44 protein-coding genes (1 of these 44 cut by a window edge) are annotated in these 57,671 nt (G+C 41.5%); 8 read left to right on the top strand and 36 right to left on the bottom strand.

Features of this window, described 5'->3' with window-relative positions:
* The 4 genes from RMZ42_RS03210 to RMZ42_RS03195 form a co-directional block, all read right to left on the bottom strand.
* A protein-coding gene (locus RMZ42_RS03210) for a cytochrome P450 (protein ID WP_322670038.1) crosses the window boundary here: on the bottom strand, nt 1-5 show its beginning. 1,384 nt of this gene lie to the left of the window's left edge; only the first 5 of its 1,389 coding nucleotides appear in the window; it begins with the start codon at nt 3-5; the stop codon falls past the left edge of the window.
* 86 nt (nt 6-91) lie between these two features.
* Nucleotides 92-895, bottom strand: a complete 804-nt coding sequence (locus RMZ42_RS03205) for a TIGR01548 family HAD-type hydrolase (protein ID WP_322670037.1) — start codon at nt 893-895, stop codon at nt 92-94.
* 44 nt (nt 896-939) lie between these two features.
* Nucleotides 940-1,410, bottom strand: coding sequence for a DUF29 domain-containing protein (locus RMZ42_RS03200; RefSeq protein WP_322670036.1), 471 nt, complete (start codon nt 1,408-1,410; stop codon nt 940-942).
* Between the two features lie 55 nt (nt 1,411-1,465).
* Entirely contained in the window at nt 1,466-1,936 is a 471-nt protein-coding gene (locus tag RMZ42_RS03195; protein ID WP_322670035.1) for a DUF29 domain-containing protein, read from the bottom strand.
* A 137-nt stretch (nt 1,937-2,073) separates the two neighbouring features.
* Between RMZ42_RS03195 and RMZ42_RS03190 the strand changes: the two genes are divergently transcribed.
* Entirely contained in the window at nt 2,074-2,373 is a 300-nt protein-coding gene (locus RMZ42_RS03190) for a 30S ribosomal protein PSRP-3 (RefSeq protein WP_094333099.1), read from the top strand.
* Nucleotides 2,374-2,383: 10 nt separating this feature from the next.
* On the opposite strand, the gene RMZ42_RS03185 is transcribed toward RMZ42_RS03190, so the two are convergent.
* Complete coding sequence (locus RMZ42_RS03185; protein WP_322670034.1) at nt 2,384-4,174, bottom strand: serine/threonine-protein kinase; 1,791 nt, start codon at nt 4,172-4,174, stop codon at nt 2,384-2,386.
* A gap of 92 nt (nt 4,175-4,266) precedes the next feature.
* Between RMZ42_RS03185 and RMZ42_RS03180 the strand changes: the two genes are divergently transcribed.
* Entirely contained in the window at nt 4,267-4,926 is a 660-nt protein-coding gene (locus tag RMZ42_RS03180; RefSeq protein ID WP_322670033.1) for a hypothetical protein, read from the top strand.
* A 132-nt stretch (nt 4,927-5,058) separates the two neighbouring features.
* On the opposite strand, the gene RMZ42_RS03175 is transcribed toward RMZ42_RS03180, so the two are convergent.
* The 3 genes from RMZ42_RS03175 to atpD form a co-directional block, all read right to left on the bottom strand.
* Nucleotides 5,059-7,167, bottom strand: coding sequence for a flotillin family protein (locus RMZ42_RS03175; protein WP_322670032.1), 2,109 nt, complete (start codon nt 7,165-7,167; stop codon nt 5,059-5,061).
* 273 nt (nt 7,168-7,440) lie between these two features.
* Entirely contained in the window at nt 7,441-7,854 is a 414-nt protein-coding gene (gene atpC / locus RMZ42_RS03170) for an ATP synthase F1 subunit epsilon (RefSeq protein ID WP_322670031.1), read from the bottom strand.
* Nucleotides 7,855-8,079: 225 nt separating this feature from the next.
* Nucleotides 8,080-9,528, bottom strand: a complete 1,449-nt coding sequence (gene atpD, locus RMZ42_RS03165; protein WP_322670030.1) for a F0F1 ATP synthase subunit beta — start codon at nt 9,526-9,528, stop codon at nt 8,080-8,082.
* A 572-nt stretch (nt 9,529-10,100) separates the two neighbouring features.
* Between atpD and RMZ42_RS03160 the strand changes: the two genes are divergently transcribed.
* A complete protein-coding gene (locus RMZ42_RS03160) occupies nt 10,101-10,925 on the top strand; it encodes a SirB1 family protein (protein ID WP_322670029.1) in 825 nt (274 codons plus the stop codon).
* 71 nt (nt 10,926-10,996) lie between these two features.
* Here the strand turns inward: RMZ42_RS03160 and RMZ42_RS03155 are convergent, their stop codons facing one another.
* Nucleotides 10,997-11,440 carry an SRPBCC family protein gene (locus RMZ42_RS03155; RefSeq protein WP_322670028.1) on the bottom strand — a complete coding sequence of 148 codons (444 nt, stop codon included), beginning with the start codon at nt 11,438-11,440 and terminating at the stop codon, nt 10,997-10,999.
* 292 nt (nt 11,441-11,732) lie between these two features.
* On the opposite strand from RMZ42_RS03155, the gene RMZ42_RS03150 reads away from it, so the two are divergent.
* The 4 genes from RMZ42_RS03150 to RMZ42_RS03135 all read left to right on the top strand — a co-directional run bounded on the left by RMZ42_RS03150 (nt 11,733) and on the right by RMZ42_RS03135 (nt 15,844).
* Entirely contained in the window at nt 11,733-13,409 is a 1,677-nt protein-coding gene (locus RMZ42_RS03150) for a mechanosensitive ion channel (protein ID WP_322670027.1), read from the top strand.
* Between the two features lie 367 nt (nt 13,410-13,776).
* A complete protein-coding gene (locus RMZ42_RS03145) occupies nt 13,777-13,962 on the top strand; it encodes a hypothetical protein (protein WP_322670026.1) in 186 nt (61 codons plus the stop codon).
* 47 nt (nt 13,963-14,009) lie between these two features.
* Nucleotides 14,010-14,597, top strand: a complete 588-nt coding sequence (locus tag RMZ42_RS03140; RefSeq protein ID WP_322670025.1) for a hypothetical protein — start codon at nt 14,010-14,012, stop codon at nt 14,595-14,597.
* A gap of 242 nt (nt 14,598-14,839) precedes the next feature.
* On the top strand, nt 14,840-15,844 hold the full coding sequence (locus tag RMZ42_RS03135; RefSeq protein WP_322670024.1) for an HNH endonuclease: 1,005 nt from the start codon (nt 14,840-14,842) through the stop codon (nt 15,842-15,844).
* Here RMZ42_RS03135 and RMZ42_RS03130 read toward each other — a convergent pair.
* From RMZ42_RS03130 to RMZ42_RS03000, 27 genes are all read right to left on the bottom strand, one after another.
* Nucleotides 15,828-17,129: a response regulator gene (locus RMZ42_RS03130; RefSeq protein ID WP_322670023.1), complete on the bottom strand. Its 1,302-nt coding sequence runs from the start codon at nt 17,127-17,129 to the stop codon at nt 15,828-15,830. The genes RMZ42_RS03135 and RMZ42_RS03130 overlap by 17 nt on opposite strands.
* Nucleotides 17,126-20,002 carry a CHASE2 domain-containing protein gene (locus tag RMZ42_RS03125; RefSeq protein WP_322670022.1) on the bottom strand — a complete coding sequence of 959 codons (2,877 nt, stop codon included), beginning with the start codon at nt 20,000-20,002 and terminating at the stop codon, nt 17,126-17,128. The genes RMZ42_RS03130 and RMZ42_RS03125 overlap by 4 nt, the downstream gene beginning before the upstream one ends.
* A 190-nt stretch (nt 20,003-20,192) precedes the next feature.
* Nucleotides 20,193-21,113 (bottom strand): DUF928 domain-containing protein, encoded by a 921-nt coding sequence (locus RMZ42_RS03120; protein ID WP_322670021.1) that lies wholly within the window; start codon nt 21,111-21,113, stop codon nt 20,193-20,195.
* A 194-nt stretch (nt 21,114-21,307) separates the two neighbouring features.
* Complete coding sequence (locus tag RMZ42_RS03115) at nt 21,308-23,869, bottom strand: CHAT domain-containing protein (protein ID WP_322670020.1); 2,562 nt, start codon at nt 23,867-23,869, stop codon at nt 21,308-21,310.
* Between the two features lie 86 nt (nt 23,870-23,955).
* Entirely contained in the window at nt 23,956-26,451 is a 2,496-nt protein-coding gene (locus RMZ42_RS03110; protein ID WP_322670019.1) for an S-layer family protein, read from the bottom strand.
* A 649-nt stretch (nt 26,452-27,100) separates the two neighbouring features.
* Entirely contained in the window at nt 27,101-27,268 is a 168-nt protein-coding gene (locus RMZ42_RS03105; RefSeq protein ID WP_322662451.1) for a CopG family transcriptional regulator, read from the bottom strand.
* 402 nt (nt 27,269-27,670) lie between these two features.
* Nucleotides 27,671-29,017, bottom strand: a complete 1,347-nt coding sequence (locus RMZ42_RS03100; protein WP_322670018.1) for a DUF4910 domain-containing protein — start codon at nt 29,015-29,017, stop codon at nt 27,671-27,673.
* Nucleotides 29,018-29,148: 131 nt separating this feature from the next.
* Entirely contained in the window at nt 29,149-30,066 is a 918-nt protein-coding gene (locus RMZ42_RS03095) for an NAD(P)-dependent oxidoreductase (RefSeq protein ID WP_322670017.1), read from the bottom strand.
* Between the two features lie 35 nt (nt 30,067-30,101).
* Nucleotides 30,102-30,986 carry a hypothetical protein gene (locus RMZ42_RS03090; protein ID WP_322670016.1) on the bottom strand — a complete coding sequence of 295 codons (885 nt, stop codon included), beginning with the start codon at nt 30,984-30,986 and terminating at the stop codon, nt 30,102-30,104.
* A 151-nt stretch (nt 30,987-31,137) separates the two neighbouring features.
* Nucleotides 31,138-31,704, bottom strand: coding sequence for a dTDP-4-dehydrorhamnose 3,5-epimerase (gene rfbC / locus RMZ42_RS03085; RefSeq protein ID WP_322670015.1), 567 nt, complete (start codon nt 31,702-31,704; stop codon nt 31,138-31,140).
* A 39-nt stretch (nt 31,705-31,743) separates the two neighbouring features.
* A complete protein-coding gene (locus tag RMZ42_RS03080) occupies nt 31,744-32,397 on the bottom strand; it encodes a PIG-L deacetylase family protein (RefSeq protein WP_322670014.1) in 654 nt (217 codons plus the stop codon).
* On the bottom strand, nt 32,394-33,191 hold the full coding sequence (locus RMZ42_RS03075; protein WP_322670013.1) for a sugar phosphate nucleotidyltransferase: 798 nt from the start codon (nt 33,189-33,191) through the stop codon (nt 32,394-32,396). The genes RMZ42_RS03080 and RMZ42_RS03075 overlap by 4 nt, the downstream gene beginning before the upstream one ends.
* Before the next feature lie 37 nt (nt 33,192-33,228).
* Nucleotides 33,229-34,494, bottom strand: coding sequence for a class I SAM-dependent methyltransferase (locus RMZ42_RS03070; RefSeq protein ID WP_322670012.1), 1,266 nt, complete (start codon nt 34,492-34,494; stop codon nt 33,229-33,231).
* 10 nt (nt 34,495-34,504) lie between these two features.
* Nucleotides 34,505-35,533, bottom strand: coding sequence for an SDR family oxidoreductase (locus RMZ42_RS03065; protein ID WP_322670011.1), 1,029 nt, complete (start codon nt 35,531-35,533; stop codon nt 34,505-34,507).
* A 3-nt stretch (nt 35,534-35,536) separates the two neighbouring features.
* Nucleotides 35,537-38,080, bottom strand: a complete 2,544-nt coding sequence (locus RMZ42_RS03060) for a glycosyltransferase (protein ID WP_322670010.1) — start codon at nt 38,078-38,080, stop codon at nt 35,537-35,539.
* Between the two features lie 50 nt (nt 38,081-38,130).
* Nucleotides 38,131-40,131 carry a tetratricopeptide repeat protein gene (locus RMZ42_RS03055; protein ID WP_322670009.1) on the bottom strand — a complete coding sequence of 667 codons (2,001 nt, stop codon included), beginning with the start codon at nt 40,129-40,131 and terminating at the stop codon, nt 38,131-38,133.
* Nucleotides 40,132-40,517: 386 nt separating this feature from the next.
* Nucleotides 40,518-41,798 carry a calcium-binding protein gene (locus RMZ42_RS03050; protein ID WP_322670008.1) on the bottom strand — a complete coding sequence of 427 codons (1,281 nt, stop codon included), beginning with the start codon at nt 41,796-41,798 and terminating at the stop codon, nt 40,518-40,520.
* 108 nt (nt 41,799-41,906) lie between these two features.
* Nucleotides 41,907-42,077 (bottom strand): hypothetical protein, encoded by a 171-nt coding sequence (locus RMZ42_RS03045; RefSeq protein ID WP_322670007.1) that lies wholly within the window; start codon nt 42,075-42,077, stop codon nt 41,907-41,909.
* Nucleotides 42,078-42,083: 6 nt separating this feature from the next.
* Complete coding sequence (locus RMZ42_RS03040; RefSeq protein WP_322670006.1) at nt 42,084-43,346, bottom strand: nif11-class peptide radical SAM maturase 3; 1,263 nt, start codon at nt 43,344-43,346, stop codon at nt 42,084-42,086.
* A 67-nt stretch (nt 43,347-43,413) separates the two neighbouring features.
* Entirely contained in the window at nt 43,414-43,851 is a 438-nt protein-coding gene (locus RMZ42_RS03035) for a Nif11-like leader peptide family RiPP precursor (protein WP_322670005.1), read from the bottom strand.
* Between the two features lie 72 nt (nt 43,852-43,923).
* On the bottom strand, nt 43,924-47,016 hold the full coding sequence (locus tag RMZ42_RS03030) for a tetratricopeptide repeat protein (RefSeq protein ID WP_322670004.1): 3,093 nt from the start codon (nt 47,014-47,016) through the stop codon (nt 43,924-43,926).
* Between the two features lie 543 nt (nt 47,017-47,559).
* On the bottom strand, nt 47,560-47,811 hold the full coding sequence (locus tag RMZ42_RS03025; protein ID WP_322670003.1) for a hypothetical protein: 252 nt from the start codon (nt 47,809-47,811) through the stop codon (nt 47,560-47,562).
* A gap of 433 nt (nt 47,812-48,244) precedes the next feature.
* Nucleotides 48,245-49,033: a peptidylprolyl isomerase gene (locus RMZ42_RS03020; RefSeq protein WP_322670002.1), complete on the bottom strand. Its 789-nt coding sequence runs from the start codon at nt 49,031-49,033 to the stop codon at nt 48,245-48,247.
* Nucleotides 49,034-49,208: 175 nt separating this feature from the next.
* Nucleotides 49,209-50,753, bottom strand: coding sequence for an HlyD family efflux transporter periplasmic adaptor subunit (locus RMZ42_RS03015; protein WP_322670001.1), 1,545 nt, complete (start codon nt 50,751-50,753; stop codon nt 49,209-49,211).
* Nucleotides 50,754-50,883: 130 nt separating this feature from the next.
* On the bottom strand, nt 50,884-53,994 hold the full coding sequence (locus RMZ42_RS03010) for a peptidase domain-containing ABC transporter (RefSeq protein WP_322670000.1): 3,111 nt from the start codon (nt 53,992-53,994) through the stop codon (nt 50,884-50,886).
* Between the two features lie 1,662 nt (nt 53,995-55,656).
* Nucleotides 55,657-55,809: a hypothetical protein gene (locus tag RMZ42_RS03005; RefSeq protein WP_322669999.1), complete on the bottom strand. Its 153-nt coding sequence runs from the start codon at nt 55,807-55,809 to the stop codon at nt 55,657-55,659.
* 137 nt (nt 55,810-55,946) lie between these two features.
* Nucleotides 55,947-56,135, bottom strand: coding sequence for a hypothetical protein (locus RMZ42_RS03000; protein WP_322669998.1), 189 nt, complete (start codon nt 56,133-56,135; stop codon nt 55,947-55,949).
* A gap of 217 nt (nt 56,136-56,352) precedes the next feature.
* Between RMZ42_RS03000 and RMZ42_RS02995 the strand changes: the two genes are divergently transcribed.
* The gene (locus RMZ42_RS02995) at nt 56,353-57,552 is read left to right on the top strand and encodes an acyl-CoA dehydrogenase family protein (protein ID WP_322669997.1); all 1,200 of its coding nucleotides are present in this window, start codon (nt 56,353-56,355) and stop codon (nt 57,550-57,552) included.
* Nucleotides 57,553-57,671 lie beyond the last annotated feature (119 nt).

Raw genomic sequence — 57,671 nt, 5'->3', positions numbered from 1 at the left:
GACATTTTTATTAATCTCCCAATGATTAAAGCAAGATTGTTATCAGCCAGTTATTCATGCACCCCTAGCTTGATTAATCTTAGACCACAGATCAAGCAGATGAACTCACCAATTCTTGAATCTGCCTTGGAGTCAATTCTTGGACATTACGCAAAACTACTGCTGCTCCTGCTGCTATTAGTGTCTCACCATAAGCATGACTACGCGCTGCTGTTTCCTGTACGTGGGGAGGTAAAACTCCTACACCAATCCAAGTATGAGAAGAATCTAGACCCCGCGCTTTCTCGACGGTATACATATCTGCTACCGTATCTCCCACATACACGATCGCTAATTTTTGCTCAATTCCATTATCTAATTCACGAACTGTAGCGAAAAGTCCGGTGGGGTCAGGTTTACCTGGTGCATCTTCCATCGCAATCAACACCGGAGATTCCAAACCCAGGCGTTTTTCTAAGACATAGTTCGCAGAAGCACGAGTCGCACCGCTAAAAAATCCCCAAGCAATCCCAGCTTGAGTAAGTTGTTCTAAATAGCTAGGTTGTAATAATAAAGGTTCATTACAGATATACCCTGTAAAATTGTTTGGATCTAGGCCGCGGTAACGCGATTGAAAAAAAGCAACGATCGCACTGTAATCTAATTGCAGTTGTTCGCGGCTCTGTCCTTGGCTTTCAAAATAACGGTAAATTAATTCCTGCGATGCTTCCCAATCGTTATTCCACACGCCTTCAGACTTCAGTAGGTCAATATCTAGCGGGGTTGGACGATATGCTTGGGTAGTAAAATATTCTACGGTATCTGCGATCGCACGACGATAGGAACCGCTAACATCGCGTACAACGCCATCAATATCGAAAATAGCGATCGCCTTTGTAGAAGTTTGTGGAGTCATGGGGTAGGAAGCAAAAGAGTTTTAAATCATCATAAAACGTGAGATCATAACTCAGGTAAAAAATTGGGGTCGAGGGCTTGCTCTGGCGTGAAAGGAGATTGTTCGGGGAAGATAGCGATCGCTAATCCAGTTTCAATCACAGCCAGTCGTCTAGCGGTTTGATAGCTTTCATCGAAAACTTGCTCAAAGTAAGGTTTCAAACTCGGACTTTCCTGAAGTGCCTTTTGGACTCGCCTGCGGTGTTCCAAAATTGTGTACTGCCAACTTTTTGACCGTCTTTCAGTTTGAATTTGATATTTGAGCAGAAGCATCAGCAAGACTTCCAGATTGCTCTCCAATGACCGCTTTTCATTTCTGCCCATCGTTTCAATTTCTTCAATTAAATTCTCTAAATCCAGTTCTGTGAGCCGACCTTGTTTGAGCAGTTCTGCTGTGGTTTGAATCCACAGGTAAAAGTCTTGCTCATATAAATCTGAACCAGATGTTGTTTGAGATTGGGGCAATTGGGCAGTCACGTCGCTTCGCTCCGAATTCAAAATTAACAGCAAAATTTTCTAAATCAGGGTGTGATTATGGCTCAGGTAAAAAATCGGGGTTAAGGGCTTGCTCTGGCGTGAAGGGAGAGTGTTCCGGGAAGGTAGCCAAATGCAATTCCGTTTCATCAGCAGCCAAGAGTCTAGCATCGTCATAACACAGCCCGAAAACTTCATCAAAATAGGGTTTAAGGCTAGGACTTTCTTCTAGAGCTTGTCTGAGGCGTTTGCGATGCTCACGAATTGTTGCTCGCCAACTACCAGAGCGCTTCTCGGCTTGATATTTGTACTTCAATAGATGCATCAGCACCACTTCCAAATTGCTTCTGAGTGCTTTCTTTTCACTCCTGCCCATCGTTTCAATTTCATCAATCAAATTCTCCAAATCCAGTTCTGTGAGCCGACCTTGTTTGAGCAGTTCTGCCGTGGTTTGAATCCACAGGTAAAAGTCTTGCTCATACAAATCTGAACCAGATGTTGTTTGAGATTGGGGCAGTTGGGCAGTCATAAGCCTCTTTAGTTAGCGCCGACTATACCTTATGCTAGCCCAATCTAATTACAGTTTGGTCATTTGATAGGGTATTGCGTTAAAATAAGCGATCGCTATCCTTGTTAAATAATGCCCGGAAATTCCCGGAGGTGTGATTGACCAAGTTTATTTTGAAAATTTTGTGGTTAGACGAGAACGTTGCTCTCGCAGTCGACCAAGTTGTAGGCAAAGGCACCAGTCCCTTGACTAAGTACTTTTTTTGGCCCAGAAATGATGCCTGGGAAGAGTTAAAAAAGGAATTAGAGTCCAAACATTGGATTACCGATCTAGATCGTGTTGAGTTGCTTAACAAAGCAACAGAAGTGATTAACTACTGGCAAGAGGAAGGCAGAAACCGTCCAATGGCAGAAGCTCAGTTGAAATTTCCAGAAGTTGCCTTTACAGGTAGCGCTTGATATTACAAAATTAGCTATTGTCCTGTTCTACAAGCTGCCACAGTTTGATAGTCTTGTCCCGGCTGCCGCTTGCAATTAATTGTGTAACTTTGCTCACAGCAACAGCAGATACTGAGTCTACATGACCAGAGAGAGTAACAATCTCTTCTGCTGTGCTTACCCTCCAAAGTTTAACTGTTTTGTCGCAACTTGCACTTAGGAGCGTTTCGCCATCGGCAGTAAAAGCCACAGCCACCACAGACCAAGAATGGCCTACAAGCGTGCAAATTAGCCGACCAGTGTTTACCTCCCATAATTTAATAGTGTTATCATCACTACCCGTCGCTAAAATTTGACCATCAGGACTAAAAGCGACTGTCAAAACCGCCCATGCATGACCCGAAAGGGTGCCTAACAAGCTATAGCATGGGCGGTTTTCAAATTTTTCCTCAAAGCCTCCAAATGCTCTCAATTGCCACAGGCGAATTGTTCTGTCATAACTAGCGCTGGCTAAAAGCTGTCCTTGGGGACTAAATGCTACTGAATTTATCTTTAATTGGTGTCCAGCTATGGTGCAAATTTCTCTGCCAGTATTGACATCCCAGAGTTTGATTGTCTTATCCCAGCTACCACTAGCGAGAATCTGCCCATCTGGACTGAAAGCAACTGATTTTACAGCCTGTGCGTGTCCCAAGAGGGTGCAGATTTCCTCTAATGTTTCAACCTGCCACAATTTGATAGTTTTATCATTGCTAGCAGTTGCCAGAATTTGACCATTAGGACTAAAGGTAACTGATTTTACAGCTTGGGAATGTCCTGACAAGCTAGCTAGGACTTTTTTAGTATTTAAATCCCACAATTTGATGTTTTTGTCATCACTAGCGCTGGCTAAAGTGTAACCGTCAGGACTAATGGCAAGGGCATTCACACTACTAAATGTCCCAGAATGCTCAGTTAAGGTATGCAAGCATCGCCAAGGAGGATTTGGTAATTTAAAATTTTGAGTTTTACATTCCATACCCATTGCTTGCATAACTTCATCAGCTGATTGAAAGCGGCGGTTAACAGCATTTTGTAGCAACTTGTCGAGAATTTGCGCCAAGCGTAGACTCTTTGAGTCTTGTCGCCAGATATCGCTTACCTTAGTAGTAAAATATTGTTGCCAAACCCAGCAATCGTTAGCAATATCATATAAATCAAAGGGAGGAATCTGGGTAAGTAAGTAAATACAAGTTACACCCAAGCTATATAAATCACTAGCAAAAACCGCTTTTCCTTTTGTCTGCTCTGGTGCAGCGTATTCTGCACTGCCAATACTAGTTTCAGATGTTAGCCGATCGATTTCTGTGACGATTTTCGCAGTGGTAAAATCGACTATGACGAAATCCCCCTTCTTGGTAATTGGGGATCTACGGATGATATTTTGGGGTTTAATATCGCGGTGGATGATGTGGCGATCGCTAATAAACTGCAAAACTGGCAGCACATCTTCTAACAGTTGCCAAATCTGAGTTTCATTAAAAGCACCTTCTTCTTCAACCACCTGAGCTAAATTAGTGCCTGCAATAAACTCTTGCACTAAATAAAAATGCCCGTTCTGCTGAAAATAAGCCAATAAAGCGGGAATTTGCGGATGCTTTCCTAATTCTTCTAGCTTTTGCGCCATTTGCTGAAAATTTTTAGATATTTCGTATTCCAGCGATAATTCTTGAACGACGCAAGGAACTGGCGGAAACTTACCTTCGTCTATTGCGAGGAAGGTTTTACAGAATCCACCTTTACCAATCTGCTTGAGTAAACGATAACGTTCTTCTAAAAGCAAAATTTCTTTGCCTACATAGCATCCACAATAAAATATAGCTGTTTTTAGTTACTTATAACTCGGAAATGCTTACGAGCAAGTATAAAATCAAGATGCAGAAATTCTTAGGTCTAACCGTTTGCTTATCTGCTGTTATCTCATTTGTGCCTACAGTAGCCTTTAGCCTTCCGCTTTTAGGACAGACATTAAACAATTTAGCTGAAAAAGCTAAGTTAGAGGTTTCTAAGACTACAGGAATCTCGGCTAACAGCCTCAGTGTAGTTAACCAAGTAACTCTAGCTGATACTGGAATCACGCGGTTTAAGCTAATAGATACCCAAGGCAATATCTATGGTGTATCCCTTGATCCTGCTGGCAATCAAATTAGTCAGGAAGTGTTAGAGCAGGCTATTCAAGCAATCAACAATAAGGGCTTCGTTGGCAAATTGGAAACCGAATTAGTTAATCGCATTGCTCAAGGCGGTAATACCCCTATCAAGGTCATTTTTCATCTAAAAGGAGAAACAGTTCAGCCTTATCAAGGATCGAACCGTACTGAGCATCAAAATCACTTAAATACTCTTAAATCTCACTATCAGCTAATTCAGCAACCTCTTGTAAACCAACTTAAGGAAAGTAACCAACGGGTCATTTATCAATCTCTTTATACACCAATTGTGGTGGCGGAAGTTACCCCTTTGTTAATCCAAACGATCGCTGCTCGTTCTGATGTAGAGCGAATCTATCTTTCGCGACGGACAATTAGAAGGTAAAACGATTGAATTTTAGTTTGCCAGAAGAGGCTGAACGTATCTCGTTGTAACTATTTCCTGCCCTGCCTCCCCTGCTTATCCAAACCGTATTGGGGGCGCACATATCTACGCCCCTACCAGATGTTGCTAATGTTACTTATCTACAGGAAAATTCACAACTATAGGTGGATGACCGTTTTCTGGGGTTGGTTGTGCTTTGGTTACTGGTTGTGGATGCAAAGGTGTTGGTGTCAATTCACCTTTACCAGTTTGATTCCATAAAATCATGGATAGTAGCCCATCCACTAAACCGTTATTGCTGCCGTTACTGCCAACTAAGACATCTGGTATCAAGCGGACATTGCGATCGCCGATAATCTGCATTAGTTGCATTGCTGTATAACCTTGTGAACCCAAGGCTTCCACACCCGCGCGGTAAGTTTCAGCTTTGGCGTTACCTGTGGCCCGAATACCTTCAGCCTCAGCAATTGACCGAAGTTTTGTCCCCTCGGCTTCACCAGTCGCCTGCTTAATTTGGGCTTGGGCTTTCAAGTCAGCAATATGTACACTCTGCTCCGACTTCACCATTTCTTGCTGAATATCAGCCAGTGCTGTTTCCCGGACAAGCTGCTGCCGTTGGGTTTGCGCCATCTGCTGAACTTCATAAGTCTTGCGTTCTTCTTCAGCAATTTTCCGGTCTGTCTGTGTCTGCATTAACGATGCTGGTGGCTGAATATCACCAATCAGGGTGTCGATCGCTTGCACGTCATAAGCCCGCAATGCTGTTTTAATATACTCAGCAGCCTCAGCTTGTCGTTCGCTGCGAGCGGTGAGAAAGTCTAGTACAGTATAGTCTTGGGCTGAGTTGCGGAAATAATTACCGATAGTTGGTTCTAATACATGGTCTACCAGATTTTGCATTGCACCAACGCGAGAAATTACCTTCGGAGCATCTAAAGCACCCACATGGATAATTTGCGCTACTTCCAAATCAAAAGCAAACCCATCTCGCGATCGCACTGTCAAGGAAGCCAGTTGAGCATCATAGCTGTGGCGTTCGGTGCGATCTGACCAATTTAAGACAATGTTGGTCGTTGGCACCAGTTCCATCTTCATGATCCGAGAATTAATCGGGTGCTTACCAGGATATAGCGGTTCGACCCACACGCCCTTATGTCCAGGATTCACCAAGTTACCGTGGGTGAAAGCTGCGCCGCTAACATCTTGATGTGCCTTACCCACAAAAGAAATTACCACACCCACATACCCAATGGGAATTTCCGTCATCGGCACTTGTTCAACCTGGACAAACCAAGGGTTTAAGTTCCAAGAACCAGAAAGCAAGGTTTGCTCTTGTAAGCCCCGCCGCCCACCGCCATTAATAAATTTCTGACCATTTTGGAAGTTGTCGTGTCCCTCAATTATGGGGCCTGCAAGTTCGCCGGCAGAAATTGGCACACCATCTAAGGTAGTAACGATGCCAACTTTGTCCGATGCCAGACTGTACACTCGCAACTGTTCTGGAGCCATGCCATGAGCGCTAGCATTTGCTGCCATGATGACTTTAAACAGAGCGGTATTGATCCGGTACGTACCTGCGGTGAGAAAACCCATTTGCCGCCCTTTTTCACCGCCTTCGGTGAGGAATTTTCGAGCATCTTGGAAGTTGTCGCAACTGACAATTTTACCCAAAATCCGCTCTGGTGGGTTGGGTTGACCATCTGCTGCCACAATCAAAGCGATTTCTCCTTGGGGGACGACAACCACTGGCTCTTTTTTTACAGAATACTGCCAAGGCCAATAACCCCAATGCCAACCAGGAGCTAAAGTATCTGCTTGCAAGCCAGCTTCGCCGTTGAGGGCAATTAAACTACCGGCTGGGAGTCCGCGCCCGGAAAGGGTAAATTTTCTAACTACAATACCTACTTCACGTTCGCCAATTACTACAAGTCCGCCAAAGAATAAGGGTACAAATATAACTAAACCGCCCACAAGTAGAATTGGAACCACTACAACAGGATTAATTCCAGCAGCTTGATATTGAGTCTTGCTAATTTGTAACTGAGCAATATTTGGTTTGGTCTGATTTAGCTGGACTGATGCAGTAGTTGTTTTTACAGGCGTGGCATTGGCAGAGTGAATACTTTCAGCGATCGTCAAAGACGTTGGCGAAGCCATCGCTAAGGTTGCTACGATCGATGCTGCAAAACGAGCTACCTTATTTTGTTTACGAGTACCAAGCAAAGATGAAAGGCTTTTCATAATCTGTGCCCATCTGGGCAACTAATTAGCTAAGTTAACACTTCACTAAGGCTTGCCTCGATTTCTTAAACTTGACGTAATTTTTTTAAAATTTAATAAACAAGGATTCAGAATTCAGAATTCAGGATTCAGAATACTCCATCCATTTACGGAGAAAGTTTTAGCACCCATACAGAATTAATACTGATTTCTGACTCCTGACTCCTGAGTTATTCATAAATAATTTGTAGGTTGGACATTACCCAACCTACAAAGTTGAAATAGAAAGTTAAATTAGACCGAACCGCCAGCCGCTTGAAACCGAGCGCGGGCGCGTTTGAAGGCTTGATTTGCCTGGATTTGGGCTTGGCGATCGTCTGCTGACACTTGACTTAGACGAGCTTCTGCTTGGTTGTAAGCAGTACGGGCTTCATCAAGGTTAATTTTGTCGCCACGTTCAGCGCCGTTAACCAGAATTGTCACTTCATTTTCTTCGACTTCGGCAAAGCCACCCAAAAGGGCGATCGCTTCCCAATTCTGATTTTTAGCGGCGCGAACTCGCATTACACCAGTATCCAGGGCGGTCAAAAGGGGTGCGTGTCCAGTGAGGATACCTAGTTGACCAGTGGTGCTAGGCAAAACTACTTCTTCAGCCGGGGCATCCCAGACTGTTTTATCTGGGGAAATTACACGAACGGTTAATGTCATTTGTCTTTTGTCCTTTGTCCTTTGTCTTTTGTCCTTTGTCTTTTGTCTTTTGTCCTCTCTTACAAAGTTCTGATGCCTACGGCGGGCTGCGCCAACGCCGGAAGCTGGCGCTCAGACTTTGCGCTTTGTCATTTGTAATTGCCATTAGTCATTAGCCTTGAACTAATGACTAATGACCAATGACCAATGACCCGTGACCAATGACCAATGACCAATGACTAATGACTAACCTTTGATTTTGTCAGCTTTGGCGATCGCTTCGTTAATATCGCCAACCAAGTAGAAAGCCTGTTCTGGCAGAGCATCTAACTCACCAGACAGAATTTTTTGGAACCCTTTGATGGTATCTTCCAACTTCACGTACTTACCAGGAGAACCGGTGAATACTTCTGCCACAAAGAACGGCTGAGACAAGAAACGCTCAACTTTCCGCGCCCGCGCTACGATCAGACGGTCTTCTTCAGACAATTCATCTAGACCGAGAATGGCGATAATGTCTTGGAGTTCTTTATAACGTTGCAGAGTTGATTGCACCGCCCGCGCCGTATTGTAGTGTTCGTCACCGACAATATTGGGCTGAAGCATGGTGGAAGTTGAGCCAAGGGGGTCAACTGCGGGGTAAATTCCCTTAGCAGCCAAACCGCGAGACAGTACTGTAGTTCCGTCCAAGTGGGCGAAGGTGGTAGCAGGTGCGGGGTCGGTGAGGTCATCCGCTGGTACGTACACTGCTTGAATGGAGGTAATGGAACCCTCGGTAGTCGAGGTAATCCGCTCTTGCAGTTCACCTACGTCGGTTCCCAATGTGGGCTGATATCCCACCGCTGAAGGCATCCGACCGAGTAACGCCGATACTTCCGAACCTGCTTGTACAAACCGGAAAATGTTGTCAATAAACAACAGCACATCCTGCTTGTTCACATCGCGGAAGTATTCTGCTACTGTCAATCCTGAAAGACCAACCCGCATTCTTGCTCCGGGTGGTTCGTTCATTTGACCGTAAACTAGAGCAATTTTTGATTCGTTGAGGTTGTCTTTGTTGATAACCCCAGATTCAATCATTTCGTTGTAAAGGTCATTGCCTTCGCGGGTACGTTCACCCACGCCAGCAAATACGGATACTCCACCATGCTGAGTAGCGATGTTGTTAATCAATTCCATCATGATTACGGTCTTACCAACACCAGCACCGCCGAATAGACCAATCTTACCGCCGCGTCGATAGGGAGTCAGAAGGTCAACAACTTTAATCCCAGTCTCGAACACGGAAGGTTTGGTTTCCAGGTCGGTGAATTTGGGAGCAGAGCGGTGGATGGGTAAACTTGCCTCAGCATTTACAGGGCCTTTGTTGTCCACAGGTTCGCCAAGGACGTTGAAAATTCGACCCAAAGTGGCTTTACCAACTGGCACGTTAATGGGAGCGCCTGTATCGGTGACTTCAAAACCGCGCACTAAGCCTTCGGTGGAACTCATCGCAACAGTCCGCACTTGGTTGTCGCCCAGCAGTTGCTGTACTTCAACGGTGATGTTGATTTCCTGTCCAGCTTCGTTGGTGCCAACGATTTTCAAAGCGTTGTAGATTTGTGGCAATTTCCCGCCGGGAAATTTAACGTCTACAACTGGGCCAATGATTTGGGTAATGTAGCCAATGTTTGTTTTTTCTGCGGTTGTGACCATGCTGCGCCTAATGAGTGAAGCTAGATTTCAGATAAGGTCGGAGAAGACATAAGAATAAGAAATGTCACCTTTCACTCTAGCATCGGACGGGGACATAACTTTCTTAGTAATTCCTTAAAAAGGAGTTTGGTGGTTGGGGTTGTAGTCCCGATCCTGACCAGATTGACAGAATACGCTCAAGTTTATCTTAATTTCATTTTTCAAATGCGATCGCCCTAATTTTCCTATACTGTATCAAAACATACTATTATTCTAACTTCCCTAAATATTTACACTTGCAGGCAAAAAGCAGATATTTTGATATCTAAACTTTGGTCTTAAAATAATGCATATTTGTATTACGTCATATATTTTGCGTGGTTACAGCCCATAAAATACATCACCAAGGCAGCATTTACTAAAAGTTAGTTAGTAATAGATATATAAAGCTATCCATAAACTACATTTCCAAAACTTCTGAATATCCATAAGATAAAGAAAGATAGATACAAAAACAGTTTTTAGCCAAGCCGCGATGCTTGAATTGGGCGTACCTGCGGCTTCATCCTCACACTTACACCGAGCAATAGCCTATGAACTTCTCGTCAGCACGACAATATTTTTACCAGGAGATTCAGCAGTCTGACGAGCAAATTGACCTAGCAAAGGCAGCTTTGTACATTGCACAAGAAGAATATCCCAAGTTAGACCCAGAGGAATATCTCAACGCCCTTGATACAATGGCATGGGAGCTTCAAGAACGCCTGCCTGATTCACGTTATCCTTTGCGAATAGTTCAAACTATTAATCAGTATCTCTACGATGATTTAAAATTTTCTGGTAATAAAATTAACTATTACGATCCCCGTAACAGCTTTATCAATGATGTAATCGATCGCCGATTAGGGATTCCCATTACCTTAGCGCTGGTTTACCTGGAAGTTGCTCGACGTATTGATTTTCCGATGGTCGGTATAGGTATGCCAGGACATTTCCTGATCCGCCCAGATATTCCTGATATAGAGATTTTTGTGGATGCTTTCGATGGTGGTGAAATAATATTTACCCAAGATTGCGAAGAACGCCTATCTCAACTTTATCAGCAACCTGTGACGCTACAACCAGAATTTTTGGCTGTAGTTAGTAATCGGCAATTTTTGGCCCGGATGTTGACAAATTTAAAATTTATTTACCTCAAACAGCAAGAGTTAGAAAAAACGCTGGCAGCAGTCGAACGAATTTTGTTGTTGTTTCCTGGTTTAACCTTAGAATTGCGCGATCGCGGTTTGATCTACTATCAACTCGGTTACTACCCCCAAGCCATAGACGACTTACAAAATTATTTAGCAAAAGTTCCCGATGCCGAGGATGCATCTGTGATTCGGCGGCTACTTACCGAATTGGGTAAAAACAAGTAGGGAATAAAGACTAGGAACTGGGAAAATTTTAGTAAGCCAATGACAAATGACAAATGACAAATGACAAATGACTAATTTTGTTCTTCTGCAACTCGTTTGAGGCGGCGGAGTTGGGCTTGCATATCTTCTTTTGTCCAAGATGCAGCAAAAGTGTTGAAGCCCCAACTAATTAAAGGGTTAGGGATATCGTACTCAAAGCGGTTGAGTAAAAGCGTTCCCTTTTCTGTTGGCTGACATTCCCAGCGATCGCGCCCTTGAAAAAACCCCTGAAATTCCCAGACTACCAAACCCGGTTGTCGTTCTACAACTACGCTATTCAAGGTGGGTTTCAGTAGAGGAATTTGAATAATAAAACGACTTTTACTGCCGACATTTGTACTCCAAGCTTCGCCCACAGGTTCGCAACGGAGAACGGGGTTGAGCCAGCGGTGCATGAGAGCTAAATCGCTAATACAGCGCTCCACCACTGTAGCTGTAGCATTAATTTGAATCGATTGTTCCAAAACTTGGGACATTCCACATCTTTAGTGCTGTTGCTGCAATTAGAGTAACGCAAAATTCAGCAAAGTGGGAGCAGGGAAGCAGAGGGGCAGGGGAGACAAGGGGACAAGGAGATAAACGAAACTCCTAACTCCTAACTCAGCACTCATTACTCATTACTCATTACTCATTACTCAACACTGTTTTGCCCAATGCCCGTATATTAAATCAAATATGAGTAAATATGTATGTTTTTACTGGTAAATTGATAGGCAAAACACTGACTCAGTGTTTGCGGCGAATACTTAAGCATAATTCCCGAAAACCATGAACACAACTTGGCAAGAAATAACCCAGGTGATGTCTACGACGGGCTACGCCTATGGAGTTGGTTTATCCACAAAGGTGCAGCAATTTTTGGCACAATCATCGCCCAGCCTGCAACCAATACAACCAGCAGTGAATCAAGGAATCGCTGATGTGCAAGGTATTGTTCAACAGTTGATTCTATTTACGCCTCGTCTTTTAGGGGCGGTAGCAATCTTACTCGTAGGTTGGCTGATTGCAGCGATCGCAGCAGCAGTGACGCGAGGAATCCTCAAGCGCACAAACATAGATAACCGCATTGCTGCTGGGATAACGGGTCGTCAAGATGTTCCCCAAGTGGAGAAATTAATCTCCAGTTTAGTTTTTTGGAGCATTATCCTGTTGACGGCGGTTGCTGTTTTACAGACATTGGATCTGGAGATAGCCTCTCGACCCCTGAATAATTTTCTCAATCAACTTATTGGCTTTTTGCCAAAGTTGGTTGGTGCAGGAATCATTTTGGTAGCAGCCTGGTTTTTGGCGACGATTGTGAAGATTATCACTGTGCGCTCATTACAGGCATTTAACCTGGATGAGCGTTTGAATCCAGAACCAGAAGACAGAGCACCCAGCCTCAATCAGCTGTCTCTAAGTGAGACGATTGGCAACGCTCTGTATTGGTTTATATTTTTACTGTTTCTCGCTCCAATTTTGGATACTCTCGGACTACAGCAGGCTCTACAACCAGTACAAGCTCTAATTACAGAAGTTCTGCTAATTCTGCCGAACATTTTAGCGGCGATCTTGATTGCTGTAGTTGGCTGGTTCATCGCTAATGTAGTACGGCGGATTGTGACGAACTTGCTGGCAACAACTGGTCTTGACCATTTAGGTAGTCGGTTGGGATTATCTACAAGTGCGGGGGTACAACCTCTATCGAGTATTATCGGCACAATTGTCTATGTTTTGATTCTGATTCCTGTGGCGATCGCAGCGCTGAATGCCTTGCGAATTGATGCGATATCTGTCCCGGCGATCGCTATGCTGCAACAGATTCTCAACGCCTTACCTGCCATCTTTACAGCCGCAGCAATTTTGATTGTTGCTTATTTCATTGGGCGGTTTATCGCGGACTTAGTTACAAGTATCCTCACCAATTTAGGGTTTAATAACATTTTCACTATTTTGGGTCTGACTACACCCGGTCGACGAATCGTCATTTCCACAGAATCAGCAACCCCACCGATTCCAACCCGCACTCCATCAGAAGTTGTAGGCATTGTTGCTTTAGTGGGGATCATGCTGTTTGCTACAGTGGCGGCGGTGAATATCTTGAATATTCCAGCCCTGACAGCATTAGTGTCTGGGATTGTGATTATATTCGGGCGGATTTTGGCCGGATTGGTAATCTTTGCCATTGGCTTATTCCTGGCAAATTTGGCTTTTAACATCATTACCAGTTCAGGCGATCGCCAAGCCCAGATTTTAGGACAAGTGGCACGGATTGCCATTATTGCCTTAGTTTCTGCAATGGCACTGCAACAGATTGGAGTTGCCAGTGATATTGTGAATTTAGCCTTTGGACTTTTACTAGGTGCGATCGCAGTTGCTATTGCCCTAGCCTTTGGTCTTGGAGGGCGCGATATTGCAAGAGAGCAAGTTCAAGAATGGTTAAACTCTTTCAAAGGTAGAAACTAAAAATTGATCGAGGCGCAATTTCATCTGTAAATCTGGAAAAGTGCAGCCGTAAGCATCAATAGTGCAGAAAATCTATCGGCAATTTTGCTTAAAAGGTTGAAAGTTACAGCTTAGAAACTCGGAGTTTGAGTAGAGAACTCGTAATCTCAAGTTCTAAAGCTCAAGTTCCGAGTTTGGAAGCTCAATTTAATCGTATTTTCCGAGTCACCTTTTTTAGCGACGTAAGTGACAAATTCCTTAGTATTAAGGAAAGCTGGGGATAAAGGAAGGACGCGTAGGCGCAGCCTGTTGTAGACATCGCAAGAAGGCGGGGTGTAGTCCATCGCAGTAACAATCAATTTTCTCAAAATTACCGAAAGCCTTGCTGATGTGGGTTATTGAAATGATGAGTGCCGTTTTGTTGGGAAATATTGAGTCAAGATTTGATTTGGCAGCTTTTGTGTTACAAAAACCACTTTTATGGGAAAACTTAAAACAAGACCTTGTGTTGAAGATATTGGCTGTAATTCGTCAGCCAAACGCTAAAAATTACAACAGCCTGTGCATGAGTTGAAAGAATAACTTGACATTTTAAATAAAAATTATTAACCAGTAACACTTATGGATTTACTTATCAACATTCTTAAACGTTTTTGGATAATTAATTGTTTCGGGATATTTGTTTTATCGGCTTGCACACCTGCATCATCCCAAGAAAAACTTTTAACATCCAAAGAAGGAAATTTTAGTATTTTAATGCCAGGGACTATTTTAGAAGAAGCTAGTTCTCCAACAAAAGGGATTAATAACCGAAATTGGGCAACTATTAAGAGTGAATCTATATATTCAGTGACCCATTCAACTCTTCCCAAAGAAATAGCCCCGCAGAGAATTCCAAAAGTTTTACAGCTTCTAGTTAAAACTGCTAATCAAACAAATTTTATTCAGGGTAAACAAATATCTCAGTCTTCCGTTAATCAAAGTGGATATAGCTGTCAAGACTTTACTTTAATGGGCAAACCCAGTACTTCCTTGCAAGAAGAAATTAAGAAAAAAGGATTGAATATAAATAATAAATTATTATATCAGAGAAGTCTGCTTTGTATGAAGAAAAATTATGCTGTTGAAGCTGTAATAATAACCCCATCATCTGAAGAACTAAAAACAAATGGTGCATCTTTTATTAAATCGCTAAACCTCAAACCATGAGGCTATTTTTTAGTAATTGGTATGACCATTACTGTTAGTATACTTGTAACTTTATAGCTGAGACTGCATGGCATCATCTGCTGTACATAATCGGACAGTGAAGTTTTTAAAAGTAACATACACAAACAATATAAAATGATTACTATATCTTTAAAATTTTTGGAAGCAAATTCGTCATGAATGCTGAGGTGCTTCTTAGTTTGAGAAAGAGAAACTGGAGCAAACACTCCACGGCATAAAACATGGATTTTATCAACGAAGCACAAAAGTTGGCAGATACGGTTAGAGATAAAGCTCAAGAAGCAGCCAACAATGTAGTAAACGGGATGAATGAGGTAGTTGATGGAATCAAGAACGCTACTAGCGAGATGACTACTTCAAGTGTCCATGCAGTCAATGATTTACAAAGTTTGTCAACTATCGCAACACAATCAAGTTTTCAAACTGTTCAAAATGTTAGTCAAACATTTCAACAAACTGCTGTTGGAGTTGCTGCATCTAGCATGGTTATGGCTGATGCTTTGCAAAATTTACCAAAGACAGCTGCCGAATTAGCCCAAGAGATGCCCAAGATTGCAAATCGGCTTAGATATCGTGCTGGTGTTCGGGTAGGAGACTTACCTCGCTCTGATGCAGATGTCATGAAGCTTTTTGAGAAAATTCCTGGCACATCAAAGCTTGGAGGTAAAGAATATACAATTCGTCAATTTCTTAGAGATAAGCATGGTAGCCACATTAATCCACGTTCCCAAGGTGGATCGAATGCTGCTGATAATATTCTTTGGGAAGTAGGTGTTGACAATCTCCGCCGAGGAGCCAAAGTCATGACTGTTGGCGAACAGTTTTATATTCGGGTTTATAATGCGGTAGATTCTATTGTCAGCAATTCTGGGACGATCGCCAAACTTGGGATTACTGCAACGGGAACAGCTATTCTCACTCAGGTTGTAGTCACGGCGATTTCTTACTCTTTGGATCTTTATCGGGGCGATATTACTGTTGAAGAGTATAAAAATCTAATTTTTGAAGCAGCAAAGGCAGCAGGTATTGCGACACCAATTGTTTTTTTAGTCTTGGTGGCTGTGTTAGCTTTATTTCCAGAATTTACAGTTATTTTGTCAGCACCAGTTGTTGTTGCAGGCTTCAATGCTTTATTTGGTATTAGTATTGCTACACCCATTATTCAATCGCTAGTTCGTCATATCGAAGCTGGAGGTTTTGGCATAGAAACTACATCGGCAGAGTAATAATAAATTTTGTCCCCTCACCAGGTGTTGATAAGCATTTGATTTGTCCGTTGTGTTTGTCAACAATAATTTGGTAGCTGATCGCTAATCCTAGCCCGGTTCCCTTGCCCACAGCCTTGGTTGTGAAAGATTGCTCAAAAATTCGAGATTGCACCTCAGTAAGCATACCGGGCCCGTTATCTTGGATGCAAATTGTGACGGTTTTTTGTTGGGGATCGACCGATGTGGTAATGGCGATCGTGTTCGGGCAAACAGCAATATCTCGATCGCAATTGTTTTGATGAACTTCATCAAATGCATCAATGGCATTAGCGATGATATTCATAAATACCTGGTTCAGTTGTCCGGGATAGCAACTAATTGGAGGTAACTCACCGTATTGTGTGACAACCTGGATTTTAGGGCGATCGCCATTGCCTTTGAGTCGATGTTTCAACAGCATTAAGGTGCTATCGATTCCTTCGTGAATCTGAAACTCCACCTGAGATGAAATATCTGCGCGAGTAAAAGTTCTCAAAGAAAGACTGATATCTTTCAGACGGGTAATTCCTTGGTGCATTGATGCCAGTAGTTTTGGCAGATCCTCTGTCAGATACTCCAAGTCGATTTCTTCGACAAGCTCTTGAATTTCCGAGTCTGGCTGCGTTAGCTTCTGCTGTTGCAGGCTTACTAAGCGAAGTAGATTATTTACATATTCCTCAATATAAGATAAATTTCCGCCAACAAAACCAACCGGATTATTAATCTCATGACCAATACCTGCAACCAACTGCCCTAATGTGGACATTTTCTCACTCTGGATCATTTGTAGTTGGGTTTGCCGTAATTGGTGTAGAGATTGAGTTAATTCTCTGGTGCGTTCTTGCACGCGTTCTTCTAGTGTGCGGGTGAGATGAGAAATCTTGAGGTGTAACTTTAAACGGGCAATAACTTCTTCGTGTTGGAAGGGTTTGGTAATGTAGTCAACTGCACCTATTTCCAATCCGGCCACCTTGTCTGTAGAATCAGATAGGGCAGTCATGAAAATTACTGGAATATTCTGGGTGATCGGATTGGTTTTCAGTCTGCGACAAGTTTCAAATCCATCAATACCTGCCATCATCACATCCAAAAGAATCAGATCGGGATGAGCATATTCTGTTTGTTCGATCGCTGACTCTCCATCTGTTGCCATCAGGGCTTTCCAGCCACACTTCTGAATCGCTTCAGATAGCACCTTGAGATTGTTTGGATTGTCATCCACTAACAAAATATGTATGGGTTTCGAGATCGGAACAGCGATCATGGATGTAACTCCGTTGTGACAAATGATTTGAGTAACTTACGGATTTTTCCGGTTTGGAAATTGGCAGTGAGTTTGCTTAACTCTGCTGCGAAGGGAGCTAGTTGAGTGTTTTCTTCAATTAGTTCTCTTAACATTCCCTCAATCGCCGAGATATCTCCCATCATTGCCAGATGATAGAGTTGTTGCAAAACATCTTGAGATGGTAGAACCCATTCACTACTAGTTATCTGCTCATCTTTGGGAGGCGAAGATTCAGCATATATCCACTCCACTCCTAATAGCGATCGCAGTCTATTGAGTAGTTCGTCAATCTGGAGAGGTTTGGGTAGGAATGCTGTTGCCCCTGCCTCTAAACTCCGCTGACGATTTGACTCAAAAACGCTAGCACTAGAGACGATAATCGGAATAGAACAGGTTTGTGGATTCGCTTGCAGGTGAACCATTAGCTCAAAACCATCCATATTAGGCATCGCTAAATCGAGTAGAATCACATCTGGATTGTGTTCAATTGCTACTTGTAGCCCATGTTTGCCATCGGTTGCTTCCAAGGTTCGACAGCCAATTTCTTGCAGCAAATTGGTCAACATAGAACAGTGGTTGCGATCGTCATCGACAATCAGAATTTGAGGCGCACTACCCTGAATCCCGGTAATTTTCTGGGGAGTTGGCGTGTAATCCGTTGTAGACATCGCTCCTCCAAGCCAGTCATGAGCGAGTGGTACTGATACTGTCAAATCCAGCCAAAACAGACTTCCTTCACCCAGGTGACTCTGCACCTGAATTTGGCTTTCCATCAATGCCGCAATTCTTTGGCTAATCGCCAATCCCAAGCCAGTACCTTCAGATCGTTGCCCTGCTTCACCCACTTGCTCAAAGGGCAAAAAGATTTTCTCTAGTTGGTCTGGTGACATCCCAATGCCTGTATCTTCAATCTGAAAACGAATTTTCTGATGTGTCATTTGTCCATTGTCATTTGTCATTTGTTTAGACTCGTGACCAATGACCAATACTTCTCTATGAGAGGCTGCGCCAACGGCTTCGCTCAGTACAAGTGACGAATCACTAATGGCTTCCACTGTGAAGGTTACGCTACCGCTATCTGTAAATTTGATCGCGTTGCCCAGTAAGTTAATTAACACTTGTCGCAGTCGTTTTTCATCAGTTTCAATGGCAAGTGGTAGGCGATCGCTAATTAAGATATTAAATCCAATTCCTTTCTGTTCAGCCCGGATACCACAAATCTCAGTCACACCATGTAAGAAACTGGGCAAATGCACGCTAGTGACAACCAAATCCAATTTCCTTGCTTCTATCTTCGAGAGATCGAGAATGTCATTAATCAGCATCAAAAGATGCGAGCCGCATTGGTAGATAATGCTGACTCCTTCTAGGTTTTTAGCTGTCATATTTGGCGATCCTTCTAGTACCTGGGCAAAACCAAGGATGCCATTGAGAGGTGTGCGTAGTTCGTGGCTCATGTTGGCGAGAAACTCACTCTTGGCCTGATTGGCAGCATCGGCAGTTTGCTTTGCCTCCACTAATTCATGAGTGCGTTCTTCGACTTTTGTCTCTAGGGTTTTGGAATAATCCAATAGTTGACTGTTGGCAATTTCTAGTTGGCGATTGGTTTCTTCTAACTTCCGCTGTTTGTAGGCATTAGTTGTTGCAATCACACTACCAATAAACGCGGTTAAGGTGGGTGTTACCGGAATTAAAACACCATACAAAAACATCCCATAGCCACCCCATATATAGGCTCCACTGATGCCTACAGTTGCCCAAAGAATTTTGCCGCCAGGAATCCGCAGCTTGCTACTGGATAACAACCAACTGCCTGTAGAACCAATGACAGACGACAAAACAATCCAGAGTGATAAATAAATGCCAGAAACACCGTGCAGACTGGCATTTCCTGTTTTTGCTCCTCGTACTAGTTGATGAGCAATATTGGCATGAACAACCACACCTGGAGTCGGTTTTTGAGCAGATACCCAAGAAGAGAAGGGTGTGCTGAAGAAATCATTGGTACTGGAGGCAATCGATCCAATAAATACCATGCGATCGCGCATCAAATCTGCCGGAATTTTCCCTGCTAACACATCGCGCATCGCAACTGTCCGAAATGCGGCTTCTGTTCCATGCCAATTCAACAGAATTTGATAGCCTCCTAAATCGGCATCGGTATAACCTGCTTCTTGATTTTGCAGTGGTAAGTAAATTTCTTTACCCAACTGAAACTTTTGTTGTTGGGGGTCAATGCTTTCTAAGCTAATTTTCTCAGCTTCGAGGTACTTTAGGGCTACAAGGGTTGCTAGTCCGGCTTTAATGGTGTTTTTCTCTTTGGCATCTTCAGCTGTCAAGAGGGCGCGACGTACAAAGCGATCGCCATCCAAGACTAAATCTGCTAATCCTACCCGATCCTGTTTTTTCAATTCCGGTGGGGGATTGACGCGTTCGCCAGTAATTTTCTCAACTCCGATTAAATTGGGAGTGTTGCGAAAGACTTGAACAAGTTGCTTGTGTCCACTTCCTTCCGGTAAATCTCGATAGAGATCCAAGCCAATGGCTCTCGGCTGCTGCGCCCGGATTTTTTCTAGTAATCGTGCCAGCGCCCAGTCTGGAACTGGCCATTTACGCACCGATTGAATATCGCGCTCATCGATTGTAACAATCACAATCTCATCTGCGTAGGCGTAGCCCGCCATAGGCATCGCCTGTGAAGATCGCTGGCGAACCCATTCGTCGCGAATTTTCCATTCCGGTAAATTGAAAAGTCCCAAAGATTGCCCAACCATAACAGTTAAGGCAACGCTAGGAGTAATAATCAAAACGCTGCGAGTGCGTTGGATCAAAGCCTGGAATCTGCGCCACATATTTGTGTCATGCAATGGGGATTGGGAAAGGTAGGGTTCCCTCTGGGGATTAAGAAGTAATGGGGACTGTGTGGAAGTAAGAAGAGGGAAACAAAGGGGATAAGGGGGAATTATTGAACAAGTTTCTTCTTTGTCTCCCCCTCTCCTTTGTCTAGCTTGTCTCTTCCCATACCCAATGCCCAAATTGGTATTAGTTAGTAGATGCTAATAAGTTCGCTGTTACAATCTCTTTCAAACTAACTGAGGATAAAAGTTCTTCCCATTGTTTGCGGAGAGTTGCATTGTTAGGTTGAGTAGTGTATACCGATGCCAGTGTTGCCACACAGTCATACCAAACACCGTTTTTACCCAAAATAGTAGCCCGCTTCAAAGCATCTTGCTCTTGGATTGCTGTTGCCAACTCTGCACTGGGCTGGATACGCTGAATCCAACCATCGACGTAAGGCGTACTTGGGCTGAGTTGACCATCTACTTTCAGTGCTAGGAACCATTGATAGTTTTTACCAACGGCTAAAGCGGGTGCATTAGCTGGTAATTCGATCGCGATTACTCCGGTTTTTCCTGCAACTGAAATGTTCATCTGATGTTGCATATTGCCAGCTTCATCTTTGAGGCTGAACACTGCTTCTTCGGCATTGGAAGCTGGGAGATACACCAAGATTGTGGGACGTTCAGATACTGTTGTGCCATAGAAATTTTGGGGCAAGAGGGCGATTAGCGCTGCTGGTTGCGTTGTACTTGTAGTCGATGGATTCAAGTAGTAAGTACCAACACGAGAAGCTCCCGCACTTGCTTGTTGGGGAGCGCCTTTGCCAGGAGCAGGTGTAAAGAGCTTGCCGCGAGAAGCTCCTCCAGTTGCTTGTCTGGGCGCACCTTTGCCAGGAGCAGGTGTAAAGAGGTTGCCACGAGAAGCTCCTCCAGTTGCTTGTCTGGGCGCACCTTTGCCGACAGCAGGGGTAAACATACTACCGCGAGAAGCTCCCCCAGTTGATTGTCTAGGAGAGCTACTGTTGGGGGGTGGGGTAAATGTAACAGCATGGGCAGTAGTCCATGTACTGCTAGCGATCAGAGCGATGACGCTCAATGTACTAGCTAAATATCGACGTTTCACGATCTTTTTCCTTATGTTGTTGAAATATGATACAAACAAAATACGTTTCTTTCGACTATGTTCAGAAGTTCAGATAATCAGTCTAAGTAAGAGTAAAATCAAGGAACTTCTACTAGCAGTATAGGCGATATGGAAAGCAACTGTTGTAAAAAATAGTCTAATTTATTTACAATAAACTGCGTTTTATTACTTAGCTAAATCCAGTTGCCGATCAAAACAAAGCCAGACCAAAAGAACGGTTCGTGGAAATCAGTTTGGCGAATTAGGCTAATTTGTGCTTGTCTTAGTGCTTCGGCTTTAGTGATTTTGGGTTGTCGGAGTTGGTCATAGAAGCGAGTCATGAGCATCGCGGCTGCCCGATCTTTGACGGGCCATAGGGTGGCGATAGTTGAGCGAGCGCCGGATTTGACAGTCAACCCCGCCAGTCCCAGGACGGCGCGATCGTCGCCTGTGGCAGTATCGCAGGCACTTAGTACCAGCAACTCGATGGCTTTTGATGGATCGCTACCCCGATTTTTCAGGAGTTCAGATAATTCTTTAACATTGACTTGTCCATCCCAAGTGAGCAAGAAGGTGTCTTCGAGGCGGGAACTAAACTGTCCGTGGGTTGCTAGGTGGACAATACCTGCACTACTAGATTTCACACGTTCAGCAAGGGCTTGACTGGTGAATTCCTGATTCAGTAACACCCTAGAAGATACCGCCTTGGAGATTTGTTTCACTTCTGATTCCACGGCGGGCAAAGCACTAAAGCCAGCGCGAGATTGGCTAATGCCACCAACGATCGCACTGATGTGGTTTTGATGAAGCGATCGCGTCGCCATTAGTTGCAATCCTGGTGAGAGTGCCACAGCATACTTCTCGATCAGATATTGCTTACCGTCAAAAAGAGCTGCTATGGGAATGTTCCGCAATCGACCATCCAAAACAAACACCAATGTCTTGGTATCAATAAATGCTTGCTCTGCTGACTCTGGACGAATCAACCAACCATAAATTTGTTGAGATAATCGATCTCGGTTTTTAGAATCCGAAACAGGGTTAAGAGCAACCAAAAAATTGTCTAGAGTCTGCTCAATTTCAGCTTGAGATTTGTGAGTGACATAGGAACGCAGTGGTTGCCCTGCTTTGGAGAGAATTACTGTTAAACGATCTGGCAGGATAATCGGATAAATGACCGTTGCAGTCGGATCGACTCGATCGATCTGTTGAGTTCTATCTAAACAAGCTTCCCGAAAAAAGTTATCGAGTTCCGCAATTTGGAGTGCCTCAATCAATTCACGAGCTTGTATTAGTTCTGCTTGACTAGGTTGATTCTCTAGAAGTAAATCAACCAGTTCTCGGTAGACAGGCTCTACACTGGTGCGAAAAGAGAACTGGACATCAGGGTTGATAGCCACCAAATCTCCCCGCAGTGCCTTTAAAGCGTTGACTGCTTCTGTATAGGCGGTAATCGCTTTTGAGCGATCGCCTTGTTGTTTATACAACTGTCCCACCTGCCAAGCAGATTGAGCAATGATATCGTTAGCTTGGAGTTGGCGGGCAATGTTAAGGGATTTCTGAGTTAACTCCTGTGCTTGGGATAACTGCTGTGTACGCTGATAGAGTTTTCCCCACTGATTGAGTGCATGAGCTTCGGCTTGAGTATCCTGGATTTGCTGTGCAGACTGGACTGTGACTGCCATCAGTTGTGCCAAATCTTTCAGAGGTAGAATTTGCTCAGAATTTGACTGGTGGTTGAGAGTGGCAACAAAATTGATCGCTGCGTAGAGTGAGGTGTGACTGGGGGACAGTTCCCGGAGTTGTTGGAGTAGTTGAGGTGCGAGTGGGTTAACAAACTCCAGTTTGTCGTAATTGAGGAAAAGTTTGAACTGAGCTAAACGGGCTTGTAATCGATCGCTTGGGTTAGTTGTTAAGAGTTGAGCCTGTTCAAAGTAATCTAATGCGGCTTCTGGATCTTGCAAGTCAACGGCAGTTTGGCCCAGGGCGATCAGAATAGAACTTAACTGAGGTTGGGCTGAAATTTGGCGAGCGATCGCTAAACTTTGTTCTAAAATCTGTTGACTTTTACTATCGCCAATTATTTGCAGAGCTAAACCAAGCGATCGCAGTCCACTGACTTTGACTTCATTATCCGGCATCCTTTGGAGTTTTTGAGTCAGTGCCTCTAACTGCTGTTTAGAACGGCGGTAAAATCCTAAAGTTTGTAAAGCTTGTGCCTGGTTGATTTGACTACCTAAGCTTCCCATTGTGTCGCCTGCTTGCTCGTAAAATTTTTGAGCTTGTTGCCAACTTTCGAGAGCGGTTTCAGCTTTGCCAGTGTGCAATTGCAAATTTGCTTGCGTATTAAGTGCTTGTGCCCAGAGAATTGCATCAGCAGAGGGAATGGAGGTTTGCAACAGTTTCAGACTTTGCTCAATAGACTGTTGAGCTACTTGCCATTGATTAAGTTCCTGTTGTGCTAGTGAGAGGTAACTTAAACTTAGAGCTTCATTCAAGCGATCGCCTTGGGTATGATACTGTTGTGCTGCTGTTTGCCAAATCGTCACTGCTTCAGCAAAGCGTCCTGAATGGTATAGTTTTCGTCCCTGTTCTAGCCAATTGCTAGGCTGGGAAGTTGATACTGACACATTCAGGGTAGAAGTTGTTGGTATTTGCAGAGATGCTCTAGCAGGTGTAATGGTTATTGCCAAACACAAGCTCAAAATACCCAGACTAATATATAGCCAACGACGTTGTTTAATTTGGAAAATCATCAGTAATTCCCGGCATAAAGGTTTAATAATTTGTATAATATATTACTATGCTTTTGATGAGCTTGGTTAGAGAATTCCTGGGCAATTTAACTTTTTGGAACGGCTGCACAAGTTAACTGCGGCTGTATATTTGCAGTAGATTGGGTAGCAATTAATTCAATTTTACCGTCAGCGTTGCGCTGCCAAGTTGTAGCTTCAACGAGAACCTTTGAGGATGCTGGAATCTGGGCATTTAGCTCACCCGTTTTGCGGTAAGCAGATAAATCTCGTATATCATCCCAAGTTCGTAGGCGTAGCCCATCGTAGACATCACTCGTTACCTGATTAGGATTTTGCGGCACACCACCTCGTCCTGTTGCCACAAAGCGGCTGCCTTCACTGCCCGCGCAGCCTGTAGCAATTTGCTGGGATGGATCGGTGACATTTGCAGGCAGTTCGACTAAACCAGAATTTGGATCGATACCAATAGTATTAACTTGAACCGTGCCACTTACCCCAAATTGGGAACTGGCGGTGATGTCACTGTCAGGAGTGAGTTGGTTGCCAAAGTTCAGCCCAAAGATGCCTTGAGTAGTGATTTGGATATTACCACCTCTGCCTTGCACTGCATTGGCAATAATGTCGCTGTTTTTTAAGCCGACGATGATGGGTGCATTGATGTTTATATTACCTCCATTCCCCAATCCGCCAGCTGTTGAGGTTATCTGGCTATTGTCTTGCAGAAGTAACAGGTTTGTGGTGGATAATTTAATATTGCCACCATTACCGGATTCCGTCTGTGCTTGAATAAACCCTTGATTCTTTAATTGGATGCTGACTGCATTGATGTTAATATTGCCACTATTTCCACTGCCTTGACTGGTGACACTGACTGTCCCGCCATTCGTCAGCGTTAAGTTCGGTGTGGTAATGCTCACAGTGCCGGCATTTGCTGTTAATATATCTGGCAGACCAAATCGTTTCCGCAATAATGAATTGGGTCGGATGGTGGAGGCGTTAATGCTACTATTAGTTGCCCGACCTTGACCACTGATGACGATCGCTTCAGCAGCATTAATGCTCAAATCTCCCCCATTACCTGCAAAAAATGCGGTAGTGGCAACTGCTCCGCCATCCAAAATTTGCAATTTCGCAGTATCCAGGGTCAAGGTTTTGGCACTTCCAGTTGCAAATGTAGTTGAGCTAATGTTGCTGTAAAGTCCAGAGGGACTTTCTCCCATCACCGTGGTATTGTTGTTGCGAATCGTCACTTTACCGCTAGAACCACTGCCAAAGGTAGCCGAAGATAGTGAGGCACCGCTTGAAACTAGTAGACTATTACTATTGACGAAAACATCACCAGCATTTCCAGTGCTTAGTGTAGTAGTGTTGAGTGTGGTGACGTCAGCAGGATTATTGGGTGAAAAGCCAGACAGTTCAATGGCGGTTGCATCAATGTAAATATTGCCACTCGGAGCTGTTCCATAAGTTGTGCTATTCAACCCCGCTCCCGACTTGATAGTGAGGTTGGGAGTAATAACGCTGATATTCCCACTAGCTCCGCTACCCAAAGCATCACTACGCACTCCGCTCCGAGTACCATCAGCTGTTTTGGCAATCAGATTAATGGACTCTGTAGCCTGAAGGCGAATATCACCACCGGGGAGATTGCCAAAATTTTGCGCCAGTACCAGAGAGCCATCGGTGAATTGAATTTGCCTACCCTGAATTTGAACGGAACCTGCATTCACACCGCTAATATCTAATAGCGATCGCTGTGCCAATTGAATATCGCCAAAGCTTTGTACATCCCCATATCCCAGTGTATAACCCTGTGCTGTTGGTATCAGGTTTACCAATGCTGTACCGTTTACACTACCCAATTCAACTCGCCCTCTTTCAGCGATCAGGTTTGCCCCATTTAGATTTATGTCGCCACCCACTAAGGCTAGAGTGTTTCCTGGCTGTACCCGCAGTTTTGTAGAACTGGGAGTCTGAATCGGGGGAAGCAGAGCCAGTCCACTGACATTCCTCAAAGTATGTCCTGTACCTTGAATGTTGATGGGTGCGGGATTGTTACCCAGTTGCAACCCAATGGGAACATTGATACTCAACAACGGGGTAGCTTGGGAATTAATTGCGCTAAACTCAGCACCATCGGCAAATTTAATACTGCTGGCAGTTGTACCAATAAACGAACCCCCAATGTTTAGTTGGGCATTGGCTCCAAAGATGATTCCACTAGGGTTGATCAAGAAGAGACTAACGGGGTTGTTGCCGTTAATCGTCTGAATCAAGCCATCAATGCTAGAGATATTACCGCCAGTAACACGGCTGAAGATGGTAGAAATGTTGGGCGTGTTCGTTAAATCAAAAGTAGCCGAACCGCCAGTGGGAACCGAAAACTGCTGGAAACTGTGAAATAAGTTACTGTTGGCGGCACTACCATTAGTAATGGTGAAGTTATTACCGCTTTGGGAGACAGTAGTATTCAAGCTGCCATCAGGAGTTACCTGGGCGTTGGCAAAGCTGCACCAAAGTGGTATTACCATCAACGGCACTATTCTACTGCACAGACCCAAGGGAATGGAGGTCGTTGTCATTGCCAAGCCTTTATTTATACCTTGTATTTTAGGTTGCCCAAAATGGTATGATTTTGAACCCTTAACAAGGCGATCGCTTTCCTCAAAACGCTGAATAACTCACTGAAAAATACAGTCCATTTTCCTGAAGCGATCGCTTTTCACCGTCTACCGATATCAGGGGAATGTCCCAATCTGCCAAAACTCAATTGCGATCGCGCCGCAAATACATAGTGGTTGCTTTGCTGAGTATATTCTTGAAAAAAGCGCAAAGCCAGATATCAAGAAGGGTATTCTGCGCGAAAAAATGGATAAATTACTGCTTAAAGACAGCCACAAAACTTTAAATTTGGTGGTTTACAAAACACTTGCAGACTTGCTATTGCTACAAGTAAGCAAGCCAGTAAGAACATCTTGATGCTGAATTCTACCTTTTATTCAATTAATTTGATATTTTTAATTATGCAAGTGTATCAAAATGATTGCACGATATCCAAAGCAAAAGTCAGAGCGAAGATTTCCTCGGCTCTGAACTTTGTAAGAGAGTATTCTTATTTAAATTCCCTAACTTTACTTATAGGGATTCACTGTTAGCTGATAACTGTTAAGCAGCATATTTCACTGACAAATTAAAATGTACTTATTCTGTTTCACTTTTTTGCAGTTTAATTCATGAGCTTTCAGAGGCTTTTTCATCTTTAGGATAAAGAGAGCGAATTAACTCCCGAATTACATCAGTTGCTGGTCTGCCTGTCGTTGAACAGTATTGTTCAAGCTTCTGTGCCTCGCCTGATGTGAGATTGATTGTAAGTCGTTTAACAGCCCATTTTTTATTCATGTACTAGATAAGGTATGTTTTTGAAACTACTTCTCTAATATCAATCATCTAAACTGCTCTTACAATGGTATAAGTAATGACATTTAGTTCAAGTAATCATGAAGTTAAATAGGATATTTTTCCCAGCAATAGCGAAAATATGAAGTATATTCTAGATTATAAAGTTAAGCTACTTTCTAGGCAGTAATTATAAATAGGATGTAAAAATAATATTAAATATATGAATACAAAATAAGTATTCTCACAGAACGTTTAAACGCAGAGGGACACAGAGTATAGCGCAAAGGAGCGCAAAGTAAGTTTTGAGTCTATTCGCTACGAACTCAGGGTTAGCTGTGCTTAGTTGGTTTTAATTGTTAACATTGATTCTGACGCCTTGGCGGAGCGTCTCCGGCTTTGCTCCTAAATTATGACTTCTGAATTCTTCTTCAATAAGTCATGTGTTGATAATGTATCGGCAGCAGATTTAATTACATCAAATGGCATTCCCGACTTTTCTGCAATATCTAATAGAGTATGCTGACCGTCAGATAAATTTAAAACCCACAGGATTGCCATTTCATTTAGTCCGCTATCTTTGTTACCACCAACTGCTCGATATATTCCTCTTTTACCTAACTGTGGCTCACATTTAGGATTTTTGTTGTAGTAGATTTCGTTATTGTTGAGGATATGCAACATTGAATGACATTGAAAGAATGACTCGGCTAGATATTGGGGTTGAACGAAATTTAAATCGTCTGCTGAGGTATGGTATTCAGGAAAACTACCATGAGGCGATCGCATGAAGCAACCTACAGCTAAATTAAATCCTGGCGAGCAATATTGTCGCTCATCATAGCCATAGGGGAAGAAATCTATAATTTTGTGATCTTGTTTTGAGTTTTTGAGTACATAAGCAGCAACTTTATCGATTTCAGTGTCACCTCTACGGCTTTTTTTGTAGGTAAAGTTGCCTGCATCTCCTAAACAAGTTAATACCAAGCCATGTTTAATGTTATTGACTTGAGCTTCATTAAGAGCCAACCATGTAATTGAGCCAATGGTTCCGGGAATCCAGAGAAATCTGTAGGAATATCTTGATGTCGTTTGACTTAAATATCTAGCCAGAAAAGTAGCGATCGCAATTCCCGAAAGATTATCATTACACAGTGAAGGATGACAGGCATGGCAAGAAATCAAGACTTCATCAGTACTGTCTCCAGGAATATAATACTCACCATAAGTCAAATAACCTGGTTGCAGAGAAGAATCAATACATACTTCATATTCTTCATCTTTTAGTTGCAAATACTGATTGTGAGTCAGGCAAAAACCCCAACTTTCCTTGTAATATGAAGTTCGGTAAGGAATCCAATTAGGATAATCGGCAAGTGTAAATAAATGCGATTTAAGTTCTTGAAGAGATATTTTTTGATGTATAGGAATACTATAGTTAACAACGTGCAAATTTGAATTAGTAAAATCTACAATCTTTTCACCTTGAGAGTTTTTAATATAGGCATCTTTAATATTCCACTCATTAGGAACTGTCCAATCAAATACCTCTGTTCCTGTTGGCACTTCATGAACTGACAAAGGAATATACTGCTGGAGACTTTTTAAAGTTTCTCTAAAACCATTACCTGTAATACTACGGCAAATGGGATATAAATCAGAAATTAGTTGGTAAATTTCTAGACTGATATCCTTTAAGTTCAAAGAATTTTTTAGATCGACTAAATTAATATTCTGAATATTTGCAACCATAAATAGAATCCTTGTGAACTTGTGTATCTAATCTTTTATCCTGAAATCAAGGGGTATCTTTACGTCTACACGTAGTATCAATTGAGTTGGGGTTTAAATTTCCAACTTCAACTGTCTTTAATTTTGAATTGTTAATGATGTTTTGTATACCAATTTACAGTCAATTCTAAGCCCTTCTTTAGAGGAATTGAAGGTTGCCAACCCAGTTTATCGTATGTATAAGCCGTATCAGCTACTCTTATTCTTTCCATCGGGCGCTCAGGTAAAGCACCAAATAGAGGCTGGATTTGAGGGTTAACCAGATTAACAAGCTGGGACACAACTGCATGAATGGGTACTAGTTCTCCCGAACCTAAGTCAAATGTACAACCCTCTACATTAGGAACTTGTGTTACAGCCAGAAGTCCTGCAATCACGTCATCGATATAAATCCAATCAACTTGACGCTTTCCACTACTAAGTTTTGGAGCTTGCCCTTGCAACAAGGAAAGAATAACAGAAGGAACGATCTTATACACATTTTGCCCTGGCCCATAGGTCATAAAGGGTCTAACAAGAACTACAGGTGTCTGATAGAGTCGATGGAACATCCGACCATAAGTACTACTAGCAAATTTAGCAATAGCGTAAGGAGAAGAAGGAACTACTTCAGGACGATCTTGTTCTGGTTCCTCTAAAGAAGCTATTAACACAATGCGACTACAGCCAATTTCGGCAGCTACCGTCAACAAGTTAATAGTACTAGTCAGTAAACTGTGAAAGGTAGGCAATATGAACTCTAGATTAGGAACTGCTGTCACAAGACCGGATAAATGGAAGATTAGGTCAGGTTTAATGCTGTGGAAAAGATTTTGAACAAACTTAATGTCTTCCATGTCACCGTGCCACCATCGCAAGCAGCTGATATCAGAAGTATGAAAACTGCGAGAAACAGCATGTACTTCTGCACCATTCTGGCATAAATGACGGACTAAATGAGATCCTATAAATCCGCTAGCACCTGTAATTAGTATTGTTTGTCCAGACAATTTTTCAACAGAGTTCACCATTTATACAGACTGGAGTTGGGAAAACAAAAGTTATTCTACAAGAGATTGTTTGTTGTAGACAACAACAATGTGTCAGTAATCGGATAGAAGTCAGTGCCTCGTAAGAAGTCGCCTAAAGAAGTTCCTGTACAAGCTGAATCAATATTTGGCGCACCCTTTTGAGCTATGACATCATCAAAATGTACAGTTCTAAAGTCAATACTAAAACGGGTATAGCCTGATGTGTTGGGAATAGTGGAGTGCATCTGCGCTCCTGAAAAGAGAATCATGCCACCGACTTGTGTAATTAACCGCAATTGCGGCTCCATTTCTAAAGTTTCTTCTGCATGGGGTTGCTTGCGCGTATCTGTTTTAATATGCTGTGCCGCATTTTTGCGACTTTCTTTAGTCCACTGAGCGTAGTCATAATCCCTTGAGGTATTCTTAACTGGTTGACTCCAGTAGCGGGAATGGAATGCCATCGCATTCTCTGGGGTAATATCGTAGACGGGAATCCACCAGTTGATCTGGCACTGAGGAGCAGAGTACCAGGTGTCACGATGAGGATGGAAAGCGTAAGCAATGCCAGCAGTCAGATAGCGATCGCTGGTTGCTGTTCTCAGGCGAGGTACATCGAAATAAGTTTTGCTCAAGTCACATCCACTTTCTTTCAAGATGCCTTGAATGAGTTGTTTAGATTCAGGATGATGGATAAAAGCTGGCTTGAGTTGTGCTAAAATATCAACGTATTTCTCTACAGGCAGGCTATGTTGTGCTTCTCTGGGATCTAAAGGGGCAAATGCTTCTTCAACCATGCCACGAGCAAAATCACATAGAGCGATCGCACTGGCGCAAGGAGAAAAGACAAACACTTGTCCATCATAAAGATGCTTGCGTCTGATTTCATCACTAAAAATCGAATCAAAATAAATTGTACTCACTTCGCCCTCATTTGCTGTAACAAAGTTTGAACACAGTATTAAGTATGAAAATCAAAATTTAATTTTTCAAATTTTGATTTTCTATGTCTGTGCGCCTCTGTGCGTTCCTAATCCTATATTCACTCAGCAACTATATATTTTTAAATTGCTCTTAAAAGTCTGACATTACCGTAGGCGTTACAATTTCTTTCGATTCAAATAAACTCCAAGCCCGATCTTTATCTGAAATTTCAGTCACAGATAGAGGCCATTCAATACCAAAAGCTGGGTCATCATAGCGATACCCGCCAGCATATTCTGGTGCATAAAAGTCACCCATTTGATACATCACCTCCGTCTCATCGCTGAGAGTTTGAAAACCGTGAGCACACCTATCTGGGATATAGAGAGCAAGACGATTTTCGGCAGTTAACTCTATACCAATATGAGATAAATAGCTAGGAGAATCTGGACGCAAATCGATAATTACATCATAAATAGCTCCCCTGATACAACGCACCAATTTTGTTTCCTGAGAAGGAGGCATTTGATAATGCATACCCCGCAATGTTCCTTTTTTATAGTTAAAAGATAAATTGCATTGGGCAATAGTAGGTTTTAAGCCACGATCTTGAAATTCCTGAATACAGAAACTCCGAGCAAAAAAGCCCCGACTATCTCGGTGCAACTCTAAATCAACAATAAATGCTTCTTTTATTTTAGTTTCAGTAAAGATCATAAATTTGCAAATTAGCGAGAAAATTAAAACTCTAATTTTTTAGAAAAACATTTTTCGACAGTAAAATGCTTCAGCATATTTACTCGGTGAATTTGATTCAATCCCACGAATTCTGAGAATTGCACGAAAAGTCTCTTCTGTAAACCACTGCTTATTATTTTGGGTAGCAAACGCATCCAAAATATATTGAATTTTTCGATGGCAGAGTGTTTCATTTAAATGAACAAAGAAATTAGGAATACCCAAATCACCGTCATATTTGGGTATTTCATATTCTAAAATTAAATGATTTCTAAAGGTATTCCAAGTCAAGTCAGAAATTAAGCGGTGATCTTGGTGGCGATCGTCTCGATGATGAGTAAAGACTATATCTGGTGAAAATTCCTGCTTTAACTGTTCAAAGCACTCCTTTACCTTTATCCCTTCAAAAGGCAGAAAGCCATCTCGAAAATTTTTAATGATAATTTTCTTGACTGGGATTTCTTTTAAGAATAGATTAGCACTTATGGTTGCTTCCTGCGCTCTTTGCTCGTTGGAACTAAAGACAACCCAATAGATAACAACATCTTGGTAATTTTCTATTAGCTTTAAGATTGTGCCTCCACAACCAATCTCGATATCATCGCAATGAGAACCTAGACAAAGAATTTTGTACTCAGATTCTTCTGTCTTGTTCAAGGTAAGTTGGATCATAGATGGCTAACTTCTAGTTGTTCATCTCCCCATACTTCCCAAGGTCTTTCGCCTTGAGCATACATATCATCTAACTGTTGCTTCTCTTTAAACGTATCCATTACCCCGAAAAAGCCAGTGTATCGATACGCAAAAAGTTCTTTTTTGGCAATCAGTCTTTGAAAAGGTTCAAGAACAAGTTCTTCGCCACGATTAATATAGTTAAAAATCTCCTTTTTAAAGATAAAATATCCTCCATTAATCCAAATATCACGTTGCTTGACCTCATTGATATCCTTTACCAAACCATCCTCATCCATATCAACTAGGTGAAAACTTTGGCTAGGTCTAACACACAAAAAACTACCAATTTTATCACGCTCATAAAAATGATTAATATACGTTGGCAGATGCAAGTCTGTCAAACCGTCACTATAGTTAGCTAAAAATACTTCTTCTCCTTCTAGATACTTTTCTACTGCCTTGAATCTTTGTCCAATATTGGCAGTTAACCCTGTATCTACAAATGTGATATTCCAGTCTTGAATATCCCGATTAAACAACTGAATGTTGCTGCCATTGGAAAGGCTAAAGTTATTAGAAAGCCATTCATTGTAATTCAAAAAATAGCTTTTAATTAGGTCAGCTTTGTAACCAAGACATAAAATAAAATCTTTGTGCCCATAGTGAGCATAGTATTTCATTACGTGCCATAATATTGGTCTATAACCAATATTCACCATTGGCTTAGGAATACTTTCTGAATACTCTCTCATTCTAGTTCCTAAACCACCGCAAAATAAAACTACTTTCATGTTACTTACCTCTTTTTGATAAAAAAATATCAAATACTCAAGAGTAGATATTCACTTCAGGAATTGGTACAACAAATTGACCTCCCCAATCCCGAATATAAGCCATTTGTGTCATAATTTCATTTTTCAGATTCCAGGGCAAAATTAGTAGATAGTCAGGCTTTGTTTCGGTAATTTTGTCTGGATGAAAAATCGGAATATGAGTTCCTGGTAAAAATTGACCCTGTTTGTAAGGGTTACGGTCTACTGTATAGTCAAGAAAATCTGTGCGGATACCACAATAGTTTAAAAGAGTATTTCCCTTACCTGGAGCACCGTAACCAACAATCGATTTTCCCTCCCGCTTAACTTCGATCAAAAAATCTAATAACTTGCGTTTAGTTTCTTTAACCTGTTCTCCAAAGGAAAAATAATATTCTAATTGCGTAAAACCAGCCGCTTCTTCTCTAGATTTCAGTTCTGATACTTGATGACTAACGGGTTTAGAAGAGTCTTCATTGTGGCGGGCATAAATTCTCAAAGAACCACCATGAGTAGTTAATTCTTCTACATCAAAAATTGTCAAACCGTGAGCTGCAAAAATCTTTTCTACGGTAAGAAAGGAAAAATAAGAGAAATGCTCGTGGTAAATAGTATCAAACTGATTTTCCTCGATTAACCGCATCAAGTGGGGAAATTCCATAGTAATTACACCATACGGTTTGAGGATAATTTTCATCCCTTTGACAAAATCATTGAGATATGGTGTGTGAGCAAGGACATTATTTCCGAGTAATAAATCTGCCTGTTTGCCTTGAGCAACCTGTTCTTGGGCTGTCTTCTGTCCAAAAAATTTGACAACTGTAGGAATACCTTTTTTAATTGCTACTTCAGCAACATTTGCAGCTGGTTCTATTCCCAGCGCTGGGATATTTTTGGCAACAAAGTATTGCAGCAAGTAACCATCATTGCTAGCAATTTCTATTACTTGACTCTCCTGGTTTAATTGTAAACGTTCTACTACCAAATCAACGTATTTTTTAGCGTGTTGCAACCAGCTATCAGAGTAGGAAGAGAAATAAGCGTAGTCACTAAAAATATTTTCCGGGCTAATGTATTCTTGGAGTTGAACTAAAAAACATTCCTCACAAACATAGACATGCAGAGGATAAAATGGCTCCACTTCATTCAGTTGTTTGAGACTGCGATAGCTTTCGCAGGGAGGAGACATCCCTAAATCTACGAAGGTATGGCGCAACCCTGTTCCACAGAACAGACAGTTACCAGTTATTAGTTGATTATTTGTTGATTTTGATAAATTCATAATTTATATTTTAAACAGTCTGCCAGAAGAAATCTCGATCGATTTGCTGGGTGCGAATGAGGTATTCCAGTTGTTTCAGGCGAGTAAAACCTCTAGACTCAAATGTTCCTTTATCCATATCAATTTGCTGGAAGACATTATATAGTTGTTGGGCACCGCGTTGGGCATCCCATTCACATTTGAATCCCGGTAATTTTTGGTTAATTTTATCAAATAAAACTCGATAGCTGCGGTTGTCAGGATCGTGTTTACCAAAGCTCAATTGACAATCTGTAAAAACTTCTGCAACTATTTGAGCAATTTGTTTGACTTGATAGTTGCTATTTGTATCACCAACATTGAAAATTTGGTTGTGAATTAGATCGCGCGGAGCTTCTAAGGTACAGATAATTGCTTTGCAGATATCCAACAGATGCACTAGGGGACGCCAAGGTGTACCGTCACTGTTCATCTTGATTTCTTTAATTGTCCATGCCCAACCGGCTAGATTGTTTAAGACAATATCAAAGCGCATTCTCGGAGAAGCGCCATAGGCTGTGGCATTTCGGAGAAAGGTGGGAGAAAAGCTATCATCAGCAAGGAGTTTCACATCTTGTTCGACAAGTGCTTTGCATTTGGCATAAGCTGTTTGGGGATTGATGGTAGACTCTTCGCTAACGTAGTCTTCAGTGGCAAAACCATAGACACTGCATGATGATGTATAGACAAAGCGTTGGATTCCTGCTGCTTTCGCCAGTTTCGCTATATGTACTGAGCCTTTGTGGTTGATATCGTAAGTGATATCAGGGGCTAACTGACCTAAAGGGTCATTGGAGAGTTCTGCCATGTGAACTACTGCTTCTACCCCTTGCAGGTCGTCTGCTGTAATATGGCGGATGTCTTTGTTGAGGGTTTTGGCTGTTAGCTTGGTGCCGTTATATAGCCAACCTACTTTATAAAAGCCAGTATCCAAACCAATAACTTCATGACCTTGTTGGAGCAACAGAGGAGCTAATAATGAGCCGATATAACCTTCAGTTCCAGTTACAAGTATTTTCATATCCTATAGTGCGATCGCAGTTTGTAGGGGTTTTAATTCAGTAGGAATATTGTCTATAGGTGCTAATAGCAACTTAGCAATGATTTCTTCGCGTAGGGGAGCGGCTTCATCTTGAGTCAACAAAGCGAATAACTTTGCTACTGCTTGTGGGGAGCGATCTATTTTGAGGGACTCTTGCAGTATAGACAAAGCTCCGGCGATATTGCCCACCTGGAGAGGAATTGCTGCTCGTGTCAGACAATAGTTGAAATTTTGGCTGCGAGCTTCTCTGGTAATCTTGGCGCGCTGCTCAATGGGAAAATAGGTATCAGAAATTTCAATCGCATGGCGGATAGCTTTTGGCATCTTTCCAGAAAGCCAATTTGCAGATGTCAATTTTTGGGTATGTTCGCGATAACGTGCCAAAATGCCTGGTTCGTACCACCAATCGTAATTAGCAGCATAGCGTTTAAATATTTCCCAGTCAGAAATTTCAGTTAAGTGCGGGTAATGCCCTCCTAACTGTTCGTAAGCGGTTCGACGAATGACTATTGCAGGTATGGTTACTAGACCACAGACACCAATGTTAGACAGCCAATTTGTCATGATGCCCCTGTGTTCTCCATACACCGAAACTACTTCTCCAGTGTTGATCGTTTCTCCTTTTTCGTTAATATATTCAAAACCCGTACAACCAACTCCAACTGTATCTGGACAAGTTGCCAGACTTTGCTGGAGGCGTTCATAAAAACCTGGAAGTACACAGTCATCATCATGGAGAACATGCACCCACTGACCGCGACTCAGGGCAATCCCGGCGTTATAATTTCTCGCTCCACCGATATTTTCTTGATTGCGGTAGTAGCGGATTACTCCTCCCCCAATACTGTTTACTAAATCGAACAACGGTGTTGTACTGGCATTATCCATTACCAGAATTTCCATCTGCTCTGCCCCAGGCCATTGCACTAAGACGCTAGCCAGACATTCCAGGAGATAATCGGTGCGGTTATATACCGGGATCACTACAGTCCAAAATGGTCGAGGTTTCTCTGGCTCTATTACAGGTGGAATCGCTGGAAACTGATAGTCGCCAATAGTAACTTCAGCTTGAGGAATGGAGGGAGTAACGAGCATTTCTGGAGTGATGGCAGCATCAAAGTAAGCAGATACGGCTTTGGCATAGTGAGGATTGAGTAAAGTTAATGCCTGACGATACACAGAAATCGCCTCTGCTATATTGTTTTGAGCTTGGTAAACTTGACTCAAACGGACGTAGATTTTCCAGTTTAAGGGATTGAGTTTCAGGGCTTGGCGATATGAGGCGATCGCTTCTTCCGATAAACCTTCTTCTTGCAGGATGTTGCCTAAGCTATAATATGTCTCTGGCGAATTTGGGTCAAGAGCGATCGCTTGACGATAATAATTAATTGCTTTCTTAAAATCCCCTGCGATCGTGCAAGAATGTGCAAATTTCTGATTCAAATCCGCGTAGTCTGCTTGTTGAGCTTTTGATAGTTTACCTTGCGCGTTCAGGGCGTTGCCTAAGTTAACTTTTGCTTCGGCAAAGTTGGGCTGGAGTTCTAAGGCTTTTTCATAACAAGTAACTGCTTCATCAAACTTACCTTGTTGTTCCAAAGTATAACCCAAATTATTATGTCTTGCTACTAGCTTTGACTCTAGGGCTATTACATCAGGCAAAGAAGCAAAATCGAAGTACAAGAGAAACTTTTGGTAAGGAATATTTTGAAAGTTTTTATTTTCTTGCTTAAATTTTGGAGATAGTAAAATTAATTCCTTATCTCTATTCCTTTTCTCCATATCGTTCAGTTTTTCTAAAAGCTCACCATCTAATTCTCTGCCGCCATTTCTCGAAAATGCGTTCTTCTTTAACCAATGTGTATGCCAGAAAATAAAGCCTAAATAATAAGCTGTGATGCCTTCAAATTGAATTGCTTCACAAAATGGAATTTTGGCATTTTTATCGAAAATATTTTGCGGTGAAACTGTCCAATATGCCACATCTCCATCACCAGAAGCAACACATTTTAAATTTGTGTAGTAGTTGGGATCGTTTGGACGTTGATATAAATTTACTCCTGAAAAAAATAAGGCTGTATTTTGCAGATGATTTTGCTTCAAATAATTATAAATAATTTTTAATTTATCGGGAATACCTATGGAATCGCCGTCGATATAAACGCAAATTTTATACTGCGTCTGACTAAGACCAAAATTAGAATAAAAAACGAAAGAATGAATGTTGTTTACATCCAATTCAACTTGTTCTTTTGTACTAAACGAATAGACGTGAGGTAAGTAATGAAAAGCCCGTATTTTCTGAGGGTATTTTTGTGCAAATGCCTCTATTATTTGAGGAGTTTTGTCTGTACACTGATGAAACACTATTACCAATTCATCAACATAATCAATCCAAGATTCGATTGTTGGTGCCAAAAACTCCTCTTCATTACGAACTCGCATCAGACCGCTGATCCCATCTTGTCGATTTTGTGGCTCAAAAGATGAAGCATTTATAGTAGGATGCTCTACTTGACTAATTGACATAGTTTTTTAGTCCAAAACTAGAAAATTTTTGCTTTTTCCTAAACAAGTCTTTACAAAGGAAGTGAGATAAATCTTGAGGCAATTTCTTCACGCAGAGGAGCTGCTTTTTCTTGTGTTAACCACCGGAATAACTTTGCCACTGCTTCCGGGCTACGATCTATTTTTAAAGCCTCTTCTAACCCTTGCCAAACTCCAGCGAGATTCCCAGCCTGTAGGGGAATTATGGCCGATTCTAGACAATAAAGAAAATAATGACTCCGGGATTGGGCGGTAATTTGTGTCGAGTATTCACTGGGAAAATAACTCTTTGAAATTTCAATTGCACGGCGGATGGATATCATCTGTTTCCCAGAGAGTAACAGTTCGCTGGTGACATTGTTAGCATGTTCGCGGTAACGAGCTAAAATTTCTGGTTCATACCACCAATCATAAACAGAGGCAATGCGTTTATAAACTTCCCAATCGCTTGTATAGGTCAGTTCAGGATGATATACGCCCAATTGTTCGTGTGCTTCTCGACGAATCACTACCGCAGGCATATTCAATGAGTTACTAACTCCAATAATTTGCAACCAATTTTGGGCAATTCCTCGCTGCTCTCCATAGACTTGTTGGCTGAAAATTACTTCCCCTTTCTCGTTAATATTTTCATAACCTGTAAAAGCGGCTCCTATAGAATCCGAACACCCTTCTAGACTTTCTTGTAGCCGAGAATAAAAACCTGGGAGAATATAATCATCGTCGTGCAGTAAATGAATCCAATGACCGCGAGTTAGAGCAACTCCGGCATTCCAATTTCCTGGCAAACCGAGATTTTGCGGATTGCGATAGTAGTTGATTATTCCTTGTCCGATACTATTCACCAGTTCAAATACTGGCGTTGTACTGGCATCGTCCATGACGATGATTTCCATCTGCTCTTCTCCTTGCCATTGGGTCAATACACTAACAAGGCATTCGAGTAGATAATCTATGCGGTTGTATACAGTTACCACCACACTCCAGAAAGGACGCTTACCTGTATTTGCTACGGTTGGAATAGTCGGAAAGCTGTATTCCCCTACAATTACCTCCCTTTGGGGAATTGAGGGCGTGACTGGTACTTGTTGAGGAATTTCAGCATCCTCACTAGATACTAATGCTTTGGCATAGTGAGGATTAATTAGCTTTAATCCTTGTTGATAGGCAGAAACTGCTTTTTGGTATTGGTTGAGTTGTTGGTAAATTTTGCCTAAATTGAGGTATACTTCTCCATCGTTGGGATGAAGTTCTAAAAGTTTTTGGTAGGATGCGATCGCCTCTTCTAATTCTCCTTGTTCTTGCAGCGCCAAAGCCAAGTTATAATGGGCTTCTAACAAATTTGGTTGTAGTGCGATCGCTTGCTTGTGACAAGTAACAGCATTTTTAAAATCCCCTGCTTTTTTGCGTGCAACACCCAATTGATTATTTAATTGTGCATAGTATATTTTTTGATTGATCGAGAGCTTACCTTGAGCGTGTAACGCATTACCCAAATTAGTCTCTGCTTCGATAAAGTCTGGCTTTAACTCTAGAGCTTTTTGATAATAGTTAATTGCTTCTTCAAATAATCCTTGTTGTTGCAGAGTATAGCCCAAATTGTTGTAAATTGGTAATGAATTAGGTAATAAAACTAAGGCTTGCCGATAAGCTTTCTCTGCTTCGGAAAACTGTTCTTGAACTAAATGCAAATTACCTAAACTGAACCAAGTTTTTACAGAATTTTGTTGAACTTGTGAAGCCGCACTTAGCCACTGTTCAGCAGTTTGGAGTTGCCCCATCTGTTGCGCTAACATCCCTAAACCATATAAAGCTTCATGGTTATCGGGTTGTTTTTCCAGAACTTGACTATACAGCAGTTCTGCCTCCAATAAACTATTGTCTTGTTGCTGTTGAACTGCTAGTTCAAGGATTTCAGCTACTTCTGTTTGATTTAGCGATTCAGCTTCATCCTTGTCACCTGACTGATGCTTTTGTATCGCAATTTGAATAAAAGATTTAACTCTAGATGCTGAAATATTTGTAGCATTCATAACTCTGTAGTATCTATAACTATATTTGAATTTGATATTATATTGTTATAGATTACTATAATTTCAGAACATAAGTGATAACTATTAATAAAATATTTTCCCTATTTTTGCCTGTTAATCAAGCAAGGCTATTTAATTAAAATAAGGGAGAGATTTTGTCAACAGTATGGACGAGAAATAAGCCTGAAGCTAGCGATCGAACATTACCAAGTCAAGTAATTTCAGTGGGTACACCATAGTGTTTGCTGTTGGCAAAACCTCTCCCAGAAAAGGTATCGAAATTTTATTGTACAATCAGATTTTTTTACTTACCTGATTGTTTTGACTGAGATGCTTGTAAATCAGAGTCTGTTAGGAAATGAAACGAGCAATTAGCCTTAAGCAAATTATATTACCGAGCTGATATCACTTGCACTCACGTTTGAAAATAGTATGCTTTGTTGAGGATTATTACCGAGAGACAAAGTATTACCTAGAGACAAAGTATTACCCAGAGACAAAGTATTTAAGGTGAGAAGAGCGCCATCGCTGGTATCTGTGATGTTACCTCGACTTCCCCAGCCATCTAATACCAGCTTGTCAACACCAATCTGAAAATCTTGAATGACATCAAAATCTTTTTTCAACAAGGAATCGCTACGTTTGAAAGTAAATGTGTCATTACCTTCGCCACCAATTAAGACATCATTACCACTACCACCATACAGTGTATCATTGCCTTTACCGCCATAGAGTGTATCATCGCCTTCGGCACCATCTAGGGAATCATTACCTTGGCCGGCGTCGAGGTTATCATTACCTCTTTTTCCAGATAGCTTATCATCCCCTAAGCTAGCATAAAGTTTGTCTGCCCCGTTGGTTCCCGTCAGATTATCCTTCCGAATCGTGCCGTAGATAACATCTCTACCCAGGTTGCCGATTAAAGTGTCTCCTGCCAATTCAACAGAAGTAGTATTAATTTTAACTATAGTTAAGTTGGTATTACGATTAAAATTCCGTTCATAAGTCCCAACAGCACTACCATTGAGGAAATCAGTACCATTGTCGCCATCAATATCATCATCTTTGTCACGACTCTCGATTGTGACATTGCGACTACGACCAAATGTTAGATCCCCGATTTGGTCGGAGGAGACTAATTTACCTTGGATGCCAAAATAATCTAAAACTTTGGCCCGATTAGGATTTGTGGTATCTAATACCAAAAAAGTTGTTGTCGACTGGCCCTTGTTATATTCAACGTCAGGATTTTCAATTTCTTTAGCTGCCAATTTTAAATTTGCTGAAAAATCAAAAGAGAAGCTTTCATTACGACCAACCGCAAAACTAGCAAGTACCTTTGCTTCGCTGTTGGAAGTACCTTCAAATTGACCACTTAATCCCACTACAGCAGCCTTAGTGAAAAGTGATGAAAAAGTTGGATCAAAACTTGCTTGAGCCTCAGCAATTGCAGCAGTTATACCACCTTTAACTAAGGTATCTGCCTGAGTAGTAGTTAAAATGCTTGCAGCACTTTCACTATAGTTAGAAAAAGTAGCATCCCCTTCAGCGGTAACAAAATTAGGACTAGGATCGGGCTTGGGATCGGGTCTATTGTTGAGATTAGTTCTACCATTAAAAGAAAGTAACTTTGGAACTGTCAGTGTTAGACTTACTCTTGATGCCATAAAAAAACTGTGTTGATTTTGTGAGTTAACAAATTTGCGCGTAAATATTTGGGGAGTAATTCTCTCCTAATTTACGAGCTAAATCTCTTGATATCCCTAATGAAGCTGTTAGCTTTTATCCAGGATTTGCTTCGCTTTTAACAGCACTTTGAAATAGGTTAATTGACTATTCCAAGCGGAACGTGGAAGTAGTGGGATCTTCTCTAATTCTTGAGATGGTGATGACTCAAGGTCAGTTTTTTCCGCTGAAATTGTGTTAATTTCGGAATTTTCTGCCATAATTTATTATCTCACGAGAGAGTAATAACGATCGGGTTCTTTTTGCCAACTTTCCGACCACTGAATGCTGTCAGCAGTAAAGTGTAAGCGGTCGTTTGCTGGCAATAAAGTATCTCTAGACTCGACAATTAGCTCAAATTCGCCATTATCAAATGGCAATCCTTGTGCCTTTACTTTGGGAACTACACGCTCTCTCATACCTTGTTTGGCATGAACAAGAGCGCGATGATGACAGTAAGGATTATTACCTCTCTTATTAAAGAAAACATGGGCTGTCCAACTGCAACCCCCACGACAAAGTTCAGCATATTCGCAGGTTTTACAGAAACCCCACAGGTGTTTTGTACCTTCAGGTGTTCCTGCTCCTAAATTGAAGCGTAGTTCTTCTGCACCCTCGATAATATCATGCAAGGTATGTTCTCGAATGTTACCACCTGTATAGGCAGTAGTCGGCAGTGAGGGACAACCTTTAATCGCTCCGTCAGCTTCAATTCCCAAAGTGGAAAGTCCTGCACCGCAACCTTGCCAAAATGAGAAGTCATCCTCCTTTCCCCGTCCCCGCAACAGTCGTTCATAAGGGCCGTAGTAACCAATGTTATTTCCCGCCTGAAGTTGCACGCCTTCTTGGTAAGCACGACGCGCCACACGGGCAAGCATGGGGTATATATCTAGCAGTTCATGGGGTTGGAGGAGGATATCTGCGTTATCGGCTGCATTTCCCATTGGTACAGTTAGCTGAACTTGCCAAGCACGCGCACCTGCATCACGAATGCACTCATAGATGCAGGGAAACTCTGGCGCTGACAGGCGATTAATTTGGGTGTTACAACCAAAAGAAATACCTACTTCTCGCAGATGACTCATGGTCTTAAATGCATATTTCCAAGAGCCTTTCTTTCCCCGCAGACGGTCATGAGTTGCTTCCAAGCCATCAATAGAAACAGAGACGGTACGAATTCCCGCTTCCTTCATTTTTTGGGCGGTTTCTAAGGAAATGCCATAACCGCCTGTAGTCATACCACATAACATTCCCGCCTCGTTGATAGCTTTGGCAATTTCCAGCCAGTCTGGACGCAGAAATGCTTCACCACCAATGAGAGTAACTTCTTTAATTCCAACTTCTGCCATCTGCTTGACGAGATCCAAAGCTTCTTTTGGAGAAAGTTCTTTGGCGCGCTCATGTCCTGCACGGGAACCACAGTGACTACAAGCTAGATTGCACTTCAAGGTAATTTCCCAAACTGCGTAGCTTTTGCGGTGATGTGTCATAGGTTAACTCTCAATCTCAACCCTCGAAATAAACGAACGAATTCTATTTCTTCATCGTTTTATCGGGTTATTGTACTTCTGTTGAACTAAGAACTGCTCCATATAACGGTTGTACAGATGGAATTTTTCCTTTGGGAAGTGGCCATGGCTTTGGATTTGGTTTAGGAATCCATTTACATTTAATTGGTGGTTTTCCACATTCTTCGTCGACAGGTGGAGGTGAGACTACAGCTCCATACAATGGTTGAGCGACTGTGTTTGTAAGCCCGCCAAAGGCTCCTACTAATTCCTCTTCACTGAGGTCGTCAAACTGGCCTAGTTCTTTTAACTCCAAGATTTTAATTGAGGCTGTTTCAAATTCTTCTTGAGAAAAATTATAGCCACCTTCTTCCATGACTTTTATCACTTCCTCAATCTTATCACTCATCAATTGAGTGTAAAAAGCCTCGTCTTTGACTAGTCTTACCAGGAAGTCTTTAACTTTCTCGAAAATTGTTAATGACATAAATTTTACCCCCTTAATTTGAAAGTTGAAGTTTAGATTGATGAAAATTGACGATCGCGTGAACTAACCCGTTTAGCGAGAAACTTTTAGTGAGTCCACTTGTGTAACTTTTTGTTGCTGGTTTTGGTAAATCTCTCCTAATTTCATGTTGGCTTCCTGGTGTTGGGGATTGAACTCCAAAGCTTTTTGATAGCAAGCGATCGCTTCTTCTAGCTCCCCTTGTTCTTGCAGTGCCACCCCCAAGTTATAATGGGCTTCTACCAAATCAGGCTGTATTGCGATCGCAGTTCGATAGTAAACAACAGCAGTTTGCCAATCAGCTCCTTCTTGGTGGGCAAAGCCCATCTGATAATTCAATTCTGCATAATAGGCTTGTTTCTCTGGTGAAAGCTTCCCTTGAGCAAACAGCGCATTCGCTAAATTGATTTCTGCTTCTATGCAGTTGGGCTGAAATTCCAGAGCTTTTTCATAAGATGCGATCGCATCCTCCCACTTCTCTTGTTGTTGCAAGGTGTAGCCCAAATTGTTGTATATTGTCCCTGCATCTGGTCGCAAAGCAATAGCTTTTCGGTAAGCTGCTTCAGCTTCTGGTAACTGTCCTTGGCCTTGCAGCAAATTGCCTAAACTAAACCAAATTTTCACGGAGTTAGGCTGAACTTGCGAAGCTGCACTCAAATGCTTCTGAGCTTCCTGCAACTCACCTTTCTGCTGTAGCAGCATCCCTAAATTGTATAATGCTTCTGAATAGTCTGGTTGTTTTTCGATCGCTTGACGATATAGCTGTTCGGCTGTATCTAGGCGATTAGCTCGATGCTCCTGAAGTGCAAGTTGAAACAGTTCAGCAACTTCTTTAGCATTAAATTGTCTTGGTTTATTAACCAGCTGCAAAATAAAATCTTCCAGCGCTCTGACTGGCTTTAAATCGCCATATAATTTATGTTTATTTTCTGCAACTTGCTGAGAAATATATTGCCGATATTTAGCATCTTTCCCCAGACGGATGGCGATTTGGACATATTCTGATTTATTTGAAGCGATCGTCTCTTCGATACCCATCATCTGTAAAATTGCTAGAGAATGGCGCGATCGCATCAGTTCTCCAGGTAAAGTTACAACCGGAATATTATGAGCAATAGATTCGAGTGTGGAGTTACATCCAGACCAACCAATACTATCTAAGAAGACATCTGCTATAGCTGTAGTTCCAGCAAACTTCCTGTCATTGAGGAAAGACAAAAACAAACAGTGATTTTGATAATCTAATCCTAATTCTGCAAAAGCATGATTTAAGCGCTGGCGAAATTTTTCTGTTATTTCTTCACTTTTGCTTTTAATAAATACAAACTTAGAATTTACTAGCTCTTTAGCAATAGAAGGAAAAACATCATCATGATTAGGCAAATATTTATATAATGACTGACAACACCAGAAGAAAATATCATCCTCTTTTAAACCTATATCTCGTTTCTTAATTTCTTCGGGTGGAATTGCTAAAGGCATATAATGAATAGATAGATTGGGTAATCTAACTAATTTTTCTGTGTAATGTTCTTGAGCATTTTCGGGTTCCATTAAGTCACTGCTCAAGTAATAGTCAATTGTCGGCAGTCCACTAGTCTCAGGGTGTCCCCAAGATGTCATTTGAATTGGCGCTAATCTCAGACAACCCAGTTTGAGAGCCATTGGGTCCATCCCAAATTCTGGGAAAATCAGGATATGTAATCGATCTTTTGTAATTACCTCACACCATTGTTCAGTTGAGCGAACACCTTGAACAAATTTATCAAAAGTTTTGGTGGCACTCATTGTTGAGTAATCTTTTTTGTCTCCAGTATAATAACCAAATAATTCAAACTCACTTCGATCTATATTTTCTACCCAACCTTTAATCGGGATTTTCCAATTAGAATGACTAGATAAAAACCCAGAAACGATCCCAATACGAACCTTTTGATTTTTATCTAAATTTGGCAGAGCAAGCGGCTGGCAATCTTGGGGATAGCGACTCGACATAATTTGGAAAATCATTTCTCCATAAGTTCGCTGTAAATCTCGGTCATTTAAACCTTGATATGTCAAATAAAAAGGTTGAAATGCTCCCACAGCTTCCGATGCTTTTGCCCGTCCTTCCCGATTAGTTAATTCATAATATTTAGCTAAATCTTGCAAATACTGTTGATACTGATTTCGTCTGAATGCAATTTCATCAACATTAGAATAGATAACTGGTAGTTGGCTCATACAAGCACCAAATTTAGCCATATTATAGTTTGGGTTCACTTTTACGGCTTGCTCAAATGCCTGAACTGCTGCTTCTATTTGGTTATCATCTCTCAATGCTGTTCCCAAGTTGGAATATATATAATCAACATCAGGTCGAATTTTAATCGCTTTTTGATAGGATTCTATGGCAGCATCAAATTTATTTTGCGCCCTGAGAATATTTCCTAAGTTGTTATAGGTGATTGCAAAATCAGGTTGAATACTTAAAGTTTTTTCATAAGCTTCTATTGCTTCTGTAAATTTTCCTTTTTCCTGGAAAAGATACCCTAAGTTGTGATATGCGTAATGATAGTCTGGTTTAATTTTTAGTGCTTGCTGGTAAGAATCGATGGCATCATTGAATCGCCCTTGTTTTTGGAGTACTTCTCCTAAATTAGTATGAGATGATACCAAATCTGGCTGCAATGCAATAGCTTGGCGATAATATAATTCTGCTATCTTGAAATCGCCTACCTTTTGCTTACCTAAAGCAAACTGCTCATTCAACTCTGCATAGTGGGCTTGTTCTTCTGGTGACAGCTTACCTTGAATGTGAAGAATATTTTTGATATTAATTTGTACTTCTATGCTGTCTGGGAGAATTAAGAGTGCTTTTTCATAACAGGCGATCGCTTCTTCTAGCTTACCCTGTTGTTGCAGACTAAACCCCAAACTGTTATGTATTGACCCTGCTTCAGGTTGTAATTGTAGGGCTGCTTGAAAAAATTGTTCTGCATTTTGATATTGTTCCCGTTGCTGCGCCAGCAGACCTAATCCATAGAATGCTTCTGACTGCTGGGGATCTAAGTCTATAATTTGACGATAAATCTCTTCGGCTTGGGTGAAGCGCTTACTTTGATAATATTGACTTGCGAGTTGGAGAGCATCAGGAATTGTGGTCACGTCGCTTTGCTCCAAATTTAAAATTAACAATCCCCATAAATAAATTTAGGAGCTTATATCCTTTCATTTATGGGCTTTTATGGGCTATAAATACAATCTTTTTTATTTAAAATGTCTTTTTTTCCTATATCTGCAAGGAACTCAAGCTTTTGAAACTTATAACTGATATCGATTGATATCATGTCTGCTTGGTTACTTCTTAAACTTAATTAACAGGAATTTTACTTTTCTCTACCTTTCGGGGGTCTACGAGAAGCTTAAGGCTACAGTAAAATCTTTGCTCTTATGACTATTAGCCCAGAGTTTTAATTCAGGGCGGGTAAATAACACAGGCTGCAACTGGGTTGAGGATTAAATGTTCTAAGCTGTAAAATTTTATTGCAGAAACATTTTTTTAAGACCAAAGGGTGTATTTTTGGTAAAAGCCGAAGGCTCAAATGAGCAAAGAGCCTTCGGCATTTATCAATATACTAAGCTTTCGAGCCTAACTCTACTTGCAGAAGTTAATACTTTTTGTAAGTAGAGTTTAATTATTACTACTTGTTAGTTAGAAGTAGAAGCATAGCTTGATGACGAAGCAGTAGCGCTATTAGGAGTAACGGTGGCGTTAGTAAAGGTTACAGCTACGTTGTTGAGACCGCCAGTTGCTTTAGCATCTGCGTCAGCTTGTGCAACACTGTTGAATTTTGCAGGAGGCTTAGGCGCTGGCTTCTTGATTATGATGGTGATTGTCTTAGTACCACCAATAATTTCTTCAGTGGTATTTTCCAAATAGTTCAGATCAGAAATAATCATTTGAGTTCTCCTAAAATTTGTAACTGTTGTTGGGAATATTTGGTCTAACCAACTTGTTTTGTTTGGCTATACATCTAATATACTTTATTCCTCAAAAAAGTCAATGCTTTTTTGAGGAATTTTTGATTAAAAAAACTAATATATTTGTGTTGAAAAATCATTATATATAGTCCTATTTGAAGTTAGAAAACACTGCATGACAAATTTGAGCAGAAATAAAATAATTACTGCCTAGCAAGAGTTATAGCGATTGAATTTAACTTTGAAATAACGCAAATACAGCACTTTGTAGATATATTCACAAAACACTAAAAAGGAAAAAATATTAAGTTTTAAGTATATAAATCTGTATCTGCAACATTTTTGAAGCTTCAAGGAATCTCCCATAACTTAGGTAGATACTTAGCGACAAAAACATTTGATAATTATTAAATTATTTAGTCTTGGTGTATAACATATCTATTAATTCCTCTTGTGAACCGTCTGAGTCTATTTGAGTAACTATTTTCATCATGGTGATTTGTTGCTTTAACCAATCAGAAAAGGATTCTGTAATGATTTTTTGGCGCAACTGTTCATCTAATTGGGGTTGAATGACTTCTTCCACCCAAATTAAATACACTCCCTTGGGAGTCGTTATCGGTTTAAGAGCTTCTGGTGGTGCAGCAGCAAATACAGCAGCTGCAATCTCTGGACGAAAATCTTTGCGGTATCGGAGTCCTTTGTATCCATAAGCACGACGAGCTTCTGGTTCTGAGATATATAGACGAGCAATATCTGGAAAACTGATTTCGCCTTCTTCTAGGGCATAAAAAAGCTCTAAAGCCAAGTCTCGATCCTCGAAGACAACTTCGTAGGTAACGGCGGCGATATAATCTAGCTGATGTTCGTAAAAGTGCTTTTCCAGTTGATCGGAAAATAGATGATTCGCTAACTTCCGCGAAAGGATATTGTTGTAGGCTAATTCTTCAAACTGATCCACAGAGAGGTGATGTTTTTCTAGCCATGACCAGGTGTCTTTAGCTTTGACAAGCTTCTTGGCGAACCTTAAGTTATCTCCTTCTTGCTGTAGTTCTTCTGGCGTGACTGTAATTCCTGCCGCTTGAGCTGCTTCGGTAATAATACTTTGCGACGCGATCGCCTCCACAACAGCAGGTATCTGACAGGAGAGTTTAAGACTGTGAATGATATCTGAGGTAGAAATGGTCAGATTGTGGGGCATAACACTATATCTCCAATAATTAAGCGGATTGGGTATCCCTTCTCTGCGAGACGCTAGGCGAACGGCTTACCTCGCAACGCTTGGCACAAGTCGCTCAGGGCAAGTGAGCACGCGGCATTAATTATTCCTCCAATCTCCCTTGTCCTATTTCCTGATTTGGATGCGATATCTTTAACTACATCTCCAAACCGCCCTTTTTCAGTTTTTTGAACGGATCTAGAACAAAGTCAATTACTCGGCGTTGACGAATGATCACTTCAGCATTTGCTGTCTGACCGGCACCTAATGGAATACGTTTGTTGCCATTTTGGACATACTGCTGGTCTAAGGTGATTTCTAATTCATAGGTTTCGATGTTGCCTTGGGGTGTTTGGCTAACTTTCGAGTCAGGCGAGATCCAAGTAACTTTTCCTGGCACGATACCATACTCTTGGAAGGGATAGGCATCAAACTTGACTTTTACTGGCATTCCTACCTTCAAGAAACCGCTATCCTGATTAGGCATATTGGCTCTGAGTACGAAGTCTGTTGTTGCGGGTGCAATTTGGGCAATCCTTTGACCGACTTGTACCACTGCTCCTGGTTTAGTTGTGGGTAATTCAAAAATCACCCCATTAAGCGGCGATCGCACTACGCGCTGCTGAATTTGCAATCTTGTAGATAGAAGCTGGCTTTTTGTCTGAGCGATTTCTGATTGCGTTGCTGTTATTTGTGCTTGTAAATCTTTTAGCTGCTCCTGATTTTTCATTACAGCTAGTTGTCCGGCTTGCGTGGCACTTTTATAACTACTTTGTTCTTCTTGCAGTCGGAGTTTTGCTTGTTTGATATCAGACTCCAAGGTTTTGATAGTTACTTGATAATTATTTAGCTCTTGGGCTAAACGCAATTCGGCTTGTTTAATATCTGATAGAGACTTTTTATAAAGTCGTTTGCTTTCTTCCTCTTGTTTTTTGAGTTGATCGACTTGGGCTGTAGACACTGCACCATCGTGAACGAGTTGGCTATAAGTTTCAACTTGCTTAGAATCTATACCCAAAAGTTTTTTAGTCGATTCTTGATCGTCGCGACTGGTGGAAATTTGCTGCTGTGCTTGTTTAACTGATGATTCTTTTTCTAACTTTTGGAGGTTATAGCTACTCAGTTTGGCATCCAAGTTTTGCTGCACCTGGTTGAGTTGAGCCAATTTTTCTAATTCTTGGGATTTATTTTGTTGTTCTAAAAGACTCGTTGACATTAAGAGTTGATTTTTCAGCACTTCCAGTTGGGATTGCCGATTTTGTAGCCCTTGCAATTTGCTCTGGACTTGTTGCAGTTCCGTTTGCAGCAAATCAGAATCCAGTTCTAGTAAAACCTGGCCGGCTTTAACTGTATCTCCTTCTTTGACCCTAACTGCTTTGACACTTCCACCAGCTTGAGCGTCTAATTTTTGAGTTGCGCCTTTAGGTTCTATACGCCCTCTGGCGCTACCAGTTTCATCTACTTTTGAAAGAGTTGCCCAAGGCAAAAATAGACCAGCAAAGCCGATGAGCGCATACAACAAACCACGAGTCCAAACTCGAGGTAAGGCATCGAGTAATTTTTCTGTACCGTAGTACAAATCTTGACTTTCATTTTCTACCTCTGTTTGCTCGTCAAATACCGATTCCTCTTGCTGTTTGTAACCTTGATATTCATCTTGCTCATCTGGGGGAAGTGGGGACGATCTGTTGGGATGTGGCATGGTTTTATTTCCGATAACAGTAGATGGGGAGTGAGGGAGAAATCAATTCAAAATTCAAAATTCAAAATTCAAAATTCAAAATTGTTCGTGTAGAGTCTCGTAAAGAAGAAAAAGACTGCCCAATGCCCCATCAACTAACTTGAGACATCTGTTGTTGATTCAGGTAGTAATAATGACCTTTTTTAGCGATTAATTCGTCGTGGGTACCGCTTTCTACCAAAATACCTTGATCTAAAACTAGGATTAAGTCCGCGTTGCGGACTGTAGAGAGGCGGTGGGCAATAATTACACTTGTGCGTCCTTTAAGAATTGTTTTGAGGTTGTTTTGAATAATTCGTTCTGATTCTGAATCTAGGTGACTAGTGGCTTCATCAAACAGTAATAACCGGGGATTTCCAAGCAAAGCACGAGCAATAGCTAGGCGTTGGCGCTGTCCACCAGAAAGCATACCACCGCTTTCACCAATTTCGGATTCGTAATCCAGGGGTAGTTTTTGAATAAATTCATCCGCTCCAGCATATTTTGCTGCTTGGCTAATTTCTTCTGAAGAAGCATTTGGATTAGCGATCGCAATGTTTTCGCGAACAGTCCCACCAAATAGAAAAGTATCTTGGTCTACAACGCCGATTTGGGAACGGAGCGATCGCATAGATACACTGGTGATATCGTGACCATCAATGAGTATTTTGCCATCTGTCGGTGGGTATAAACCTAAAATTAATTTACTGAGAGTTGTTTTTCCAGAACCACTGCGCCCTACGACTGCAACCATCTGTTCTGGCTGAATTTCAAAGTTGAGATTTTCTAATACGTTAGTGTCGCTTTCTGAGTGATAACGAAAAGTAACATTTTGAAAACAAATGTTACCGCGAAGTTTACCCAACGATTTGCGGGGTTTAATTGCTAAGTCTTCTTCTGGTTCCGCCTCCAATACATCATTAATCCGTTCGGTAGAAATCACGATTTCCTGTAATTCATTCCACAGCAGAGCTAGCCGTTGGAAAGGACTCAAGACGTTACCCACCAACATATTGAAAGCAACTAGTTGTCCAATAGTTAGTTCGTTATTAATTACCTGGGTTGCTCCATACCACAGCAATGAAGTATTTACAAAGGTGTGGATGACGCCACTGATAATCTGCAAGCGATTGTCAATTATTTGAGCATTAAAGTCTTTTTTGATTAAATCATTTAGCAGTTCCTCCCAACGCCAACGCACTGTCTGTTCAATTGCTAATGAGCGAACAGTACGAATTCCGCTTAGGGATTCTATGAGATAGCTTTGTTCTTTGGTAGCTGCATTAAAAATATCTCTGGAGATGCGGCGCAAAATACTTGTGCTGGCCAGCGCCAAGATAAAAAATGGCGGTACAGTACACAGCACGAATAATGCCATCCGCCAGCTATAGGAGAACATCAAAGCCAGATAAACCACTAATGTCAGCATATCCAACACAATCGAGAGTGTCTGACCAGTCAGGAAGTGCTGAATTTTCTGGTTTTCTTGGATGCGCGAGATTATATCCCCAACGAAACGCGACTCGAAATAAGCAAGGGGTAAACGGAAGGTATGTTTGATAAAGCCTACGAGTAAGGCGATACTAATGCGGTTAGCAGTGTGAAATAAGAGATATTGCCGTACACCGTTGACAGCAACACCAAACAACCCAAAAACAATCATTCCCAAACCAATGGCGTTTAAGGTTGGAACACTGCGTTGCACAAGTACTCTGTCAAGCAACAACTGGGTAAATACTGGCGTTACTAACCCAAATAATTGAATTACTATCGAAGCTATGAAAATTTCTACCAGTGTTCGATAGTGAGGTTTGACTAGCTCAAAAAATTTCCAGAAGCTTCTACTTTCGTCTTTAGCACTTTTTAGTAGAGCTGTCGGTTGCAGTAACAATGCATAACCAGTCCAACCTGCTTGAAATTCAGCTTTTGTCAAACTGCGTTGACCAAGAGCCGGGTCACATACAATCACCCGCTTAGGAGTGATTTCATAGACAACAATAAAGTGTTTACCTTCCCAGTGAGCAATTGCAGGTAAAGGCTGTTCTGCTAATTTATCAAGAGTAGCTTTCACTGGACGGGTGGCAAAACCCAGGTATTCTGCTGTTGCTGCCATTGCTTTTAGGGATGCACCGTTGCGAGTGACATTGGTCATATCCCGTAGGCGATTGATACTAAAATGTTTGCCCCAATAGTTACCAATCATCACCAAGCAAGCAGAACCACAATCAGCTGCACTTTGTTGGGCATAGAAGGGATAGCTTTTGGTAATCCGCTTCCACCAATGTCCCATTTGTACTTTCGGACTGGGAAAGTAAAAACGTGATTTTTTTGTTGGCTGTTGTTGTGACGGCTTCTCTCTTTGGGGAAAAGGAATAATTTTAGATTTTGGAGATTGGGAAGTTTTTTCTCTAGTACCTAATCCCCTGCGACGCACTGAGCCGATCGTTGCGTCCTCAGTCTCCAATTCCGTTTCGCTGACACTCATGCCAAAAGACCACTCCCCTAACTCCGGGAAGTATTCTAGTGCTGTTTGCATTTGGTCGTTTTTCAGAATGTAAGCAATCGTTGGTTGCGTTGTTTGCCAATCTCCTTGTTTTGGTTGAGCAAAGATTGTACCTGGTGTCAAAAAATCGCCTTCAGAATGCCGCAGTTGACCTTTGTACAATAGCCACAACTGTGAATCTTGGGATATTTGTGGACTGACAGAGCCAGTTTCTAACTGGTGCCGCTCAAACAAAGATAAGGCTTTGAGCATTCCTGAAACTTGTGATGTATGGCGGGGGAATTGTGATACTTGGCGACATAACAACAACAAATCCCAAAGTTCTGCACGGGCAAATAAGCGATCGCGAATGTTAGGATACTTGTCTATCAACCTTTGCAATGCTTCTTGACTGAAATAGCCAAGTTTCAAGCTTGTCGAAGCTCTAACTACATAAGGACTAAAGTTAGCTTCGGGAAACAAGGTCAATTCACCAAAAACAGACCATGCACCAAAGGTAGTAATTAAATTCTCAGAGCTATCTAATAGTCGGACTTTACCTGTAAGAATAATATATATACCAGGATTCGCCTGTGCAGATTCCCAGAATTGCTTTGCTGATGGTGGCTCCACAATCTCCATTTCTGCCAAGAAGTCCTCTAATTCTTTTTCTGAGAGTTTTGTATCTAAGGTGTACAAAATTCTTTCACCCAGATGTTGCTCAGAAAGCACTGATGGCATTTTTTCATCTCCACAAAAAAAATTTACTTATCAGTCGGAATCCAATTCAAAACTTCATTAAAAATATTATTTAATCCCGTATTTTCACCGAGGAAACTCTCAGCTTTATTAAAGTAGAGTTGAGAAAGAAACAGTATGCTAGTAAAGCATCTATCTTTTACATACAAGGTATTTTTATTGAGTGGGCAATCTACAAGAAGTTGTTGCAGCGAGTTATTGATGTGGCAATAACTAGTGTAAATGCTAGAATATCGAGCTAGAGCTTTGTTTAACGACATTTAGCTTCAAAAGCGACTAACTGCATTGACAGCCTCTGCACAAAGTATGGATTGCTCATTTTTGCAATCAGCAGTGGTTGTAAGCGATCGTTAAGAGGAATTATTTTCGCAATCTAATTTGCTGTATGCAGCAAGAGCTATGCAAAGTATTTCATTCCTCAATCACAAACCGAAGTTTTTTTTAGTTCAGGACAATGTTATGGCTGAAAGTTATTTCATGCTCTCGAACAACACCTGACTCGGAAGAATTTTTAAAAGAATGTTTTCAAACATTCCTAACTTTTTAACAGCCTTGTCTTGACTTAAATGGTGTGACATAATTGTAGTTAGAAATTGCATTGATTCGTAAATTATGTGAAAACGTAATTCATTAGCAGTTGTGTGAACAAAGCCTGACAGCAAAAAAAACACAACTACAAATCTGACTAACGTTGTAGTGTTAATCAGAAATTTACACAATGTGCAATTAGCTCCCAGCATATTCCCTAGTACTTTGGCGAGTCTAGGGGATAGTCTCCGGGATAGCTTCATCCCGATCGTGCAACCTGGAACAAAAGAAGATTTTGAGTAGGCTACAAGAAACAGAAGACTATAAAAACTATAAAGCTATAAAAGCACATCGTAATTTTGTTTAAGTAGTATTTTACCAATTAAGCTAAATTACACTTAAACAAATATTGCTTGAGTTTGCTTGGAGATTCCAGAATGGATCTTTTTCCAGCACTGCTTAGTATCTTTTAGGGAGCATCTAGCAAGTTATTTAACGTTTGTATTATACCTCCTATAGTGTAACAAATGCAAGTGACTAAAAGAGACTTGCGAACATCATCATATTTACATACAAACATGATATTTACATAATTAGCTTACACTCTTTCTGTTCTTAAATTTAGATATTTTAGTAGTTTCTTAATGTAAATTTTCTGACAAGTCACCTAATAGATGATATTTAACAAAAAAAATATATTTAACAACCATTTATACATTAAATCTTTAAATAGCGAGGTGGCATAACATGATGCTAGTCATAACGGCGACTATTGTTTGCTTAAAGGTAATATTTAAGTTGTTTAAATTAGCTGTGAGGTAAAACACATTAATGTTGTGATCGGGCACACACACTAGTTGACTAAGGCAATCTTAGCATTTTTTCCATCAAGGGTATAGCAGCAATACATATTACAGCTTGATAGAAGTTGAGAAATAACCATCATGTTTAAATGAGTCTATAGTTCAAAAAATGACAATAAATCGCCAATTCGTCTTTTAAAACCTAAGATTACCATCCGATCGAGTCAAGTAATAAATGGATAAATTGAATGGTGGTTATAGAGCCAGTGCCCTGACAAAGTGTAACACCATCGATTTGGTAAAATATAGAAAATCATCCATAGCGGTTCTTAATCAGATAAGGTACATCCTCAAAGTTAAAAATATATCCAGTCCAGTTATACCTCAGTTGCAGAGGAACCGCTATAAAAGCAACCAATATCACTTTGGTTGCGATCGCCAATGCTGTTGCTGTATATTTATCCATTGGAAAATCTACTTGATGAGAAAATTATCCCTGTGTAATCTAGGGATCTTTATATTACTCTCAACAGAGAATATTTAAATGCTTGTTTCTTCGTGCTTAGTTCCAAACGCAAAGATTTAATTTAAATGGTAATTAGCTTAAAAGACCATAGGACTTATGCACAAGTTACGAAATAACGAACCGCAGAGGCGCAGAGAACACAGAGAAATCAGAGTTTGAGAGATATTTTGCGTAAGTCCTAAACCGGTAAGGAATTCAGTTCCTAAGTTGTGGCGCGATCGCTGAATTTTCCCCTTGGCTTGCTCGATGAAAGGAGTTTGTGTCATACTTACAAAAACCACAAATTACTAAATCTCGGTCGATTTTAAGTAGTATTTACAGGGCATTAGGGAGTATTAGAAGTAATACAGTTAGGGCAATGAGGATTGGGGGTGAGGGGAGACTGGCGTCGTGCGAAAAATTGATATTCCTACAAACTTGAGATGCTTCCATATTGAAAAACATCTCTGATTTAGTAGTACAGTGAATTACGAAGGAGTATTTATGTCACAGTTGGAGCAAGCAGTGCCAAACACCTTTGTAGCCCAAGGTCTAGAAACTCTCCCCAATATTTTCGACCAAGTTGAGGCTTTGGCCAAAGATTTCGCCACCCGCGCAGGGGCACACGATAGAGATGCTTCCTTTCCCTTCGAGAATTTTACAGCTTTGCATGAGGCAGGATTACTCAACCTCACCATTCCACGTGAATTCGGCGGCCAGGATTTGGGTTTGGCAACTGTCTGTCGGGTGATTGAAGGGATCGCACGTGGCGATGCTTCGACCGCATTAGTACTAACAATGCACTATCTTCAACACGCTCATGCAGCCCGTAGCCGTCGCTGGCATCCAGAAGTGTATAAGCGGCTGTGTCGTGAATCAATTGAAGGCATTGCCCTGCTGAATGCTGCCCGTGTTGAACCAGAGCTAGGAACGCCAGCCAGAGGCGGATTGCCAGCGACAATTGCCGAACGAACAACAGAGGGCTGGCGTTTAACAGGACATAAGCAATACACCACAGGCAGTCCCATCCTCAGCTATTTTGTTGTTTGGGCACGGACAACTGAAGATGAACCACAAGTTGGGAATTTTCTAGTTCCGCGCGATCTGCCAGGTTTGCGAATTGTCGAAACCTGGGATCACTTGGGGATGAGAGCTACAGGCAGCCATGACCTCATTTTAGAGAATGTATTAATTCCCTCAGAGTATGCTCTAAATATCAACCCCATATCAGTTGCACCATCTTTCGATCCGATAATTTCCACTTGGGGCAGTTTGACAGTGAGTGCCTTATATCTCGGTGTTGCTAGTAGTGCGCGAGACTGGCTTGTTAAATATCTTTGGGAGCGATCGCCTTCTAATCTTCAAGAGCCACTGGCAACTCTGCCACGCTTCCAAACTGCCGTGGGTGAGATAGAAGCACTGCTATTTGCTAATAATAGATTGATTTATAGTTTGGCTCAAGATATTGACAAGAGCGAATATGAGCCTAACGTAGGATTACAGGCACAGGCTGTTAAATATCTTACTACAACTAACTCGATTCGTGCTGTGGAGATTGCCTTAGAACTAACTGGCAATCCTGGTTTATTAAAAAGAAATCCTTTAGAGCGTCACTACCGTGACGTTTTATGCAGCCGTATACATACGCCACAAAATGATGTTATTTGCCAATCTTTAGGAAAGTCTGTGTTGAAAGTTAAGTGATTGGGCATGGGGTATGGGGGAAGACTTGTTGCAAGTTCTCATTAGAGTCACCTTGTCTCTCATCTTCTCAATGCCCAATGCCCAATGCCCAATGCCCAATTCCCAATCCCCAATCACCA

This window comes from Nostoc sp. DedQUE05, assembly GCF_034530955.1.
Lineage (GTDB): Bacteria > Cyanobacteriota > Cyanobacteriia > Cyanobacteriales > Nostocaceae > Nostoc.
The sequence above is the reverse complement of the archived record's forward strand: the minus strand, read 5'-3'. Positions and strand labels throughout refer to the sequence as shown.

Coding starts and splice junctions, on each gene's coding strand:
- RMZ42_RS03195 (WP_322670035.1), bottom strand. CDS start 1,936: ATGACTGCCCAACTGCCCCAATCTCAAACAACATCTGGTTCAGATTTG.
- RMZ42_RS03105 (WP_322662451.1), bottom strand. CDS start 27,268: ATGAATAAAAAATGGGCTGTTAAACGACTTACAATCAATCTCACATCA.
- RMZ42_RS03110 (WP_322670019.1), bottom strand. CDS start 26,451: ATGACAACGACCTCCATTCCCTTGGGTCTGTGCAGTAGAATAGTGCCG.
- RMZ42_RS03115 (WP_322670020.1), bottom strand. CDS start 23,869: ATGATTTTCCAAATTAAACAACGTCGTTGGCTATATATTAGTCTGGGT.
- RMZ42_RS03155 (WP_322670028.1), bottom strand. CDS start 11,440: ATGTCCCAAGTTTTGGAACAATCGATTCAAATTAATGCTACAGCTACA.
- RMZ42_RS03160 (WP_322670029.1), top strand. CDS start 10,101: ATGAACTTCTCGTCAGCACGACAATATTTTTACCAGGAGATTCAGCAG.
- RMZ42_RS03080 (WP_322670014.1), bottom strand. CDS start 32,397: ATGATCCAACTTACCTTGAACAAGACAGAAGAATCTGAGTACAAAATT.
- RMZ42_RS03130 (WP_322670023.1), bottom strand. CDS start 17,129: ATGATCGCTGTTCCGATCTCGAAACCCATACATATTTTGTTAGTGGAT.
- RMZ42_RS03040 (WP_322670006.1), bottom strand. CDS start 43,346: ATGACACATCACCGCAAAAGCTACGCAGTTTGGGAAATTACCTTGAAG.
- RMZ42_RS03010 (WP_322670000.1), bottom strand. CDS start 53,994: ATGCCATCAGTGCTTTCTGAGCAACATCTGGGTGAAAGAATTTTGTAC.
- RMZ42_RS03045 (WP_322670007.1), bottom strand. CDS start 42,077: ATGGCAGAAAATTCCGAAATTAACACAATTTCAGCGGAAAAAACTGAC.
- atpC (WP_322670031.1), bottom strand. CDS start 7,854: ATGACATTAACCGTTCGTGTAATTTCCCCAGATAAAACAGTCTGGGAT.
- rfbC (WP_322670015.1), bottom strand. CDS start 31,704: ATGATCTTTACTGAAACTAAAATAAAAGAAGCATTTATTGTTGATTTA.
- RMZ42_RS03050 (WP_322670008.1), bottom strand. CDS start 41,798: ATGGCATCAAGAGTAAGTCTAACACTGACAGTTCCAAAGTTACTTTCT.
- RMZ42_RS03000 (WP_322669998.1), bottom strand. CDS start 56,135: ATGACACAAACTCCTTTCATCGAGCAAGCCAAGGGGAAAATTCAGCGA.
- RMZ42_RS03060 (WP_322670010.1), bottom strand. CDS start 38,080: ATGTCAATTAGTCAAGTAGAGCATCCTACTATAAATGCTTCATCTTTT.
- RMZ42_RS03175 (WP_322670032.1), bottom strand. CDS start 7,167: ATGAAAAGCCTTTCATCTTTGCTTGGTACTCGTAAACAAAATAAGGTA.
- RMZ42_RS02995 (WP_322669997.1), top strand. CDS start 56,353: ATGTCACAGTTGGAGCAAGCAGTGCCAAACACCTTTGTAGCCCAAGGT.
- RMZ42_RS03135 (WP_322670024.1), top strand. CDS start 14,840: ATGGATTTTATCAACGAAGCACAAAAGTTGGCAGATACGGTTAGAGAT.
- RMZ42_RS03180 (WP_322670033.1), top strand. CDS start 4,267: ATGCAGAAATTCTTAGGTCTAACCGTTTGCTTATCTGCTGTTATCTCA.
- RMZ42_RS03145 (WP_322670026.1), top strand. CDS start 13,777: ATGTGGGTTATTGAAATGATGAGTGCCGTTTTGTTGGGAAATATTGAG.
- RMZ42_RS03070 (WP_322670012.1), bottom strand. CDS start 34,494: ATGAATTTATCAAAATCAACAAATAATCAACTAATAACTGGTAACTGT.
- RMZ42_RS03015 (WP_322670001.1), bottom strand. CDS start 50,753: ATGCCACATCCCAACAGATCGTCCCCACTTCCCCCAGATGAGCAAGAT.
- RMZ42_RS03100 (WP_322670018.1), bottom strand. CDS start 29,017: ATGGTTGCAAATATTCAGAATATTAATTTAGTCGATCTAAAAAATTCT.
- RMZ42_RS03035 (WP_322670005.1), bottom strand. CDS start 43,851: ATGTCATTAACAATTTTCGAGAAAGTTAAAGACTTCCTGGTAAGACTA.
- RMZ42_RS03020 (WP_322670002.1), bottom strand. CDS start 49,033: ATGCCCCACAATCTGACCATTTCTACCTCAGATATCATTCACAGTCTT.
- RMZ42_RS03205 (WP_322670037.1), bottom strand. CDS start 895: ATGACTCCACAAACTTCTACAAAGGCGATCGCTATTTTCGATATTGAT.
- RMZ42_RS03065 (WP_322670011.1), bottom strand. CDS start 35,533: ATGAAAATACTTGTAACTGGAACTGAAGGTTATATCGGCTCATTATTA.
- atpD (WP_322670030.1), bottom strand. CDS start 9,528: ATGGTCACAACCGCAGAAAAAACAAACATTGGCTACATTACCCAAATC.
- RMZ42_RS03055 (WP_322670009.1), bottom strand. CDS start 40,131: ATGAATGCTACAAATATTTCAGCATCTAGAGTTAAATCTTTTATTCAA.
- RMZ42_RS03075 (WP_322670013.1), bottom strand. CDS start 33,191: ATGAAAGTAGTTTTATTTTGCGGTGGTTTAGGAACTAGAATGAGAGAG.
- RMZ42_RS03125 (WP_322670022.1), bottom strand. CDS start 20,002: ATGTGGCGCAGATTCCAGGCTTTGATCCAACGCACTCGCAGCGTTTTG.
- RMZ42_RS03150 (WP_322670027.1), top strand. CDS start 11,733: ATGAACACAACTTGGCAAGAAATAACCCAGGTGATGTCTACGACGGGC.
- RMZ42_RS03095 (WP_322670017.1), bottom strand. CDS start 30,066: ATGGTGAACTCTGTTGAAAAATTGTCTGGACAAACAATACTAATTACA.
- RMZ42_RS03140 (WP_322670025.1), top strand. CDS start 14,010: ATGGATTTACTTATCAACATTCTTAAACGTTTTTGGATAATTAATTGT.
- RMZ42_RS03025 (WP_322670003.1), bottom strand. CDS start 47,811: ATGATTATTTCTGATCTGAACTATTTGGAAAATACCACTGAAGAAATT.
- RMZ42_RS03005 (WP_322669999.1), bottom strand. CDS start 55,809: ATGGATAAATATACAGCAACAGCATTGGCGATCGCAACCAAAGTGATA.